The sequence below is a fragment of the Ornithinibacillus proteolyticus genome (assembly GCF_039581225.1).
Classification (GTDB): domain Bacteria; phylum Bacillota; class Bacilli; order Bacillales; family Amphibacillaceae; genus Ornithinibacillus; species Ornithinibacillus massiliensis.
In genome coordinates, this window is sequence record NZ_JBCPXV010000026.1 from 1 (window position 1) to 55035 (window position 55035).

Here is a 55035-nt window from a genome sequence, read left to right on the forward strand (position 1 = left end):
GTATACCGCCAAAATGGGTAAATCTAGTTTAGGAAATGGAAATGATTTCAAAAAACTGGTTCCAAGCAATTTTCAATCGCTTGGAACCAGTTTTTTATTACTTACAGGCTGGTTTTGTCCCAGCCTCTTTTTTTATTGTGGGTCGTGTTGTCTAGCATCTATCGTTAGAAGCGTTATCCTGCCTCATATTCGATCGATACGCATCATCCCATCATTAAAGCAAAAAACGTTATGAGAATTCCTCACAACGTTTTTTGCTTAGTATATATCGGACTACATTAATATTAACTTTCCTTCAGCATGGACAAAGCGACTCTTCCTTTATGCACATCAACACTTTCAACCCAAACCGTTATTACATCACCAACAGATGCTATATCCATTGGATGTTTAACAAAGGTGTTTGACATCTTAGAAATATGCACTAGGCCATCCTGTTTTACTCCAATATCAACAAACACTCCAAAGTCTACCACATTGCGAACGGTTCCTTGTAGCTCCATTCCTGGTTTTAAATCTTCCAGGGACAAGACATTTTTCTTTAACAATGGTTGCGGAAACTCGTCACGTGGATCTCGTCCAGGCTTACTCAATGCTTCCATAATGTCTTCTAATGTTGGTTCACCAATTTCCAGCTGTACGGCGGTTTCCTTTTTATTAAGAGAGGCAAGCTTCTCTTTTAACTTATCGGAGCCAATATCGTCAATCTTGCAATCAAGCATAGCTAGTAGCTTTTCGGTATGATCATAACTCTCTGGGTGGATTGGTGTTCGATCTAGTGGGTTATCGCCATCAATTATTCGTAAGAACCCGATTGCTTGCTCATATGTTTTAGCACCTAATCTTGGAATCTTTTTCAACTGTTTACGATTGGTAAACTTACCATTTTCATTGCGCATTTTCACAATATTCCCAGCCACTGTTTTACTTAAGCCTGATACATATTGGAGTAATGATCTAGATGCAGTATTTACATTAACCCCCACTTGGTTTACGGCTGTTTCTACAACAAAGGTTAGAGATTCATTTAATGCTTTTTGACTTACATCATGCTGGTATTGTCCAACACCAATCGATTTCGGATCAATTTTCACTAGTTCTGCAAGTGGATCCTGTACACGTCGAGCAATCGATGCCGCACTTCTTTCCTCTACCTGTAAGTCAGGAAATTCTTCCCTCGCTAATTCAGATGCAGAGTAAACACTTGCCCCCGCTTCATTTACAATGATATACGGAATATCTAGGTTGTGTTTCGTAATCGTATCTGAAATAAATTGCTCTGTTTCACGGGATGCTGTCCCATTACCAATTGCAATTAATTCAATAGAATACTTCTTTATATATTCCATTACTATCTTTTCTGCACCTGCGATATCATTTTTCGGTGCAGTCGGATACATGACACCTACTTGATGTAATTTACCCGTCTCATCAATCACAGCTAGCTTACAGCCTGTCCGATACGCTGGATCTACACCTAATACCGTTCTTCCCTTTAATGGTGGCTGTAATAAAAGATTTTTCAAATTGGTACCAAAGACAGAAATTGCTTGTTCCTCCGCTTTTTCTGTTAATCCAGCTCTAATTTCTCGCTCAATTGAAGGTTCAATCAAACGTTTGTATGAGTCTTGAATAGCAGCCTTGATAATGTCTACAATTTCTGGCTGTGTTTTATGTTTTATGATTTTCCGTTGTAAGTATCCAATAATCGCATCAACAGGAGGAACAATGGAGACTTTCAATACGTCCTCTTTCTCTCCTCGGTTTAGTGCTAATATTCTATGGGAAACAATCGAACGAACAGCTTCACTATACTCATAGTACATTTCGTAGACGCCTTTTTCATCTTGCTCTTTATTCTTCACCTCTGATTGTACTAGACCTCGCTTGAATGTCTCGTTCCGAATGTACTCACGGTATTCTGGCTCATCTGAGATCCATTCAGCCATTATATCGTTTACACCAGCCAACACATCCTCTACAGTGTGTAACTCGTGTTCTTCCGATAGATACTTCTCTGCTTCAGCTTGGACATCCATTTCTTGTTGCTTCCAGACTAATTCAGCCAAAGGCTCTAATCCTTTTTCTTTTGCAATGGTTGCCTTAGTTCTCCTTTTCTGTTTATAAGGTCTATAGAGATCTTCAACTCGTTGTAGCTGTGTTGCAATTCTTATCTCATTTTCTAATTCTGGTGTTAATTTTCCTTGTTCGTCAATTAAACGTATAACCTCTTCTTTTCTTTGGGCAAGATTAAGGGCATAGTTCCATTTATCCTGGATCGATTTAATTTGGACCTCATCTAGTCCTCCAGTAACCTCTTTACGATAGCGAGCAATAAATGGTACTGTATTTCCTTCTTCTATTAAAGCTATTACTTTATGTACAACAGTAGTATGAATAGCTGTTTCTTTGGAAACCCATTGGGCTAATTCTTGATTTAAACCTTCTGACATTGTAGTTCCTCCTTTACACAAATTCTATTCTATCAAAAATGAAATCTAAATCCTACAAACTCCATTACACTTCCCTTATAACATTAGGGTATTGATTTCGTTTTTTATACAGTAACGGTAGGTATTGAACGTACTTAGAAGCCTCAATCAAAAAAACACTCAAAAAGGCACCTGCCCAAAAGTTAGCGTAAAATTCTAACCCTTGGGCACCACGACCAAATTGAGTGTTATCGATTGCTAGCTTATTCGATATCATTATCTTTATTCTCATAGCGAATAGCAATCAAGGTTGTATCATCTTTTCTCGGGGTTCCACTTCTTAGTGCAAAAGACTTTGTGATCCTCTCTACTTCCGTACAAAAGAAGTAATTATCGGCTAGCTCTTGATTCGTAACGCCATCCGTGTACATAATAAAATTCATCTCACTCTCGAGAGGCTCACGAATAACCTTAAAGTCTCTTTTGTATCCTGCTAGATACCCTGCGCTAGGTACATTTCGCTTTCTTTTATTCTCCCCAGTAACTGTTATGACACCAACATTCCCAATCATGGAGATAGAATAGATTCCGGACATAAAATCAATTTTTAGAATAGCTAAGACTGTGCCGCGTTTTCCAAACAATTGTTCATTACACTTTTGGACTAGTTTTTCAACGGAGCAGTTCATATTTTCTTTAATAATATTTATTACGATATCAGATGATTCTTTGGCATATTCTCCACTACCTAAACCATCTGCTAGGGCACATATAAATTCACTTTCAGTTTCACAAAAATAGTAACTATCTCCACATTCATTATTACCATTTTTTGCTTCCTGAAAAACAGCTACCTTTACTCGGTTCATGACAATTACAATACCTCCGCACTATCTGAGTTAATTGCTTCACGGAGTTTCTTTAACGACTTACGTTGTAAACGTGAAACATGCATTTGTGATATTCCTAATAATTCACCGGTTTCTTTTTGACTCATATTTTGAAAATACGTACAACGGATAATTTGTTGTTCACGATCATTTAAAATGGGAAGTATCTTTTCTAATAGCATCTTGTGGTCAATTTGCGAATATCCATCTTCATCAGTACCTATCATATCTAGTATAGCTATTGTACTCCCATCTGGAGTTCCCTCAATACTACGATCAACAGATAACGCTTTATAGCTTTTATTCATTTCCATTGTTTCTAGTATCTCTTCCTCAGAGACTCCAAGATATTCGGAAATTTCCTTAACAGTGGGTGATGTTTGATTTTTAGTGGTTAGTTCATCAGCGGCTTTCTTAATCTTAGGACCTAATTCTTTAATTCTTCGTGGAACATGAACACTCCAAGTTTTATCACGGATAAATCGCTTTATTTCTCCAACTATTGTAGGAATAGCAAATGATTCAAATGTTTTACCATATGAGGCGTCAAATCGCTTAATAGCTCCTAATAAACCTATCATACCTACTTGAACCAAATCTTCATGAATCATACTATTTCTAGAATATTTTCTAGCAATCGATTCTACTAGTTCCTTGTAGGTAAAGATTATTTTCTGTTGGGTTTCCTCGTCTAAAGGGTTTTTCTGAAGTAGTTCAATCCATTCATATACCTCATCTCTTCCCTTATTGTTCGGTTGAGACGTGGTCGTCATGTAACCCCACCCCTAATTTCTCAAGGTATTTCGTCATTAAAACAATGACACCTGAATTATTATATATTTCGACTTTATCCATTAATGTATTAATTAAAAATAACCCAAAACCCCCTTCACGAAGATTTTCAATCGACTCGTTACTATCGTAAGGTCCTATTTCCGCCTTAATTTCATTAAGATTAAAACTTCCTCCATGATCTGCTACCATAACTTCTAATCGGCTCTCATATACGCCAAACCCTATGGTTACTTCTCCATCATCCTGTTCCCCATATGCATGATTAACGACATTGGTCACTGCTTCAGAAACAGAAATTTTGAGATCCTCAATATCCTCATAGGTGAAGCCCATGCGGTTTGCAATTCCGGAAATACATAATCGTATAACACCTACGTATTCCGGCTTTGCTGGGAATTTCATTTCGATAAAATCAAACGATTCCATTTATTCATCCACACCTCGAATCGTAGAGTTTATGTCCATTATTTCGTGTAATCCAGTTATTTGGAATAAACGAAATACTCGATCTTGTAAATTTATCAACGTTAATTGGCTTTCATACTCTTTCGATAACTTCAGAGCATTTACAAATACCCCTAATCCCGTACTATCCATATAAGTTACATTACTTAAATCAACTTCTAGGGATGTTCCTTGCTGCTGTAATAATGGGAGCAGTGTGTCTTTTAACTTAGGTGCTGTATAAACATCAATTTCTCCAGATAAATGAACTATAGATTTATCAAGACCTTCATCTATTTGGATTTGTAGATTCATAGTTTTCCCCCTATAACACCGATATTCGTACGTACATCACGAGTGTTTGTTTTCCTTATTCCCTTTACACGCTAATACTAAACCACTTTTTTCAATATAACTAAGGTAAAATCATCCCGTAATTGAAAGTTTTGTAATCGTTCAAAATGACGATAAACTTGATTGACAATCTCTTGCGCAGGCAGGTGCATATATGACTTGATGACTTCTAACACTTCATTTCGTTCGATAAAAACGTCACCTTTTCGACATTCCGTAACACCATCTGTAAGCAAGACAATCATGTCACCTTTTTCGATTTCTAATTCGTATTGGGAATAGGTAGTATCAGGATTGACCCCTAATACTAACCCTTTTGCTTCGAACTCTCTAAAGGTATTATCTTTACCACTGTAAAAAAAGCCTGGCTCATGCCCTGCTGAAGAATAATAGAGCTTACCAGATCCTGGCTTATATTGTGCATAGAACATCGTAATAAACATACTAGGGTCAACATTTCGTTCTACCACTCTATTTAGGCTAGCTAGTATTGCATCGGTAGACATCTCACTTTCCGGAAAGCTATCCATCGCGTATTTAATCATGGACATAGACAATGCTGCTGGTATGCCTTTTCCAATGATATCGGCAATAGCAATACTAATCGATCCATCTTTCCCTTTGACAAAATGATGATAATCGCCATTCATTTGATTTGCCGGAACGCTAATAACACCAATATCCAGGTCATCCGTTTTAGGAATGGCAGATTTTAATAACATTTTTTGCATTCTGGCAGCAACATGAATCTCAGATTTGATTTCCAGCTGTTTTTCTCTGAGAAGCTGGTATTCTTGATGTGCTAGACCATATGAAATCATCGTCTCCAATAAGAAATTCATCGAAGTCTGTATTTGATCATGTAGTTCAGGGGATATTTCTAATAATGCTTGAATATGTAAGTTAACAATCTCTTCTGGTAAAATATTATTTTTAATAAAGGACTTTGAAATTTGTTCAGCTCCATATAATGCTTGCTCATCTTGTGTTTCTATATACCCCTTTAGTAAATTCTTATAGTTCCTAGCAAATAACTCTCTCGTATCCATCTCGGCCTCTCCTATTCTATTATTAAGAACTAAATTTCAAGTTCATACAGTTGAGTAGTCTTTGTTGATAATAAAGAAGCTTTAGATACTGGAAGGTTTATCTAACCCATTTGGCGGTTATGATTCTCGTACCTTTTCCAACCTCAGATTCAATATCAAATTCATCCATTAATCGCCTTACACCAGGTAACCCTGCACCTAACCCTCCAGATGTGGAAAAACCATCCTCCATTACCTGACTTATATCTTTAATTCCTGGGCCATTATCTTGTGCCACGATAGAAATACCTTTTTGATCTAAAGATTCCAATACTTCAAAGTAAATCTCACCTTCACCGGCATATAAATATATATTTCTCGCAAGCTCAGATATTGCTGTCGTAATACGTGCTTGGTCAACTGTACCAAATCCTAGGCTTTTTGCAATTTCTCTCCCCATTTGACGAGCAGCAACAATATCCCACTCTTTCATTATCTTCACACAGGATTGGGATTTCATCATCTATTCCCCCAATTCCTGATGCAGCTTCATTAAGCCCTGTTCAAGATCCAATGCGGTCGGTACATTTTGTAGATGAATACCTAATTCAATTAACGTCATGGCAACCGCTGGCTGAATTCCAGTTAAGACAACTTTAGCCCCCATTAGGTCTGACATCGAAACTACATCTCCTAACACCTTTGCAATAAAAGAATCAATAACTTCCACCGAGGTCAAATCAATGACAACCCCTGTAGCTTCTGTTGAATGAATTTCTTTTAATAAATCCTCTTGGAATTGAATAGCTGTTTGGTCATCTAGTTCGGTTTGAATAGAAATTAATAAATAATTATGTAGTTTCAATATTGGAATGCGCATGACCTTTTTCACTCCCTTTATCCAATCCTAGTAATTCATCAATGCTTTGAGCTTTATTATCCATCTCAACAATTGATTTATTGGTAACTTCTAATGCTAGCAAGAAACCCTTTTTAAGCGTGCTCTTTGTTGGTAGATTTGAGAAGTTAATGCCTAAATTAACAATGGTTTGGGCAATTTCCGGACGTATTCCCACTAAAATGCATTTAGCACCAAGTAATCTGACTGCTTCCGTAGCTTGAAACAAATGATGGGCAACCATAGTATCTACAACTGGTACACCTGTAATATCAATTAATACCACTTCTGCATTATGACGCATAACTCCTTCAAGGAGGTTTTCCATAATGAATTTCGCACGTTCCGTATCAATTGTACCAATTAACGGCATAATCGTAATATTATCCATCACTGGTATAAGCGGAGCAGACAGCTCTTGTAGCGCAATACGCTGCAAGGATACAACATGCTCCCAGCTAACAGAGTACTCATTCACGAGTTGTCTAATAATCGGCTGCACCCAGGACTCCACCGTATCTAGTGTCTCGGACATAAATTCACTGTCCAATTGTTCAAATTTATTTAATATTGTATGTGTTGTAACTTTACTAAACACCAATAGACCGTCTGTAATATAACTCAATGGCCATCCTAATTTAATGATTCGATCTGAAAAATCTTTTACTATTTTAGTTGAGCCGGTACCTTTGATACTACTTAATATGACATTTACAAATTCTTCATTATTATTTTCGAATAACTCATCCGAAATATCTGCTGTGTAATTTTCACTTCTAAGCTTGTTAATTTCCTTTGACCATTCCCTAATAATCTCTTCACTATTTTCAATGGCAATCTTCCTCAAATCTTTATTCATTCGAGCAACCCCCGATAAACCAAAAATATTATAAATATTTTCACATGTTATGTTTATTATAGCAACTATATTCATTTTCACAAAAGTTTATCTATATAGCGAGTTATTTTACGAATCATCATTTTAAAAGTATTCGATATAATTTGGACATAAAAAAACTCATAAGTTTATTAATATAAACTATGAGTTCTATTGACCATACATATCCTTAAGCCCAAGGCTTATTTCTAGTGCATGATTGATTTTTTGCATCATAACTTCGTCGAGTTTGGTAATTTTATCTGTTAGTCGCTGCTTATCTAACGTTCGAATCTGCTCTAAAAGAATAACAGAATCTCTATCAAATCCATATCGTTTCGCATCAATTTCTACATGGGTGGGTAGTTTTGCTTTCTGGATTTGAGCAGTGATTGCAGCAACGATAACAGTTGGACTGAATCGATTTCCAATATCATTTTGGAGGATTAGTACCGGACGAACGCCCCCTTGTTCTGATCCAACTACAGGGGATAAGTCAGCGAAATACACTTCGCCTCTTTGAACAATCAAATTCTACACCCCGATCACAGAGCGCTCTAAAGTAATTTCAGCCTCCTCTTCAGCCTGAAAAGCTTCTGAAGCAATAGAGAGATTGATTCTTGCCATTTCTTGATAGCCTTTTTGCATGGATTTATAAAAGTTTTGGATATATTCCTCTTTCTTAGTTTCAAGATAATTTCTAGTTGCTTGACATATGAAATCACTAAGATCTCTGTTTTCTCTCTTCACTAATCCATCCACCTCATTTAGTAGGTTTTTCGGTAGCCGTACCATGATTTCCTGTGAGCTTTCTGACAAAACCAAGCACCTCCGCCAACTTCCTGAACGATCGTTACTATTTTTCTATATTTAATCAAATTTAATAATATCATTGTCTAGCTGTAATTGCAAAGGCTTATCAGCATTTTATTGAAATAAATTCGGTATAAAAGCCCGGTAATACGAATCTAACTTCTAGGCACTTTTCATTCCATTATTCTATATAGATTCTTGGTACTCTTTCATTTATCATACAAGGTATCTCATAATTTATTGTATCCAAATAAGCTGCAACCTCATCCATCTCGATACAATCATTTCCTTGCTCCCCTATTAGGGTAACCTTTGTTCCAATTGGATATGATTTATCCAGTCGTATCATCATTTGATCCATGCATATTCGACCAACTATAGGCATTCGCTTTCCATTTACTAAAACGCTCATTCCTTGTAGCTTCCTATTCCATCCATCACCATAACCTATTGGAATCGTGCCAATCCATTCATCCTTCTCGGCTACATACGTTCTACCATAGCTAACAGATTCACCTGGTTTTATTGATTTGACGTGAATCAGTTTACTATGTAAGGAGAAAGCTGGTTTTAAAGAAATATGTTTTTCCTCTTTTACATACTTTGAAGGATACAACCCATACATGGATATGCCAAAACGAATAGAATTATGCATACTTTCCGGAAAGCGTATAGAGGCAGCACTATTGCCGACGTGAATTGTAATAGATTCTTGCCAATATTGTTTAAATAACGTTAGCAATTGCTCCATCCGCTTTGTTTGTTCATGGTAATAAGCTAAATCTCTTTCATCTGCAGTAGCGAAATGAGTGAATATTCCGGTTAAGTTAATATCACGATTCTTCTCTATTTCTTGTAACATACCTACTAACGCTTCTTCTGTCCGTACACCAATTCTACCCATTCCAGTATCCAATTTTAGGTGAACATGTAAAGGCTGCTCTAGCGTTAACTTGTTTACTTCTTTTAGCCACTCCTCTTGAAAGACGGTTAAAGTGATATGATTTTTTGCTGCAACTGGTGCGTATACCGCAGGAACTCCTCCTAATACTAGTATTGGTGCTGTAATGGAGGCTTTTCTAAGTGTCATAGCTTCTTCTAATAAGGCTACTGCTAACCCATTTGCTCCTGATTCAATTGCTTTTTGGGCTATTGGGACTATTCCATGCCCATAAGCGTTTGCTTTTACAACTGCAATAATATTACTATCTTGCGGTAGTTTTTCCTTTATTTGCATGATATTATACTTAATTGCTTGAAGATTTATTTCAACCCATGTATCGCGATACATTTCTCCTACCACAATGATAGCTCCTTTCTTTTCAATCATTTTACATTACATACAGGAAAAGAAGATTTAGACCACGCTATCCTTCCTATGATAAATTTGGCTATGTTTACTATAATTACTTATTATAAAATAAAAGCAGACTCTTATCTATGAGCCTGCCCAAGTTTTATGATTATTTTACGTTGTGTCCTTGTACGGATTGTGCTACTTCTACCAATTCTTCTCTTGTTAGCTGATCACTAGCTAAGTAGAAATTAGAACCATTATAGTCCCATTCAACTGCATTTTCCGATAATGCTCCAATAGCACCAAATCCAAGGTTGACGATATCTCCTTCAACTTCTACCGGGGACTGCAACGTCTCCACTACGTTCCGCTTTTCTTGTACGAGTGTAAAATTCTTTTCTCCAGTGAAGGTTGAAATAATTCGTTTCCCATTCTCCAGATCTACTTCAATTTGCTCAGCCAACTCGGCTCCTACTGTTTGAATTGGTACCATAACCTCTAATTCATCTATCACACCATCTCCAGATGTCGGAACATCCTCTGGGGTTGCACTTGCCATATTCTCTTCAATCTCAAAATCTTTATCATTGAAACTAGGGTTTAATTCAAAGCTATTAAATTTCACTTCCACAACAGCATTACCATCCGTATCCAATACTTTCACAAGCGCCGGCGTATAGTTTTCTTTATCAAAGTAGATTTCTTGGTATGGTAAATTGTTGTTACTCTGATAATTCGTTTTGGTTTTAAAGATATAGTGGGTTTCATCAGAAGTAAATTCCGCTTCATCATCATTTGCAACGTCCTCTACTAAGGACTGATATAAATATGGCTGACTACTATTATCTGGCCAATCCGACTGAAATTTGAAGCTCTTCTTCAGCTCCGGAGTAAGAACAAATACACCATCTTTGTTCTTAAGAATGATTTGACTACCCTTATCCTGTTGATTGTTACTTAATGCTACACGATAGAATTCTTCTTTCTTATGCCAAACATCGATTTTGAATAGCTGCTCCTCTTGTCCCGTATTCATTTTCATTTCAACATTTGCTTTGTATCCAGTTAAATCTGCAACATTACTGCCTAGCTTTTTAACCACATCTTCTTGTGACTGTTCACCACACGCAGCTAGAACGAATACTAGACCGAATACAACGATCATCCATAAACGAGATTTTTTTATCATGGACATAACTCCCTTGTCTAAAATTACAAACCTACTCTTTAGGTTTTACGATTTATACAAAGGGAACTGATTACACCGAAAGAATATACGACAGACCATACACACCCATTATGAAGACAATACGATCATCCTATCCAACCACCCTCTCTTTCTTTTCTGTTAGTTTTCCATACATAATCTCCCAATACATTCTTATTACTTGGGCCAGCTTGTTCTATTGGTGCTTGGTCCTATCGTTGCTTCTTTTGCGGTGAACAATGTTATAGCTTGTTCCCTCCTGCCCGCAATAAAATATATGAGACAACCTCCGTAATTATGCAGATGATAATCGATTAACAAGGAACTTTAGACTTCAATCACCACTTGAGCAGCAGCATATTCTCTACTATGAGTAATCGAGATAAAAATATTCATATCCTCTTCTTTCAAATATGTTAAACAGGGCGCACCTTTCTCATCATTCAAAACCTCGATATCTTGGAAACTTAACTCGCCTATACCTGTTCCCATTGCCTTTGAAAAAGCCTCTTTGGCAGCAAATCGTCCTGCAATAAATTCTACTTTTCTGCTTTCACTTTGGAGTAAAGCAAATGTTTGTTTTTCTTTAACAGTTAAGATCCGTTCTATAAAACGATTATTATTCATAAGGCTCCTTATTCTATCAAGTTCAATAATATCTATTCCAATTCCTTTAATCATTTCCACATTCTCCTAACATGAAAGATGCCATACGCTATTGTTTATGTAAAAATAGTATTATAGTAATCTAATAATGTACATAATAATATAATACCCGAGCAAGCTTTAAAAATACTTTAGTAAAAACCCGATATGAAAGAGGGGAAAAAATGTTTATTCGAAATGAGAGAAGTATTAAAGAGTTTATTCGATACTATCCGGTAGTGTCGACGATTATTATCATCCATATACTGACATGGCTTCTAGATGTCATACCGATTGGGTTATTCGATCAATTGTACCATTTAGGGGTTGGGAGTCATTGGGGGTTACAAAATGGAGAATATTGGCGATTTGTAACACCAATATTCTTACACGGCGGACTTACGCATATGCTATTTAATTCATTTTCTCTAGTATTGTTTGGACCTGCACTAGAGCAAATGTTAGGTAAAGCAAAATTCTTATTCGCATATATCGGTGCTGGTGTGCTGGCAAACATCGTCACCTTCATTATCCACCCTTCAATTCTTTATTCTCACGTAGGGGCTTCTGGTGCGATTTTTGGGTTATTCGGTGTCTATGTATTTATGGTGGCATTCCGTAAAAATCTGATTGATTCCCAAAGCTCCCAAATTGTTATGGTCATTTTCATTATTGGTATCATCATGACTTTCCTACGTCCGAATATTAACATCTATGCCCATATCCTTGGATTTGTAGTGGGATTTCTTATCGCCCCTCTAGTCCTTAATGGAGCACGTCCGTATTATCCGGCGCAATACAGAAAAAGTTATGACGATGATGGAGAGGTTCGCTTTGATCCGAACCGATGGAAGAAAAAAAGGTTTTCCAGAAAAACAAAACAAAATTTCCTATGGACTATTATAATTATCTTAGTAGTCATTGGGGTTTTATATAATGTGTTTTAAACTAATCGAGGGGGGTTAGCCCCCTCGGTAAGAATACCAATCCGCTAAGGTATCAGCATCCTTTACATCCAATTCTTTTACATGATAATGCTTTCCTTGCCCCATCTTCCCTACGATAGACAACTGTATCGTTGCTAAATTTTCTCGCTTATGAAGGATATGTTGTTTTTTATTAAATGCTTGAATCCGTTTATGATACAGCATCATGGTAACTTTATTAAAATTACGATAGCGAATGAGAAGTTTATTCCCTGTTACTTGATAAGTCGAGTCCTTATACTGAAGAATCCCTAATAACACACTTAGCACAAACACAACACTCGGAATCCACGCAAACTGTGGAAACATATACAGAACAACGCCTAATACCAATAGCGGTATGATTGCGGCCCTTACGAGATAATATTTAAGTGAGCGCTTCGGCAATTGGATTAGCTCTGCATCATCTGGTCTATATTGAGGTAACAATTTAGTCAGGAACTCATCCACTTCTTTTTTCTTCATAATAGGAAATAGTACCGTAGAAAAATCTTCCCCTTTTTCATTCGATCCACCTGCAATTTCTGCAATTACCGTCACATACCCGAATGGTTGTCTAATTAGATTTTCCACATAACCGACCGCTTGAATTCGTTTTAGTGGAATTGTAATTAATTTTTTCTCTAGTAGTCCACATCTTATGACAATATCTTCGTCCACTCTTGCTATGGTGAAATTCCAATATTTCAGCATGACTCCCGCAATTCCTAATAACCAGAGAGAAAGAATCCCCCCTAAAGCCATGAGAGCCATGATCACTATTCCCAATCCAACAAGCCACGTATATGCACTATCGTAAAAATTAGTAGGTATGAACCGTACCAATTCGGAAAACGCAGCCCCTGCAACAGCCAATAACACCCCTATACTACCTGAAGTAGCTCCGGTAAGAATAAGGCGTTTTCTAGTAATCGTTACGGTCGGGATTTGTTTTTCTTCCTCCAGTTCTTCAACCGGTTCCTTTTCCGTAATAGTGGATTTCAACTCTGAACGTAATTCCTCCCCTTCGACAAACGTGACGGAATTAAGTGATGCTTCTGCCTCTTTACCAGTACCGGCTGTTTCTATCTCCACTTTTACTAATTTAAATATTCTATGTAAGATGTTTTGCGTTAGATCAATCGATTGAATTCTATTTTTAGATATATAACGCTTCTTCCGTATAATCACACCGTATTCTAGTTTTAATTCATCACCCTCCACACGGTAAGTAAATCGTTTCCAGGATATGTAGCTTGTAACAATCAATAGCACGCTTAGCACTACGACAGCTAAAATAGCATATAAAATATCGATATTTACTAACGTAACAAAAGCAAGGACAAATAAGAAAAACATATCCTTCACATTATTGATTAAATTGAAAATAATAGTAGCAGGGTGTAATCGTTTCGGCTCAGACATCATCCTCATCCACCTTTGCTAGTGTGGAAATTTTATCTCGTAAATCGGAAGCAATTTCATTTGATAATGCCGGTATTTCATGTGTAGTTGCCGCCGTTGAAATAGATACACTAGCTAAATTAAAGTATTTCAAAATCGGCCCTTGCTTCGTCTCGACATGTTGGACCCGAATCATTGGAATAAGCGTTCTGGAAACGATTAATATCCCATGCTGAATATAGATTTCCTGTTCAAATACTTCATAACGCCATCTTTTCCATCGCAAATTCGGGATTAAAAAAACGGTGATTATAGTACTTACGATACTAATTGCAAATGCAGCTAGGACAATCCAAAATGGAAAATCATTTATGAAGTGTAATACTAAACCTACAATTGCAAATAGCCATACTATTAATTCGTATAGGATAGCTGTAATTTGCCATACTTTTATCGCATCTCGTGAAATCCGATGAACCGGTGGCTTTCTCATATCATTTCTTCCCCCTAATTAATGATAAAAAAAGCCCCTATTTTACAAGGAGCTTTTTTCTAGTTGATTAGTCACGGTTTCTTCTTTTTTGGAAATTCCCTTTGCGGTTTCGTCCCCCCTGGCCTCTACCACCTTGGTTTTTTCCACCGCCTTGATTGCGTTTCCCGTAATAACGTTTGTTATTAGAACGACCTTTTTCTTGCTGAGCTTTTTTAACACTAATAGGTGCAACTCCAGAAATTTGTACTGGAACATCTCTTCTTTCCTTCGTTAACATTTTAAGTGCAGCAGCAACGATGGTTACTGAATCATGTTCTTCCAGTAATTCATTTGCTGTTTGATGATATGCATCAAGTTCGTTCTTTTCAATGGTTTTTAAGATTTTTTCAACTGTTAATTGTTGTTGACCAATACGTGCTTCCTTATTAGTTGGAGGAACCATTCGTTTCATTTTACTTTTCGTAACCTTCTCAATTAATCGAAGGTGTGCCATTTCCCTTGGTGTAATAAATGAAATTGCTTCTCCAGTACGTCCTGCACGTCCCGTACGACCGATTCGGTGTACATAACTTTCCGGATCCTGAGGGATATCAAAGTTATATACATGGGTAACACCTGAAATATCAAGTCCACGTGCGGCCACATCCGTAGCTACTAACACATCTACTCGTCCATTTTTAAATTTATTTAACACAGACATACGCTTCCCTTGTGTTAAGTCACCATGTATTCCTTCTGATCTAAACCCTCTAGCCTGCAAGCCTTCTGTGATTTCATCAACACGTTTTTTCGTTCTACTAAATACAATTGCCAATTCAGGATTTTGCATATCCAAAAGATTGGTTAACGTGTCAAACTTGTATTTTTCTGGTATTTCCACGAAGTGTTGGACGATATTTTCTACTGTCATTTCCTTCGCTTTAACCTTAACCTCTTTTGGCGTATTCATTAAGTTCGTTGCGATATCGCGAATTTCTTTTGGCATTGTCGCTGAAAATAGAAGCGTTTGTCGCTCGCTAGGTACTTGTTTTAGAATTTCACGAATGTCATCAATGAATCCCATGTTTAACATTTCATCCGCTTCATCCAAGACAACGGTGTGTACCGTATTAGCACGAATTGTTCTTCTTCTGAAGTGATCCAATAATCTTCCAGGTGTTGCTACGACAATTTGAGGACCGTCTTTTAACGAACGGATTTGTCTGTCCATAGGTGCACCGCCATACACTGGAAGAACACGAACTCCTTTAAATCTACCTAAACGGTTTAATTCTTCAGCAACTTGGATAGCTAACTCTCTAGTAGGAGCTACAACTAGTCCTTGCACCTTTCTTTCTGCTGTATCGATTTTTTCAAGCATTGGGATTCCAAAAGCAGCAGTTTTACCTGTACCTGTTTGTGCTTGCCCAATGACATCATGACCCTCTATTGCAAGAGGAATAGTTTGTGCTTGTATTGGTGTTGCTTCTTCAAACCCCATCTTTTCTAATGACTTCATAACCGGATTTGAAATTCCTAATTCATTAAATGTTGTCACGCTTTCTAATTCTCCTTTGTACAAATATTATATTTTTTAGCGTTTGACTTGCCGTGATGCTTGTACCGAGAATTACATCACCCATTTATCTTATCTTATCTTATCCATTTATCCGAAATCTTACCTGTCTCCAAAGATACGAACTCATCCTCAAGATAATGCAATTTGAATATGCTTCAATTCACAGAAAGTGGAAAAGGCTTCAGCCTGAAAGGAAAAGCCCTATGATTTTCATCTTATAACGTACTCTCCTAGTTCTTAAGGAGTCTCTTGACGCCTGATTTATAATCAGGCAATAAGCACCGTGGCAAATTAACCGTTAGTCTATGATAACATACGAATAATGGTAAGAGCTAGTTGCAAATGATTTTTCCATTGGGGCATGATAAAATAAGAAATTAAGTTGAAGTAAAATATCATTGAATTAATTCTTTAGGAGGCAAGAGAATGAGAGTTCCTCCATTCAATCCATACATAGCTGTTGTAATTGGTGTGTTATCTGTTTCCACATCAGCAGTACTGGTTAAACTAGCTGGCGATGCTCCAGCAGCAATCATTGCCAACTACCGTTTATTAATCGCCGTCATACTAATGGCTCCGATTATGTTCCTGAAGTATCGTCATGAGTTTAAGTTAATTACGAGAAAAGATTGGTTATTATCTACCCTTGCTGGCATCTTCTTAGCTTTTCATTTTATTCTCTGGTTTGAATCTTTAAATTATACATCCGTTGCAAGCTCCGTAGTCCTTGTAACACTTCAGCCGATATTCGCTTTTCTAGGAACATATCTATTCTTTAAAGAACGTTTCACACCAGGGGCAATTATTAGTATGATTATCGCCCTTCTCGGTAGTGTCATTATCAGCTGGGGAGATTTCCAGATTAGTGGAATGGCGTTATTCGGGGATATTTTGGCCTTTATAGGCGCCATTGCGATCACAGCGTATTTCCTATTAGGACAAAATGCCAGAAGAAGATTATCTTTAATGACCTATACGTTTGTCGTTTATGGTGTTAGTTCCATTACGTTAATTATCTATAATGTACTATTGCAAAATCCATTCACCGGATATTCAACTAATTATTGGCTAATTTTCTTAGCTCTAGCGATATTTCCAACCTTCTTTGGACATACACTATTTAATTGGGCGTTAAAATGGTTAAGCACTTCAACCATTAGCATGGCAATTGTGTTTGAGCCAATTGGAGCATCTGTCTTAGCCTATTTTATTTTAGGAGAAAAAATTACCTGGTCCCAATGGCTCGGTGGAACGATTGTCATCTTCGGATTATTCTTATTCATCCTGAGTACTACTAGAAAATCTAGTGTTACCATTCATAAAAAAGTTCAATAAGATATCACTATGTTTACAAGTAAATAAACGATATAATAGTAGCAATATTTAAAACCAAAGAAATAAGGTGATTCGATGTCAATTCAATTAATGACTGATGGCGGTGCAGATATTCCGAAGGAGCTTATGGACCTTGCCGATATTAAAGTGATCTCATTATATTTAAACTTTAAGGATACCCAATATAAAAGCGGTGTAGAACTTGATCTCCCTAGCTTTTTTAAAAAAATTGAAGAAACGAAGGAACTCCCCCGTTCAGCAGCACCAAGCCCTAATGATTTTTATGAAGGGTATAAAGAAATTGATCCTACAAAGCCGATTTTAATGATTAGTTTATCGAGTGGCTTAAGTAGCACTTATGAAAACGCTGTAGCCGGGAAGGAATTACTACTAGATGAAGAGCCTGAGAGAAAAATCGAAGTCATCAACGCTCGTACAGCCTCTGCAGGGCAAGCATTGCTCCTTTTCGAGGCATATCAGAAGATACAAGAGAATTATTCACTGGAAGAGCTAGTTCTTCACCTGAACAGTAAAGTTAAGCAGACAGCAACCCTATTCGTATTAAAAACCTTAGAAAACTTGGTCCTAGGTGGCCGAATTGATAAGGTAAAAGGAACGTTAGCAAAGACACTGAATATTAAACTATTGATGAAAGCTAGTGATGAAGGAACGATTGAGGTCGCCGAAAAGGTACGAGGTGACAAAAAGTCCATTCGCCGCTTTGTCGATCAAATTGGGGAATATGCGAAGACCTTTGAAGATAAGATATTAGTCATGACACATTACAACGCAGCAGAACGTGCCAAGTCTGTATTACATGATATCAAAACGAAATATCAATTTAAGGAAACATATTTAACGGAAATGGGGCCATTAATCTCTACGTATGGCGGAGAAGGAGCTTTAGTTATTTCTTTCTTTAGGGATTAAATTAACAAATACGATTCAATAAAGAGATTGGGACAAAATGAAAAGTCCCAATCTCTTCTTTTTAATTTAAGATCGTCATTATCCTTGTCAGAAGATCTAATCATAATCCTTTACTGCTTTGCTATACTAAAACTTCACTACGTTCAACTGGTCGTTCTAAAAACTCATATACTATCCGATTTAGAGCATCCTTATCATTGCCTAAACATATTAGATGTCTAGACCGCTCAAAAAACACGACTTCCTTCCATTTTGCGGGTATTTCCTTATCTAAATAATAGGCAGTCTTATACGGTACTAAACTATCCATCTGCCCCTGCGCAATTAGCACTGGTGACTCCACATTTTTAAGATATTTTCTCGTCAACTTAACCAGCTTTAAAAATTCAATATTAGCCTTTAATGGGACACTACCTAACTTCCTTTTGTAATGACGATATAGCTTATTTTGCCCCAGTTTTCCTGTAATGCCATCTTTAATGACATCCCCAATGTCAACACTAATACGCTTCAACGATAAGTACTTTCCTGCAGTAGCTAACAATACTAGCTTTTCAACTTTATATTTAGCTGCTAAATATGCGGCTATCATTCCCCCCATTGAAAAGCCAATAAGGTAAATCACATCATATTTTTCCTTTAAATGATTTAAGGAAGCTTCTGCAGAATCAATCCAACTCTTATAATTTACATTTTCAAGAGCTAACTTTTCCCCATGTCCAGGTAAAGTCGGCACTGAGATATGCCAATCTGTATGTTCTTGTAAATAATACGTTAATGGCTCTAATTCATGAGGACCACCCGTAAAGCCATGAATAATTAAACAAGCTATCATGATTTATTCTCCTTTATGAAAAACGTATTAAAGAGCTTACGTGTACTTTTCTTTTTCCCTAATTAACCGAAATTAATTCAGTTAGCTCTCTATTCCCGCCTTATTAATAATCGCATTTCATTAACGGAAAGTTTTCATAAAGTCGCCAAATTGTTTGAGAATTGGCGATACTTGATGATATGTGTTTGCAATTTGGCTCACCGTAGTTAACACCTTATCTAAATTCACTTGCCCACCTTGATTTTGGAATGGTGTCGTCGTTGCATTTTGCTGCTGGGCTTGTTGATTCGTTCCTTGGGATTGGTCCAAATTAGCATACCAGTCCTGTGGTTGCTTTGGTTTGGCAAATTGTTCAAATGGTGATTGATACTGTTCATATAGGTTTATATAGTGCTGTTGATATGGAATCGAATGGAAAGGTTGTTGGGTTGGCTGATGATGGTAGTAATTAGGCGGATTTACCGGTTGCTGGTATGGAGGGTAACCAAATTGTCGCATAAATAACACACCCTTTCCTTAGCCTTTTTCTATAATTTATGCAGATAGCTCATGTTTTGTGTGTTATTAGCTGATTGTTTGGAGGAATTTAACATGATTGGAGCGGCCTTTTATCTCTAGTCTGCTAGAAATGCTTTACAAGCAGACTAGAGTCATCTCATTCCTCTTAGGGTGACTACTCCCTAAGCAGGAATCTATTCAAGAGACAAGCTTCTCATGAAGTCTTGCTCTTACGAATTTTTAGCTGTATAAAAGCATAAAGTAAAATCACTATTGATACAACGGAATAATGCGGGTTCGTATAGCAGGCGATAATAATTCCTAAGCTACCAAAAGCAATCACACCTTTGAAGGAAAATTGCACTAATCTTTTGTTAAGACTTTCAAATGCATTGTCCATCTTGTTCATATAATGAATCATATATAAGCTCATTACCAATAATAAGAAGGTAATCGACCACCAAGAATACAGGATAACCGCTATAATCGTAATAGGAATCAAAACTGGGATAAAACCAATTATTGCCCAGCGCCTCATCGTCCTACGATAGCTTTCGATATTCCAAGGCAATACTTGCACAATACCTGAGTGAAACCGATCGACAAACAAGCTTGCACAAAAGGCAGTATAAATGTGGATACTTAAAGCGATTAAAATCATGCCTAGAAACGCATTAAAGAAGGATAAAACTGTAATGGCCAATACTAAGCCACCAATAACTTGTACGATATATTCTATATTCCCTCTGAAATGCTGTAACCATAGCCTTCTATGAATAGCGGAGTCTGTATAAGCAAATGGCTTCTTTCTAGAGGCTCTATTCAAAAATAAATTGTGTTTTCTTTGCCGTTTAAATTTCACTTTTGTTGCCTTTGAAACTGCAGGCATATTCCAAACTAAGAAATCATTTACCTCTATCACTCTTCCCCAATTGATATTGGTGAACATTCGTTTAAATAGTAGAAAATTACTAAGCACAACAATCGTGAGCACAATAATACTAATAATCATATTTACTTTAGTTACCGTTCCTAAAAAGTTAACCAATATAAGTACAACGAAAAGGATGAACCTAGGTATAAACCTCACTTGAAAAAGCTTCCATTGTGGAATCGTCATGAGCAACTCAATCAACCAAAACACAGCTAAATATACAACGATAATTTCTGGTTTAATCGGGGTAATTAAAATGATAGCAGCACTAACGATAGCGTATTTCAATAGTAGCTTTACCCACTTCTCAAGTGCTGTAAAGAGAACAATTCGCTTCATTTCATATGGAAGCATAGCTAATTGATACTCAGAACTAGTAATCAAAATGCCAGGATTACGAAAGGACTGAAACACATAGCGTAAAGGAAGAATAGAAAATATGAGCCAAAATCTTTCGGTTAGCTGTTCCTCAATGAATAGAAACTGATCTTGATAAGCTGCTAAAATATCATTAAAGATAAAAATGCTAGCAAACACGTATCCACCAACAATTAAAGAATAGAGGCTTGTTGTTAAGTCAAAAGACAGCGCCATCATTTTCTTATATACTTTCATCTTCTTGCGGGCCCTGCCTCGTCTAATTAACCAATATGCTTGCCAAGAAGAAGCATTATTCATTACACATCACTTCTCCTCTTAATCGTTTCAAACTCTTCAATTAATCCTTTATGTAATAACTCCCCTTCCTGAAGCATGATAAATTGGTTAGCAAGTCCTTTAACCCGTTCCAATTGATGCGTGGTTAGAAGTATAGCCGTTCCATTCGCTATCTTTTCCTTTAACAATTCTTCAAAGTAATCTATCGCATAGATATCAAGTCCCATAAAAGGCTCATCAATTAATAGAAGGGGAACATCGGGAAGCATGGCACAAATCGTTTGTACCTTTTGTCGCATCCCTTTCGATAATGACTCTGGGTATTCATCCAACTTCCCTGTTAATTCAAACCCTTCTATATATCGCTCTATTCGTTTCATTAGCTCGCCTTCTTGAATACCATAGCTCTTACCGTACAATTGAAAATGTTGCATAGCGGTTAGCTCCGACATTAATAATGGCTCTTCTGGAATAAACGCTATTCTCCGTTTAAATTCGAGAAAATGTTTATCTTGACTATAGGTTTCCTCAAGCGTTATTTCTCCATTTGATTTTTCCTGAATCCCCATTATCGTCTTCATTAAGGTAGATTTACCTGCTCCATTATGCCCAACCAATGCAACAACAGACCCCTTCTCTATCGAAAACGAAACATTATTTAATAATCTAGTAGAAAGCACGTCAACATGTAATTCATGGACATCTAACACGTTCATTTTCTATCATCCTCTCTTTCCTTTACTATTACGATATTTTAATAAAAAGGTTTCAATTTCAACAATATGCCATACTAATTACGGTAAAATCCGAATATTATACATCGTTTTTTGTCGTTTTTTGTAAAAAACGTGTAAAAATAGTGTAAATTACACAAAAAAGCCTAGCTTTTTCTAGTATTTTGTTATTTAATAAAATAGTAAGAAAAAAATAATCTTTATATTTTTTAGGAGGGTCACAATGAAGAAACTTTATGGTCTAGTGCTTATTCTCGGACTAGCACTTGTACTTGCAGCATGTGGAGGCTCTGGTGATGAAAAAAAATCATCAGACGAAAATACATCAGGAGATTCAAAAAAAGAAGAAGCAAGTGAAGGAATGGTTCCTGATACATTAGTAATTGGTTTCGTACCGTCTCAGGATTCAGATAATATTGCAGATACTGTAGAACCTTTAGCTAACCGCTTAGGTGAAGAGCTTGATATTGAAGTTAAAAGTCAAGTTATGACAGACTACAATGCACTAGTTGAAGCAATGGGTGCTAACCAAGTACATGTTGGTTTTATCCCTGCATTCGGATATGTTCTTGCAAATGAGCAATATGACGTTGAAGTAATCTTAAAATCTATCCGTTATGGATCAGGTACTTACAAAGCACAATACGTAGTACGTGCTGATTCTGGTATTGAAAGCCTTGAAGATTTAAGAGGAAAAGTTTGGGCATATGCTGACCAAGGTTCAACTTCTGGTTATTTATTCCCTGCAAACCAATTAATGGAAGAGTTTGACATTGCGACTACTGCTGAGTTGGAAACTGATTTCTTTAATGGTATAAGACAAGCTGGTGGACATGATAACGCAGCAATCCTTGTTTATGAAGGTGATGCTGATGTTGCTACTACTTTCGACGATGTACGTACTGAACTTGAAGAAGAATATCCAGATATCATGGAGAAATTAAAAGTTTTAACATACACAGAAGATATTCCTAACGACACAATCTCTGTAACGAAAGAACTAGACAAAGAGTTTGTTCAAAAAATTAAAGATACTTTCTTATCCTTTAACGATGATGAAGATATGATTCAAATCATGAACGATGTTTACAACTGGGATGCTATCGATGAAGCGAAAGATGAAGAATATCAAGTAGTTAAAGATACTTACGCTAAATTCAAAGATTCTGTTGGTTTCTAATAGAAGTAACTAGTTTAATAACATAACAAAGGGGAAGGTTAGTTGACTTCCCCTTTGTTATGTTACATTTTGTAGAAAAATGTTACAATATATGAAAAACTTAGCCTTTAATGGAGGACTTATTATAATGATAGAATTTAAAAATGTGGGCCTTGTCTATCCTAATGGAACGGAAGGTTTAAAAAACATTAATGTAAAAATCAATGATGGCGAATTCGTTGTTATTGTTGGATTGTCAGGTGCCGGAAAGTCTACATTTATTCGTAGTATTAATAGATTGGTAACCCCTACTTCTGGATCCCTTCTAGTAGATAATGAAGATATCTTAAAATTCAAAGGTAACAATCTTCGCAAACTTCGCACGAAAGTCGGCATGATTTTCCAAAATTATAACTTAGTCAAGCGTTCAAATGTTTATAAGAACGTTCTAGCCGGTCGTTTAGGACATACTGGTACCTTACGATCCATCTTTAGTCTTTATTCTAAAGAAGATAAAGCATTAGCTTATGAAAGCTTAAAACGTGTTAATATTGCAGAAAAAATTTATAGCAGAGCAGATGAACTAAGTGGTGGGCAACAACAGCGTGTCAGTATTGCACGTGTATTAACACAAAAGCCTAAATACATTTTAGCGGATGAGCCAGTAGCATCACTGGATCCACCTACTTCTCATCAGGTTATGACGTACTTAAGAAAGATCAATAAAGAAGATAATATTACAACCATTGTAAACCTACACTTTATCGATATGGCAATGGAATATGCGGATCGTATCATTGGTATGCGCGCTGGAGAAGTAGTATTTGACGGACCCGCCTCAGAAGTAACCGAAAAAACATTCGAAGAAATTTATGGCCGTTCTATTCGTGAGGATGACTTGCGTGGAGGTGCAGAGGAATAGTGACTAAGGAAAATAGCACATTAACACAAAAGTCAGTACCTCTTTACCCTGCGAAAACTAAAATGCAAGTAACCATTATCTTTTTTGTAATTCTAGGAATCTATATTTTTAGTATGATCAAGACGCAAGAAGATATGGTAGGGGGCTTCAGTGGCGCTCTAGGAAATATGTACGATGTTATTGAAAAGTTCTTCCCACCAAATTTCGCCGTATTATCAGCGATTTGGAGTTCGATGCTAGAAACCATTAAGATGGCAATTATCGCCACTACGATTTCAGCAATTATTACCATACCATTAGCGGTTCTATCAGCACAAAACATTACAACATTTAAACCATTATATTATTTCATGAGAACGTTACTGAATTTATTACGTACTATTCCTGATTTAGTATTAGCAGTAATATTTGTAGGATTATTCGGCGTTGGTGTATTCCCTGGTATTTTAGCCCTTGCCGTTTTCTCTTTAGGTATCTTAGCGAAGTTGATTAGTGAGACAATTGAGGCAGTTGATATGAACCCATTAGAAGCAATGCGAGCTTCTGGGGGAAACGTATTTCAAGTTATCTGGTACTCATTAGTACCGCAAGTAGCACCACAGTTCACTTCTCTAGTACTATATGTATTCGAAATTAATATTCGTGCCTCTGTTGTACTAGGAATGGTTGGAGCTGGTGGTATCGGGCTAGTATTAAACCAGCAAATTAAGTTCTATAACTACCCAAATGCCATGACGATTATCCTAGTTATATTCGCAACGGTATTGATCATTGAGTACATTAGTAATAAGTTAAGGGAGGCATTGTTATAATGGAAAATTATCAATTACCTCCAAAGCCTGCTAAATCTACCTTTAAACGGGTTCGAACCATTACAATCTTAATTCTGGTAGCAGCCTTATATGTGTGGACATTCACTACTATTAATATTGATTGGGGAAGAGCGATCGAAAGGGCAATGAATAATTTCCATCGTGTTATTCCAAGACTATTCAGCCCCGACTGGGCAGCAGCTGCTGATGTAGGAGCTGCCATGCTGGAAACCGTATTTATCGCCTTTGCAGGTTCTTTAATGGCAGCAATCATTGCTGTTCCACTATCATTCTTAGCAGCGCAAAATATGATGGGTGGTAAAATTGTTTCTGTAATCGGTAAATGGATTTTATCTGCTATTCGTGCATTTCCGGATTTAATCTTAGCGATTCTTTTCGTAGTAGCAGTTGGACCAAATGCCTTTGCTGGGGTACTTGCCATTGCGATCGGCTCAACCGGTATGCTCGGTAAAATGTTCTCCGAAATTATTGAGTCAATCGATATGGATGTTGTCCAAGCTATGGAAGCTAATGGAGCTAACAAAATACAGATTCTATTCTATGGTGTCATGCCACAAATCATCCCTGAATTCCTATCTTATGCGATTTACCGCTTTGAGGTAGATATTCGTGCATCATCCATTCTAGGTATTGTTGGTGCGGGTGGTATCGGTACGATGATCGTATTCGCATCAAGTAACCGTAACTGGAATGAAATGGGTATGATTCTTCTAGGAATCATTATCGTTGTAACCATTATTGATTTTGCTTCTGCTAGAATTAGACGTAAAATAGTATAAGGAATGAAGAGAAACCGCGTGGGAATTAACCCATTGTTCGGTACTTCCTTTTATTTAATCAGGAAACGAAATTGAAGAAATCCTCTTTAATTTCGTTTCTTTTATTCGTTGATAGACTAGATGATTATTTTCTCGGTAGAAACACTAAGGTATTCTAAATGGCAAGCAAGTACTAGTTTTTCTAAGAAAGGATGTAGAATGTGTCAAATAAAACCACGCTCAAAATAATGTACACAAGTGATATTCATGGACATGCCATGCCCCTATTATATGGTACGAACGAGGCTTACAATTTAGGGTTAGCAAAGTACACCTCAATCGTTAAACAAATGGTTCAAGAAAATGAAAATGTCATTGTGCTAGATAATGGGGATTTAATCCAAGGTACACCACTTATGACCCATTATGTAAAAGAACATCACGATAAAGAAAATCCAATGGTTGGGATTATGAATCGCATTGGTATTGATGCTAGTGTAATTGGAAACCATGAATTCAATTTCGGGAAAAAGATATTAACCGATGCGATAAATAGCTCTAACTTCCCTTGGCTCTCGGCTAACCTAGTTAATCAAGATGGAGAACCTTATTTTGGAAAGCCGTATATCATTAAAACCTTACCTAGTGGTATACGTGCAGCAATAGTGGGGGTAACCACACATTACATACCAAACTGGGAATCTCCGGCACATATTGAAGGGATTCAATTCCAAGATGCCCTTACAACCTTAAAGCATTGGGTAACACGGATTCGAGAAGAAGAACAGCCAGATATACTTATCGCTTCCTATCACGGTGGCTTTGAAAGAGATATTAAAACCGGTGAACCGACAGAGCCATTAACTGGAGAGAATCAAGGGTATGCCATGTGCCAAGAAATCGAAGGAATTGATGTTTTATTAACAGGTCATCAGCATCGCATCCTAACCGGTGAGATAAATGGTGTGCTAATTGCACAGCCAGGAAATAATGGAAAAATGTATGGTGAAATAGATGTGGAGCTAGAGCATGTGAATGACCAATGGAGTATTACCGGGAAAAAGGCCGAAATAAAGCCTGTCAATGAGATCGAAGCTGATAAAGAAATAATGCACTACTTGAAAGATATAGAGTCTTCTACTCAGCGTTGGCTAGATCATCCTATCGGCTATATTGATGGAGATATGACCATAACAGATCCGTTAAAGGCCCGTACAACGAAACATCCGTTTATTCAATTCATTCAAAATGTACAAATGGATGTTAGTGGTGTCGATATCTCGGTTACCGCACTTCTCAATAATGAGTCTAAAGGATTCACATCCGTTGTTACAATGCGAGATATTGTTTCCAATTATATGTATCCTAATACACTGGTGGTACTGGAGCTTACCGGAAATGATATTATACAAGCGCTAGAAAAAACTGCGGAATACTTTGTATTAGATAATGCTGGTAATATCGTCGTAAACCCCTCCTATATTGAACCAAAGCCACAGCATTACAATTATGATATGTGGGAAGGAATTAACTATACGATTAATGTATCGAAGCCAGTTGGTTCTAGAATTGAAGATGTAACCTATCATGGTAATCCCTTAAAGATGGATGGAAAATATCATGTTGTGTTAAATAACTATCGGGCCAACGGTGGTGGCAACTTTGATATGTTCAAGAATAAACCAATTATCAAAGAAATTCAGCGAGATACTGCCGAATTAATCCATGCCTATTTTGAAAAGCATAAAACCGTAAAAGCAGAAGTCCATTCTAATTTTACGGTTATATCCTAATAAGAAAAATAGCGTTATATAATAAATAACTACTAGCACTACTCTGCTCCAGAAATACTACCCTTCCGACTGGTTAGATCGACGAATATTTCTGGAGCTAGAATAGTGTAGCATCAATTTCTTATTATGTTGACTACCTCAATTTTATAGTGACCTCTTAATCATCATCTCTATCGTCATCATCGCCTATTTCTGTATCGATAGAGATGGAGATAATGTCGCCTGTATAAGCATCTATATCGATTTCTGCTTCTCCATTAACACTTTCTATTTCAATTTCATAAATAAGACGTCCATCATCTTCATCTAATTCTAACTCTGTAATCATTCCATCAAACTCAGCAAGCGCAATTTTCTTGGCTGTTTCATAATCAATTATTGCTTTTTTTCCTTCCTTTTTGTTTTCTGTTTTCTCATTATCTGCTTGGTTATCTTTCTTTGATTCCTCTACTACATGGTCATCTTGATTATCCTTTGAATCAGTGGTCGTGTTATCGTCTGAATCATTATTTGTTTTTTCGTTCTTACTTTCGGATTCAGATGTTGAATTACTTGATGGTCTATCCTGTTTTTCAGAGATAGTTAAATTTGTTGATTCTTCTGTACTAGCATGACGTTCTCTTTGTTTAATCTTCAGCACTTCACCAGTATTACCATCTAATTTAATTTCATATTCCTTACCATTGCTTTCTACTTCAACCTCATAGACTACACTGTTAAAGCCCTTTTCCATTTCAATTTCTGTTATGGTTCCTGGATACTGCGCTGTTACAAGTTCCACAATTTCTTCTTTCGATAATTTAGGATCGGCTTGTGCAGCATTGGAATGATATATCCCTAAACCTAATACAGTAGCTATGGCAATACTAGATACCGTAATGATTACTTTCTTTTTCATTTTTTATTTCCTCCTTATTTCCTCTTGATGTCTTTATCATATACATCGAGAATGAAATAATCATAAGAGAAAGATTAGAATTAGATTAGAATGTACGTTACGTTAAAGGAAGCATGACTTGAAACGTTGATCCTTCTCCAAGACGACTATCTACTGAAATGGTTCCTCCATGTGAATGGATAATTGATTTCGCAATAGCTAGACCTAGTCCTGTTCCACCAGTGTTCCGACTCCTTGCTTTATCCATTCGATAAAATCGTTCAAATATCCGTTCTTTTTCTTCCTTTGGTATTCCTTGGCCAAAATCTCTAACAGATATAGCAATTTGATTATCAGATGGAGCCATAGTAATTATTACATTATCGTCACTATACTTCAGCGCATTATCGATTAGAATATAGAATACCTGCCTCAATTGATCTTGATTACCTAATATCTGAATTGGTTTCCCATTCTCATGGAGCTCGATATTTCTATCATAGGCACCCGTAAATACCTCGATCGTCTTCTCCATTAATTCGGTAATATTGACGCTTTCACTATGTTGAATTTCCTTGTTTTTAGCTAAAGCCAGTAATTGTTCTACGAGCTTTTGCATACGGTCAGCTTCCGATCCAATTGCGTCTAATGATTCCTTCCATAGCTCTGGGTTATCCTTCCCCCGTCGCTCTAGCAATTGTGTATAGCTTTTAATAATAGAAATTGGTGTTTTTAATTCATGAGAGGCATCCGATACGAAAATCTCCTGCATCTCATAATTGTCCTTCAAAGAATCAATCATATCATTAAACGTTTTTTCCATTTCATACAGCTCATCATTCGAACGATTCGTTAGCTCGATTTTTTTCCACTTCCCATATTTCATATTTTCTTTCATCGTACTGATTAGTGATTTTATGGGTTGAAGCAAAAATCGAGCCAATAGATTTCCAGCAATAATGATGGGAATGATGATGATAATCGAAGCAATGGTTAATACATAAAATAGATTTTTCATATTAGCAGTTAATGCAACTAGCTCTTTGTAGACTTGAAGTGTAACGATCTCCCCATCATTCCAAATGATTGGTTTAGAAACCATAGCATAGCGATTCCCTTCAAAGGTAATCACTTCCCGTACCTCTGATGTACCATATCCCCCTGGAAGGTCAAAATAATCCGCTGACTTCGAATGAACGAGAGGATCCCCTGATTCCGGATAGACACGTATGATTCCATCAGCTGGCAAAAAAGCCTTTATCAACTCCCCAGGTGGAATTTCAGGATTTTCATTAACCGTTGCTATTACAGTATTTGTTTGCTCCGTTAGTTCGGTTAGCTCCGTTTCAACAGAATTCTGGTAAAACAAATAGTAAATCGAAGCGTTTATCATTAAAATAAACAGGAACATAAAAAAACTTGTAAACAACTGTATCTTGGTTCGTAGCTTCATACTAGGAATCCTTTATAGAATATCCGACACCACGTACGGTTTGAATATACTGCTTCGAATATCCTTTTTCAATTTTTTGACGGAGGTACCGAACATATACATCCACTACATTTGTCTCGCCAAAATAATCAAATCCCCACACCTGTTCAATTAATTGATCTCGTGATAGCACGATATTCTTATTCTTTAATAAACACACGAGCAAATCAAATTCTCTTGGAGTGAGTTCGATTTTATTTCCTGCACGCATCACTTCATGTGCATCCAAATCGACAATTAAATCCCCAACAGAGAGTGTATTCTTCTTTACAGTACTTTCTATAACAGGCTTTCTAAGATGCACACGGATTCTAGCTAATAATTCTTCGATCTGGAACGGCTTTGTAACATAATCATTAGCGCCTAAGTCTAAGCCGCTTACTTTATCATGGACAGCGTCCCTCGCAGTAAGCAGGATGACCGGTGTGCGTTCATCTGTACGTCTAATTCTACGAAGTACTTCTAAACCACTTAATTCAGGGATCATAATATCCAGCAATACTAAATCCCACTCTTTCTCTTGCATAAGCCTTAATGCATCTTTACCATTATCTACAATCTCAGTAAGATAGTTTTCATATTCTAATTCAAGCTGAATTACTCTACTTAGCTTTTCCTCATCTTCCACAATAAGTATGACTGGTTGTTCCATTTCATCACCCACATATCCGTTCTTTTCGTTTACTATAACAAATAAAGATTAAAAAGTAATGAGAAACTATCGATTAAAATAATTGCTTTCCCATTTATTTCAGTAAATAATGATTACATATAAAGGAGGGATTGTTGTGTTAGCACTTGATCATATTGTCATTGCTGGAAAAAATGTTGAAGAAGCGAGTGAAAACTATCATAAACGTATGGCAATTAAAGCTATTAAAGGTGGAGAGCATGAAAATTGGGGAACGTACAATTATCTTGCCTATTTTTCTAATGAAAGCTATATTGAATGGCTTGGAATACAGGATTACGATATAGCGAGTGAAAGTGATAACCCCTTAATCAAACATTTAGTTTATCGGCTAGACCAGAATAAGCCTGGTCCATTCCAATTTGCTCTCCGTACCAATCAAATGGACGAGTATAAGAAGCATTTTCAAGCGAACAATATTCCCTTTGATGGTCCTTTTTCTGGTGAAAGACTACGCCCTGATGGAACTTTATTGACTTGGAGGATGCTATTTCCGAAATATCATGTAGAGGAGGAAATGCTCCCGTTTCTAATAGAATGGGGTAATTCCAGTAATGCCCCAACAACACAAGGGTTAACCAATCCACAAGCCATCATGAACATTCATTACAGTGGTGTTAATAAAGCCACTTTTATGGATATTTATCAATTAAAAAACAGAAAGAGCCTATCTAACCAATTTTTATTAAGAAACTCCAAAATAAGTTTCAAGGAAAGTGGCGATTTATCGTTTGAATTGGTTTAATAAATAAAGTTCTATCCGAAACCGTGGTTAAATAAACTACCAACTAACTAATAAAAAATAAACCTAATTACCTCATAACGGCGTGATTAGGTTTATTATCGTACTACATCTCGTCTGTTTATTAACCTAATTGTTGATGTAGGAACTCTGTAACAGACTCAGGTGTTTTCGTATAGGCACTATGTTGATGGGCAAGCTTTTCTCCATTTTGGAAAATCAAAATACTTGGAATACCCATTACTTCATAGGTTTGTGCGATTCCTTCTAGCTCATCTGTATTTACTTCATACCAGGCATAATTATTAAACTCATCTAAAATCCCGTCTATAAACATGTCCATTCTCTTGCAGTCCGGACACCAATCAGCAAAGAATTTGATGATTACTGGTTTATCACTTTGAATTACTTCATTGAATTTATCCATTGATTGAATGTGTTCCATGCTATCTCTCCTTTTCCATCCTTATTGTAACGATTAAACAAACGTTTGTCTTATGAATTGCTTACTCCTTATATTCCACTCTTCCTAGTACATACGCTACAAATAAACCGCCTGCAAAAGTCACTACACTTAATAATAAGAAGGGAGTAGATTCTGGCCAGCCTGGAAATACAACAACTATTGAGCCAATGACTAGTCCAATAATTAAAGCAAATGTTCCACTACGATAATGCTTAAAAAAGTAGTGAATAAGCTTACTCATCGTCAGGATACCAAGAACAATTCCCAATCCAACAACAGCGATAATCGTTAATTGAAGATTACTAATCGCACTAATTACTGTAGCATAAACACCCATTACTAGCAGAATAAATGAACCGCTAATACCAGGTAAAATCATAGCAGCACTAGCAATAAACCCGGAAAAAAATAACAAAACATATGTAGATAAGGTAAACTCCTCTATAACTACCCCTTCGCTTTCATGCAGAAATACCATACCCGAAACGATTACTGCTCCAATGATTAATAGTATATAATGGTTTACTTTAAAATTTGCCTTCACATCAGCTTGACGAAATAAATAAGGCAAAATACCAATTATGAGCCCTAAAAAGAAAAACTGAGTCGGTCCTGGGTAATCTTTAAATAACCATTCAATTAACCGACTTAATAACAGCACTGCACCTGCTATCCCAATACCTAATGGAATGAGAAAACCTAGGTGTTTTTTCCACTCCTTGCTAAATAGTCCATTTATAGAAGCAATTAATCGGTCATAAATACCTAAAAGGACTGCAATTGTACCGCCACTTACCCCTGGAATAACATCACTTGCTCCCATCATTAATCCGCGGTATATATTTTTCCATTCCATTGAAATATCCCCTTTTACATTACTATTTATTATTATATCAAATAATAGTTGTAATTCATATTAAAAGTTAGTATACTATAAATAAGCTACTTTGCATCGCAAGGTAGCTTATATCAAAGTAGGTATCTTGTTACACAAGGTAGGTGAATTTCATGTCTTTAAGGAGTCAATTACTTAAGGGCGTATTAGAGGGTTGTATTCTTTCCATCATACACAAGCAGCCTACATATGGCTATGAGTTATCTGTACGATTACAGGAATTCGGGTTGTCTGATGTAAGTGAAGGATCTATTTATCCCATCTTGTTACGCCTTCAAAAAGAAAAATTAATTGAAGGCACGATGCAAAAATCTGAAGTTGGCCCTAAGCGAAAATATTACCATCTGACAGAGCATGGCCTACATGCATTACAAGAGTTTAAAACCCAATGGGAAAACATTAAACATCCTGTTGACAAAATCATCGATATAGAGGAGGAGAAGCGTTGAATTCCAAAGATATTATTAAGATTAATAATGAAATGAGAGAAAAACTTACGGAAGAGAATCTAGCCATCTATGAAGATATGCTTGTCTATATTCGGTTAAACGGAAATAAATCCGAACAGCAAACCGAAGAGGTATTATTTGAACTGTTGGAGCATTTATTACATGCACAGGAAGAAGGAAAGACGGCAAAAGCAGTATTTGGTAATGACTTGAAAAAGTATTGTGATGAGTTAATTGCGGAAATCCCAAGTGAAAAGAGATCAGCATCAATTTTGTTTGGCGTTTATATCGCAATCGACTTTTTAGCATTTTTGAGTTTGATATACGGGATACTCAGCTTTGGAGCGTATCATTTCTTTAATTTCGGTTCCAATGAATTTACCTTTGCTCTTGGATCAGCTATTACCATAATCCTAATCTATCTACTGTTACTATATATTTTTATTGTGCTTGTGTTCAAATGGATTAAAAAATCATTATTTAAAGATGAAAAACCGAAAAAGTGGGTAGAGTTTTTCAAATTATGGGTTATTTGTACATTATGCATTGGGTTGTTAGTACTCATTCCATTCATCTTCCCGAGCTTCGGAATGGAGATTAGTATTCCTGTATTAAGCTTTGCTGTGGTAGGTGTTGTACTATATACAGTTAAATTTATATTAAACAAAAAATATAAAATAACGAAATAAACTTAAAGAAGATGAGACTAGAGGCTAGCTCTCATCTTCTTTTTCATTTTCAATAAACTTCAACTCTGGTACCCATTGTGACATATGGGCTTTGATTTCTTCATAATGATTTGGTGCATTAGGTAATTCTTCATTCGTTAATTGAAACATTGGGATCACCTCATAGCCCCTCCCCTGTTCATACTTCACATAGGTTGGGAGAAATTCAGGGGAATGTACCTCTATTTCGGTTTCTCCATCTGATAATGTTTTCGTTACATGAAACTTAAATACCCCACCAATTTGGCGATAAAATTCATCCTGTCCTGAAAGAAAATTTCCTAAAGAATAAATAACTAATGTACGATTTCCATCTTCTCCTATAACCCAATCCACTGGTTGCAGGACATGGGGATGGTGCCCTAGTACAACATCCGCTCCTTGATCCGCTACAAATTGTACTAAATCCTTTTGAGCTTGATTAGGCATCCGCTCATATTCATTACCAACGTGCAGACTCAATACGATAACATCCGCCTTCTTCTTGGCTGCTTCTATTTCTGATGCAATCAGTTCTTGATCAATCAAGTTTACTAAGTACCCTTTTCCCTCAGGAACCGGAATTCCATTCGTGCCATAGGTATAGGATAAAAAGGCAACAGATACCCCTTCTTCCGTTTCCATCACACGAAGCTCTTCTCGATCTTGCTCACTTTTATAAGAACCTGTGTACATCATATCAATTGTTTCCCAATGCTGAATCGCTCGTTGTATTGCTTCCTCTCCACGGTCCAATGTATGATTATTGGCAAGTGATACGACGTTAACACCAGCCCATTTCAATGCATCTCCTACTTCTTGCGGGCTATTAAATGCTGGATAAGTAGAGAGCCCTAATTCGGTTCCGCCAATCATCGTTTCTTGGTTAGCTATGGAAATAGTCGCATCGCTTATAAATGACTTCACCTTTTCTAGCATAGGTGTAAAATCATACCCAGTATCATTCCAGGCATCATCATAAACACTGCTATGAATTAACATATCTCCAATTGCTGTGATTGCTATTTCTTGCTTCACTTCCGCTTGCTCTTTCGGTTCCCTAGACGCTTTCACTTTCTCTACGTGGGAACTTGCTGTTCGTGCATTATCGACATCTTCCTCTGATGTTTTTATTCCACATGAGAATAACAGCATGCTTAATAACACAAATACTCCTAATAATCTCCCCTTCGCCATATACCTCTACCTCTCATACTTTTCACTCATTATAACACGGGAGAAGGGTCTTTCCTTTCAAATAATATTAATTTTCAACATTTTTCTACAGCCTGTACGACCGTATTGAGTTGGAATGGATATGGTAGATTACTAGATACTTACACGAATTAAACGCAACGTTCAGCCATCAGCTTCCTGCACCCGTCCAATAAAAAACAACTACTTTTAAATGAAAGCAGCTGTTTCATTCGATACTATTCTATTCTCTCAATAATGGTCGCATTAGCCATTCCCATTCCTTCACAAATAGCTAATAACCCGTATCGGCCTTTTATGCGCTCTAGCTCGTAAAGTAATGTTGTCATTAGCTTTGTTCCAGTTGCACCTAGTGGGTGTCCTAGGGCAATGGCACCTCCATTGACATTGAGCTTCATTGGATCTGCTCCCGTTTCTTTCAGCCATGCAAGCGGAACTGGTGCAAAGGCCTCATTTACTTCATATCGATCAATATCCTTTATTGCTAGACCTGCTTTCTCTAATACGATTTTAGTGGCAGGTATTGGTCCTGTTAGCATTAGTGTTGGATCAGAACCAACAACAGCTCGAGCCACTATTCTCGCCTTAGCTTTGATACTTAGTGCATCTGCTTTTTCCTTTGACATTAGCAATACCGCACTAGCTCCATCACTCATCTGACTAGAATTCCCTGCTGTAATCATGCCATTTTCTTGGAAAACTGGCTTCAAATTAGATAGTGCTTCTAACGATGTATCTGCTCTTGGTCCTTCATCCACTTTAAATTCCTTCCAATTTCCCTCCTGATCCTCAACTTCAACAGGCATAATTTCTGCATCAAATTTTCCCATTTCTATTGCTTTTAATGCCTTCTGGTGACTAGATAAAGCGTAATCATCTAATTGTTCCCGGGTAAATCCCCATCTTTCTGCAATTTTCTCAGATGAAACTCCTTGGTTCACAATTTCATAGCGTTCTAATAGCTTACCACTCGGCTTTGTCTTCCCTATATTCGAGAACATAGGAGCCCTAGTCATACTCTCTATTCCACCAGCAATGACCATGTCCATATCACCTGAGGCAATTGCTTGCGCTCCGAAATGAATAGCTTGTTGGCTGGATCCACATTGTCTGTCAATCGTAGCCCCCGGAACATGTATTGGGAAACCTGCAATAAGAGCCGCGGTGCGGGCAATATTTCCACCTTGCTCATTGACTTGGGTAACACAGCCTAAAATTATATCCTCTACTTCACGTTTATTCACGTTTGTACGTGTCATTAATTCTGTTAAAACAACAGCTGCTAAATCATCTGAGCGGTAATGAGATAAGGCACCGCCTTTTCGACCAACTGCCGTGCGAACCCCGTCTACAATAACGACTTCACGCATACATCTCACCTCTAATCCCTTTTACGTTCATTATAGATTATGTTTTCGGATAATTCTATATTTTAAAGCAAGAACAAAATTAAAAAAATGAAACTATAGAACACTATTTTCGTATAGAATAATAGTTGTTATGTATAAAGGGGGAATATGATTTGAAACGTACAGCAGAATATACACTTGGAATTATCGGAGCTGTATTTTATGTTTTTTCAATCGCAATGGGCGCATTAAGATTATGGATGGAGAATAATAAAGATTACTTAAAGGATTATATGATGGATAATCAAGATGAGTTTCAATTAACGCCATCGGACATCGATATACTGGAGGAATTCTTTAATCTGAACCTTGCCTCACCAGGGATATTACTAGTTATCATGCCTATTTTAGCAATCATTCTAGGTATTGTTGCAATGGTTCTCTTAAAAGGAAATAAGCATCCAGTTGCAGCTGGTGTCATCTTTATTACAACTGGTGTAGTTTATGTTATCCTTACTGCTGGCGGCGGCATTCTAAGTGGAATCTTATATTTAATCGCTGGTATTCTTTGCTTAGCTCGTAAGCCAAAAACCATTATAGAAGAATAGTAATTTACTATACTATTGCAAGACAGTGAAACAGGACTTTAGACTCACACAGCAATAGTATAGTAGTATATAATGAACATATACTTTATTATCTAATGGTTAAATCCCATTTGAGGTGTAAATAATGAAACGCTACTTAACGTCGATTTTTCTTCTTATCACTGCAATTATTATCTTCATTGGATTAAGAATCGATTTACCATGGACTGGTATCGTTACATGGGGACTTGCCCTCATTACGTTAATTTTTGCAGCATATTACACGAAATATATTCCAGATCGAAAAAAAAGTAACAAGAGGAAATAAACAAATGTTTATTTCCTCTTTCTTTGTCATACTATTACTATTCACCTAAGAAGACCATCGCCTCGTAGGGCCTTAGATTGATCGAGGTTACTTCTAGACTATTGTGGTCTGGATAGTTACCGATTAACTTTTCCTTTGGTGTAAAATCAATATTATCTGGTAATGTCCATTCTATTTCTTTGTCTGTAAAATTAGTAATGACAAGTAGCTTCTTGCCATTCCATGTTCTCAAGTAAGAGAAGTCTTGCTGACTCTCAGGGTGAAGTAATTGATAATCACCATAAACAATAATCTCATACTTTTTCCTTAACTGAATTAATTCTCGGTAATAATGGTAAATAGAATTAGGATCCTTCACGGCCGCTTCTGCGTTAATCTCTTTATAATTCGGATTTACTTTAATCCACGGCTCACCTGTTGTGAATCCAGCATTTTCATTACTATCCCACTGAAACGGTGTACGTGCATTGTCTCTTCCTTTTACATAAATCGACTCCATTACCTTTTCAGGATTTTCATTTCCATCGATTACTTTCTCTTTATACATGTTCAGGATTTCAATATCTTTATATTCATCAATGGACTCAAAACGAACATTGGTCATGCCGATTTCCTCTCCTTGATAAATATAAGGAGTGCCTTGAAGCATATGAAGGAACGTTGCTAGCATTTTAGCTGATTCTACTCGATAATGTTGATCATCACCGAATCTGGAGACAACCCTCGGTTGATCGTGATTATTCAAATAAAGGCTATTCCAGCCTACACCGTGTAGTCCTGTTTGCCATTTCGTAATACTTTGTTTTAAATCCCGCAAATCTAATGGCTTTAAATTCCACTTTCCACCTGGTCCAGAGTCTAAATCCATATGTTCGAATTGAAATACCATTTGTAGCTCATTTCGCTCTAAATTAGTATATAATGTTGCTTCTTCGACATTTACTCCAGGCATCTCACCAACAGTCATGATGTCATAGCCTGCTAACACTTCCCGATGCATTTCTTGGAGGAACTCATGAATTCTTGGTCCATTCATGAAATAACGGCTGCCCGATACATATTTTTCCCCATTCGGATTAGGCGCATCTGGTAATTCTGGTACTTTTGAGATGAAATTGATAACATCCATGCGGAAGCCATCAATTCCCTTATCTAACCACCATTTCATCATGTCATAAATTTCTTGCCGAAGCTTAGGATTTTCCCAATTTAAATCAGGCTGTTTTTTACTAAAGATATGTAAATAATACTCATCGGTGACCGAATCTAGTTCCCATGCAGATCCACTAAAAGTAGATTCCCAATTATTCGGCTCCTTACCGTCTTTTCCTGGTCGCCAAATATAATAATCACGATAAGGATTGTCTTTCGATTTTCTTGATTCTGTAAACCAATAATGTTCATCAGAAGAATGGTTGACAACTAAATCCATAATTAATTTCATATCACGGGAATGAATCGCATCTAGTAGCTTTTCCCAGTCTTCCATTGTCCCAAAATCATTCATGATTTGCTGATAGTCTGAGATATCATAACCATTATCATCATTGGGAGATTGATAGACTGGTGAAAGCCAAATGACATCAATTCCTAAATCCTTTAGATAATCTATCTTTTCTATAATCCCGTTAATATCGCCAATTCCGTCACCATTACTATCACGAAAGCTGCGAGGATATATTTGATACACTACAGATTCCTTCCACCATGCCTTTTTCACGATTAACCCTCCATTTAAATGAAATAAGGATGTCTCTTTAGGGTCAGGAGCACCTCTTTAGAGACATCCCCATTTACTTCACTCGTCTAGCAAAATCGATAAACCGGAACTTATCTGGTCTATGTCTTGACTCCGTATATTGAAACAGGCTAGCATCTTCCAAATAGACTAAACTTTTAATGACAACGATTAAGGAGTACCCTTTTACATCTAACAAGGTTCTATCCTCTTCCGTTAATTCTTCTACAACGATTTCCTTTTGAGCAAATCCAATGGAAAGTCCCAGTTCATTCTCGAGGTGCTCATAAATTGACTTCTTACAGATGTCCTCTGATAAAAGTGGAACAAATTGATCAGAGAAGTAATCTTTATCCAAAATGATCTTTTCCCCTGATATTTCGCGGACTCTTGTTGTTCCCCACACCCGATGGTTATCGATCTTTAATTTCCGATAAACTGGATGGCTTTTATCTAGATACGCTATGGACTTTACATAGGTATTACTATCCAGCTTCAAATTCGTTGCCAATTCTTTAAAGCTGACAATACCCGATACTGGAAAGGAAAATTTATTTACGTCCAATATCATAGAGCCCTTCCCTTGAATTTTTTGAATATAGCCGTTTTGCGCTAATAAATTTAGTGCCTTTCTTACTGTTTCTCTTGAAGTATGATAGTCACTAGCTAATTCATTTTCAGAAGGTAGCATTTCATTTGCTTGCCATTGTTTAGAATCAATTTTATTCGCGATATCCTCATATATCGTGACATATTTCCTTTGCATTTAAGCCCCTCTTCTTATTTTACATAATACACGATAGACTCATATGGTCTTAAAGTAAACCTAGATGCATTCGGTGAATCTGGATAATTGGATAGCAAAATGATCGTATTATCCTTCCAATCAATAGGAAGCTCCACCTTAGCTTCCTTACCATAGAAGTTGTTCACCACTATTAATTGTTCTCCGTTCCAATTACGTGTATAAGCAAATATTTGACGATCATCATCCAGCAATAGTTGATAGTCCCCAAAAGTTATAATATCATATTCTTTCCTTAATGCAATTAAATTCTGATAATGATTGAAAATAGAATTCGTCTCCTGAAGCTCTTTCTCCACATTGATTTCTCGGTAATTACTTGCTGGTTGAATCCAAGGTGTTCCTTTCGTGAATCCGGCATTGACTTCTGATGACCATTGCATAGGCGTTCTGGAATTATCTCGAGACTTTTGATTTAAAATCGCGATAATCTCATCATCAGATTTTCCTTTTTCTTTTAAAATCTTAAACGCATTAAGAGACTCTACATCCCGATAATCATGAATATCCTGGAAGTTTGGATTGGTCATACCAATTTCTTCACCTTGATAAATATACGGGGTTCCTTTCATCATATGGATCGTTGTGGCGAGCATTTTAGCCGATTCCACTCGATATTCTTGATCATTTCCAAATCTTGAAACGACACGAGGTTGGTCATGGTTACACCAGAATAACGCATTCCAGCCTCCCCCCTCATGCATGCCTACCTGCCAGTCGGATAGTATTTTCTTTAATGATAAGAAGTCAAAAGGAGCCTTTGTCCATTTTTCGCCATTCGGATAATCCACTTTCAAATGATGGAATTGAAACGTCATATCCAATTCCTGTCTTTCTGGCTTCGTATATAACACACAGTTTTCCAATGTAGTTGAAGACATTTCACCAACCGTCATCATGTTATATGGACTGAAAGCCTCTTTATTTAGTACATGTAAATACTCGTGAATTCTCGGACCATCCGTATAGAATTTTCTACCATCACCAGTGGAATCATTCGGAAAATCTTGATTCTTCGATATTAAATTAATTACATCAAGACGGAATCCATCAATCCCTTTATCCGCCCAGTAATGGATCATGTTAATGACTTCTTTTCTTAGCTTTTCATTTTCCCAATTTAAGTCTGCTTGGGTAACATCGAAAAGGTGTAAATAATATTGTTCTGTTTTCTCATCATATTCCCAAGCAGATCCGCCAAATTTAGAGAGCCAATTATTCGGCTCTTTCCCGTCAATTGAATCCTTCCAAATATAGAAATCGCGATAAGGATTGTCTTTAGATGAAGCTGCTTGCTTAAACCAAGTATGTTCTGTCGATGTGTGATTGATAACTAAATCCATAATCAATTTCATTCCACGCTTATGTGTTTCCGCTAACAGTTCCTCAAAATCCTCCATTGTGCCATACGCTGGCTCAATAGAGAAATAGTCACTAATATCATATCCGTTATCTTTTTGTGGAGACTTGTAAATAGGTGTCAACCATAGTACGTCGACACCTAATGTATTTAAATAGTCCAGTTTTTCGATAATTCCTCTAATATCCCCTATTCCATTGCCTGTTGTATCCCGAAAGCTTTTCGGATAAATTTGATAGACTACTGCTTTTTTCCACCATGGTTCTTGTTGCATTATATTTCACTCCTAAGCTGATCTTTATCTCGATAGTTTACCTTTGGCGATTAAGAAAGTAATAATGAATGGTACGATAATAACGATTGCCATTCCAATTCCAAATGAAAGCCAACCCTCCGGTAAGATAGATAATGGAGCAGGAATTCCACCTACACCAATTGAACTTGCCTGTACTCCACGGAAGGTGATAAATGCACCGGCAATGGCAGTACCAATAATTGCGGCAATGAATGGATAACGATAACGTATATTAACACCAAACATTGCAGGCTCTGTTATTCCAAGCCATGCAGACACACCAGAAGTTCCCGCTAGGCCTCTTAGCTTTTCATCTTTTGCAGCAAGCATAATACCGAATACAGCCGCACCTTGAGCGATGTTAGATAATGCTAAAATAGGCCATAAGAATGTCGTTCCTGTGCTACCAATTAATTGTAAATCCACTGCTAGGAACGTATGATGCATTCCCGTAATAACTAATGGAGCATATAGGCCACCATATAATAATCCCCCAATAATTGGGAATGTATCAAATACGTGAACTAGACCGTCCGTAAGCCAAGAAGCAATTGTAAACGTAATAGGTCCAATAATGATAAATGCTAAGAATCCGGTAATTAATAAGGCTATAGGTGCCACCACTAATAACTGTAATGATTCCACTACGCGTTTTCTTAAAAACAGCTCAATTTTTGCTAATACCCAAGAAGCAATTAATACGGGTAATACTTGACCTTGGTAACCAACCTTCTCTACTTCCAATCCAAATAAGTTCCATGTAGGAATCGATCCTTCTGTTAATGCTGAACCATATCCCCATGCATTCATTAAATCAGGATGAACTAGGATTAACCCAAGTACCATACCTAACAATTCACTTCCACCGAATCGCTTCGCTGCAGACCAACCAATTAAAGCTGGTAAGAAGGTAAAGGCAGTATTTGCAATAATATTAATCATCTCTGCAATACCAGCCCATGATGGATACATCTCCACGACAGATTGTTCCGAAAATAGTGGGTTAACTAATATATTGTTAATCCCCATAAGCAAACCGGCTGTTACGATGGCAGGTAGAATGGGAATAAAAATATCTGCTAATGTTTTAATTGCACGTTGTAGCGGGTTTTGCTTGCTACTTCCAAGTGCTTTTACATCATCCTTAGATGACGCTTTAATACCAGTATCTTTGACCATGGCAGCATACACGTTATCCACGGTACCTTGACCAATTACGACTTGAAACTGACCATTTGCGGAGAATGATCCCTTTACAATATCAAGGTTCTCCAGAGCCGCAATATCCACTTTTGCTTCATCATGTAAAGCAAAGCGAAGTCTTGTTACACAATGTGTTGCACCGGCAATATTATCCACGCCACCAACTGCACCTACAATATCTCTAGCTTCTTGACTATATTTCATCGATGAATTCGCTTTCTTTTTAGACGCTATAGGTGAATCTATTACCTTTGTTCCTAATAGGACAGAATCTAATGCCACAACATCTTTCTCTTCCGTCTTCGTTACAGGGGCGAACTGTTCTCCATTGGTAATGATGATTGGTGTTATCGTACTTTTTGCTTTTTTACGGATCAAATCCACATCAAAAGTAACCAATATGTCCCCTGCTTTAAGTTTGTCACCAGCTTTAACATGCGTCTCGAAGCCTTCTCCATTAAGCTCAACGGTTTCTAAGCCAATATGGATTAACACTTCTACTCCAAGGCTTGATACCATCCCAATTGCATGTTTTGTCGGAAAGATTTGGATTACTTCCCCATCGAAAGGTGCAACTACTTTTCCTTCAGCAGGTTCAATGGCAATTCCATCACCCATCATCTTTTCTGCAAAAGTAGGATCTGGAACTTTTTCTAATGGAACAATTTTCCCACTTATTGGTGCATATATCAATTGCTCTTCTCTATTTGCCATAGGAATGAATCCCCTTTCATTTTTAACTTGTATATACATGTTGACCTTAATATCCACAGTATACTTGTATATACAAGTTTTGTAAATGTTTTCATTTTATTTTTTTATCTTTTCCTTAAAGATTATTGGTATTACCATTAATGATGAGGAACGCTATTCCGATTGCTTCTAATTAAAAAAGAGCTCCTTATTCAGAAGGAAGCTCTTTCAACATATCTCGTGGTATAAATAAAAGTTTGTCATCATCTTCGGCAGGGGTACCACGTCCATCTGTATTATTCGTAATAGCATAGAACCCTTTATCCGTAGCTAAAACATCTCGTACTCTGCCTACATCTGAAAAAACAAGCTTAACCTGCTTTGTATTTGGGTCAAATTGCCGTATTCCTTCCCCACGTAATGACGCAAAATAAAATAATTCATCCAGGTAGCTCATACCCGAAGGAGCCCATGTATCTTCTCCTGAATGTACAATTGGGGTCTCCATCCCTTCGCTTGTTTCATCTCCCTCAATCACTGGCCAACCATAATTATGTCCTTTTTCAATTTGATTAATCTCATCGAGGGCAGTTTGACCATGTTCCGTTGCAAACAAGTTGCCATCCGAATCCCAAGCTAACCCTTGAGGATTTCGATGACCATAAGAATAGATATAGCTATTCGGAAATGGATTATCCGATGGTACAGAGCCATCCAAATTCATGCGCAGAATTTTTCCTGCTAAGCTTGCTACATCCAGTGCTAACTCTGGAATAGACGCATCTCCCGTTGTAATATATAGTTTATCATCGGGACCTATCTGGATACGACCGCCTTGATGATACTGTCCTCCAGGAATTTGATCGAGCAATACTTTCCTTTCTTCCCACTGATCCTTTGTTCGCTTTATTTCTACGACGCGTTGATAATACACTTCGTCATCAGCGTACGAATAATAGGCATAAGCTCTATCCCCATTTTCACTAGGAATAGCTATGCCTAACAGACCTGCTTCCGGCTGGTTCGATAGCGTTTTTTCTAATGCTACAGGTATTCGCCTCATGTCTCCATCTGCGATTTCCACAATAAAACCATTACGCTCACTGATGAAAAACTGATTGTTTTGCATTTCGATTTCCCACGGCTCTTGTAAGTTGGTCATAACTACTTCATACGTCAGATTATTTTCCGTTGGTTTGGTCTGTTGGACATCTGGATTAGAACAGCCTATTAGGATACATAACATAATCAGTGATAGAAGTATACGAATGGTCAACCACTCCTCCAATAGTATTTTATTCCATTGTAAAGGAGTTATCTTGATTTTATAAGTATAATCCACCTACCTAATGAAAAAAGAGGATATCAATGGTAGTTCCCCACTGATATCCTCTAATTAAACATTAAACTTGCTTCTCACGCTTTGCCGCTTTTTCACGTTCATTTTTATTTAATATTTTCTTACGTAAACGGATGGATTCTGGTGTTACTTCACAGTACTCATCATCGTTCAAGTATTCAATCGCTTCTTCCAGTGACATCGTTCTCGTTTTACGAATGGTTGATGTCTGGTCTTTCGTAGCGGAACGAACGTTAGTTAGATGCTTCTCTTTCGTAATATTAACAGTTAGATCATTTTCGCGGTTATGCTCCCCAACAATCATACCAGCATAAACCTCTGTACCAGGTTCAACAAAAATGATTCCGCGGTCTTCAAGGTTCATAATTCCATAAGTAGATGCTTTACCATTCTCTAAAGCAACAAGTACTCCCTGGCGTCTTCCTCCAACTTGACCTTTAATAACCGGCTCATAAGCCTCAAATGTATGGTTTAGAATACCATATCCACGAGTTTGAGACATAAATTCTGTAGAATATCCAATTAATCCACGTGAAGGAACCTTGAATTCTAGGCGAACCTGACCATTACCATGGTTGACCATATCGAGCATTTCACCTTTACGTGCACCTAAGGATTCCATTATTGCACCTGTATGCTCTTCTGGAACATCCACTTGTACTCGTTCAACTGGCTCACAAAGCACACCATCAATTTCTTTAAGAATAACCTTTGGTTTTGATAATTGTAGCTCATAACCTTCACGGCGCAAATTCTCAATTAAAATGGACAGGTGCAATTCACCACGACCAGAAACAATCCATGCATCTGGAGATTCTGTAGGGTCTACACGTAAGCTTACATCAGTCTCAAGCTGTTTCATTAGACGTTCTTCAATTTTACGAGAAGTAATGTACTTCCCTTCACGACCAGCAAATGGACTATTATTTGTAACAAACGTCATCTGTAAAGTCGGCTCGTCAATGTGTAATACAGGTAGTGGATCTGGATGATCCTGTGGACAAATCGTTTCACCGACATTTAAGTCCTCAAGTCCTGAGATTGCGACAATATCCCCAGCAATTGCTTCTTCAATTTCCATCCTTTTCAGACCAAAGAAACCAAACAACTTGCTTATACGGAAGTTCTTCTGTGTGCCGTCCTTCTTAATAACAACAACCTGTTGTCCTACCTTAATCGTTCCACGTACAACACGTCCAACCCCAATACGTCCAACATAGTCATTGTAATCAAGCAATGTCACTTGGAACTGTAATGGCTCATCACGGTTATCCTGTGGTGCAGGAATATGTTCAATAATCGTTTGGAATATTGGATCCATTGTTTCTTGTTGACCATCTGGCTCGTAGCCTGAAGTACCATTAAGTGCAGATGCATATACAACCGGGAACTCTAATTGCTCATCATCCGCTCCTAATTCAATAAATAAATCTAATACTTCATCAACTACTTCTTCTGGTCTTGCATTAGGTCGGTCAATTTTGTTTAACACGACAATTGGTGTTAATTTTTGCTCAAGTGCCTTTTTTAACACGAATCGTGTTTGCGGCATAGTTCCTTCGTAAGCATCTACTACTAGAGCTACACCATCAACCATTTTCAGGATACGCTCTACCTCTCCACCGAAGTCTGCGTGTCCTGGTGTATCTAAGATGTTAATTCTTTTATCGTTATAGCTAATTGCTGTATTTTTCGCCAAAATCGTAATTCCACGTTCACGCTCAATATCATTGGAATCCATTGCACGTTCGTCTACTTGCTCGTTTTCACGAAAAGTACCAGAGTACTTCAGTAATTGGTCTACTAATGTTGTTTTACCATGGTCAACGTGCGCAATAATTGCGATATTACGAATATCTTCTCTTAATTGCATAAAAAGTACGCTCCTCTTGTATCCGACTGAATCAAACTAGATTATTATATCATATATCGTGAATACTGTCTTTTTATTTTTATCGAGTGCTTGGGTTCATGTGCTCCGGGGGTGGGTGCATCTTTCTCGGGTTTGGGCTGATGTGCTCCCGGGGTGGGATCATCTTTCTCGCGCTCGGGCTCATGTGCTCCCGGGGGTGGGTGCACTTTCTCGGGTTTGGGCTGATGTGCTCCCGGGGTGGGATCATCTTTCTCGCGCTCGGGCTCATGTGCTCTGGGTTTGGGCTCATCTTTCTCACGCTCGGGCTCATTTATCCCGGGGGTGAGCTCATCTCCCTCGCGCTCGGGCTCATGTGCTACCGGGGTGGGACCATCTTTCTCGCACTCGGGCTCATTTACCCCAAGTTCGGGCCCATCTCTCTCGCGTTCGGGCTCATTTACCCCAACGTTGGGCTCATCTCTCTCGCGCTTGGGCTCATCTCTCTCACACTCGGGCTCATTTACCCCAAGTTCGGGCTCATCTCCCTCACACTCGAGCTCATTTACCCCAACGTTAAGCCCATCTTAAATTCATCCATCATGACGACAGTTAACAATGTCAATCCCTTGTAAAACTTAATGTAAATTTAGCCCCGCCTAGATTGGACCTACTAGCTTCAATTTTTCCATTGGATTGTTCAATTATAGCCCTTGCAATGGCAAGACCTAATCCCGTCTCTCCATTCTTACCTTTAACAAAACGGTGGAAAATATGTGGCATTAATTCGTCAGAAATCCCCTCCCCATCATCTTCAATTATGATTTGCACTTGTCCATTACTCTCTTGTGCTGTAATAAGCAGCTGACGTTGTCCATGGCGAACACCATTAAAGGTCAGATTTAACAAAGCACGTAAAATTCTTTCTTCATCTCCTATTAGATAAAGCTGCTCCTCTACCTGCTGCTGAAGTGTGACACCCTTTTCGGTTGCAATAGGTAAGGCCCGTTCCATGACTTTATTGATTAAATCTGTTAATGCTATTTTTTCTTGATGATAGGAAATCTCTTCACTCTCCAGCTTCGCAAGTAATATCATTTCATTAATAATCTTCTTCAGTCGATTTACCTCCGAAACGATAACCTCAAGACCTTTTTCCTCTTCCTCTGCTTCAAAAATCTTTTCCTTTATCCCTTCCGCATAGCCTTGAATAGTCATTAGTGGGGTTTTTAATTCATGACTAGCATTTTGGAAAAACGTTCGTTGTGTACTGATATAGCGCTGTAACTCATTTGCCATATCATAAACACTCTGTGCAACCTCTTTTACTTCCCCTGATGCCTGAATCGGTTCTACCTCATCAAAATTCCTATTCTCAATTTTCTTCAATTGATATTTAAGCCTAGTTAGCGGTGTTACTAATTTTCTAGTTAAAAAGTAACTGAGACCAATTGCAACAAGCGCTCCAATAAGGAAAACAATTAACATCCGTACAATAAAATCCTGTTGCACAATTTGTAGATCCTGTAATGGCGTAAGTAAAATCAATTCTAACCCAAGACTTTGTGGCACAATTAGAATACGAGAGGTCACATATTTCTCATTACCGTATTCCCATAGCTCTTCATTAGGATTGCTGAAATCATTATTCATAAATAATCCTGTAACAACAGAAGTCGGTAGGGTAGAGAAATGTACCGTATTTTGCCCGCGATCATACAAGAATAATTGTAAATCCTGTTCTTGTAAAAATTCATTGAAGCCTCTTAAATTCTCCCTTGATATGAATGCTTCATCTAATACACTTACAATAATCTCACCTTTTTGCTCTAGCTGTCTTTGTTCATCTTGAATTAATAAATTTAGTATTAATGAATACACAACGTAAAACGTAACAGCCATAATGATAAGTAGTAACGCTGTAAATGCCGCATTTAATTGATATTGAAGCTTCATCGCTATTCCTCTTTATCCCTGAGTCGGTATCCAAAACCCCATACCGTCTCTAGTGGTAGCTCTTGTAGTTTTTTTCGAATCCGTTTGACTAAATCATCCACTGCTCGATCACTACCAAAATAATCATCCCCCCAAACCCGTGTTAAAAGCTCCTCTCGAGAAAAGGCTCGATTGACATTTTGGGCAAATAAAAGCAGCATATCAAATTCTTTTGTTGTGACATCTTTTTCTTCTTCATCCCAAAAGACTCGTCTGTTATTCTTATCAATAACTAAACGATCGACAATAACCTGATTACCTTCATGTTGCTCCTGTTTTTCCTCTGGACGATATCGCCTAAAAATTCGTTTAATACGTGCCATAAGCTCTCTCGGACTAAATGGCTTGGTTAAGTAATCGTCGCCACCTAATTCTAGACCGAGAATTTTATCAATTTCTTCATCCTTCGCAGACACAATAATGATTGGGACTTCACTATCATTTCGGATTTTCCGGCAAAACTCGTAGCCATCCATACCTGGTAGCATAATATCAACAATCCACATATCAGGAGGGTTTGCTTCCCATAGTTCCATCCCTTTTTCTGCCGTATCCATTACCGTCACTTCATATCCCTCTTTTTTAAGGAAGGCGGAGACGATTGCCTGAATATTCGGGTCGTCTTCAATCACTGCAATATGATAATTCATACTCATCACCACACTATTTTCTTATAGAGTTCACATCTAAAATTTTAAACCCTTTTACCATTAAATAAAAGAAACACAATATAAATTTTGCATATTTCCACATTTATTCCACAATTATACCTAAGCTGTGCCGAGCCTTAAGGGTATGCTATAGCTATAGATTAAGAAAGGGTGAATGTTTTATGGAGAACAATGAACAACATAATCCACAAAATGAGCAAGAACATTCATTAAATCATGATAATACATCTTACCAAGCAGAACAGCTTGATGATCCAGGGTTAACCAAGCCACATACCACACCAAAGGAAAAAAAGGAGAAAAAAGAAAACTCGAAAGGTCCCTCTAACATGAAGGCATTCTTTTTTGGTTTAGTGGGAGGTTTAATCCCAGTTGCCATTTTATTAGCACTTCTCTTCACGAATGTCATAGCATTTGAAAATACAAGTAAGGCTGATGGTGCACAAGGCAGCAATCATCATTCTGGGCAAAACGTCATCACTACTATGGCCTCAGAGGATGCTGACAGTTCTACAAACATTGCAGAAGTTTCGGAAGCAGTGGTAGGGGTAAGTAATTTACAACGTCAAAGCATTTGGACAAACAGTGAAGAAGCAGGAACCGGCTCTGGTATCATTTATAAAAAGGAAAATGGAAAAGCATATGTCGTTACGAATCATCACGTCGTAAATGGTGCCGAGCAGGTCGAGGTCGTATTAGCTAACGATGAGCGTATCCCAGCAAAAGTCCTCGGAACAGATGAATTAACTGATTTGGCAGTACTTGAGATTGACGGGGAAAAAGTAAACCGCGTTGCTACATTAGGAACAACGGAAGATAAACAAGTTGGAGAAACCGTATTTGCTATCGGTAATCCATTAGGTATGGAATTTGCCAATTCATTAACAAAAGGGATTATTAGTGGATTAAATCGATCTGTGTCAGTCGACACAACTGGTGATCAGGTAGCCGATTGGGTCACAGAGGTTATTCAAACAGATGCAGCAATCAATCCTGGTAATAGTGGTGGGGCATTAGTTGATTCTATTGGAGAAGTAATTGGTATTAACTCTATGAAAATCGCCAGCACCCAAGTTGAGGGAATTGGTTTTGCAATTCCTATTGACACTGCCCTACCTATCATGGAACAGCTAGAAACCAATGGAAAAGTGCAACGTCCATTTATTGGTATTAGTATGGCTACATTAAACCAAGTTCCGATGCAATATCGCCATAACGTCATTCTTCCAGATGGCGTTGATCATGGTATGGTCGTAGCCAGTGTAGAACCAGGCTCACCTGCCGAAAAAGCCGGATTACAGCAATTTGATGTCATTACGAAGATTGATGATCACGAAACACCAACAGCGCTGGAACTTAGAAAATATATGTATTCAGAGACCAAAGTCGGTGATACGGTTAAACTGGAAATATATCGAAATGGCGAAAAACAAGTCATTGACCTTGAGCTAATGGATAAAAATGAATAAACCAGTGTAAAAGAAGGGTACCTCTCCCTTCTTTTTATTTATTTTTGTCCTTTCCTGCCGAATTTGTTTATAGTATCATTTAATTATTATTCAATAAATGGAGTGTGGAGTTATGAAATGTGAACATTGTGGCCATGAATCAGGGACAGGAGCGTTATGTGTGCAGTGTGGATCACCACTAGAAAAAAACGAAGACTATAATGACCGATTAACAGAAGAATCCCCTGAGGAAAAGGTCGATTCAACAAACAAAGAAGAAGAGACTATCCCTTCCCAAGCTACCGGTACCGATCATGCTCAGGAAAAAGAGACAAACGAAACAACAGAAGCCAAAAACGATTTTGCCGATCAATTAGCTTCCATCTTTACTAACTTCGGTTACTTCTTTATGACGTTAGTGAAAAAGCCTAGTATGGCCAGGAAAGCGAATCATAAGGATAAGTACTCAGCACTGATTACATTAGTAGCAATTGCTTTGTTTATTTCCTTAAGTACTTTCATCCCTATGGCTATGTACTCACGGAACAGCTTTTTCATGCCAGCACCATCGATGTTTTACGGATTTTTAGTGCCATTATTCTTATACATATTATTATTTGCAGGCTTTATCGCTATTACGTTTGCAGCAGCAAAACTTGTTAAAATAAATTTATCATTTCTAGATGTACTTGGTAAGTACGGGGCTTATATATTACCATTTGGCTTATTTTATATAGCTGGTAGTTTATTGCTGATTGTTCAAATGCCCGTCATTCCCGTCCTATTATTGGCTATTGGCGTAGTAGGGTCAATTTTTGTCGTTCCTGCACTTATATTGTGGGAAAAAGAGGGGGATGGTTTCGATAAGATCTATACGTTATTGGGACTATATGTATCAGAGCTGTTATTAATCGTACTATTTTCAAACTCACTATTTGGAAGTATCATGAGAGAACTGTTTTACTATTTATCGTAGATGAGAACAACAAGAAAAAGCACACAGCAACCTATGGATTGTTGTGTGCTTTCATTTATTCTTGTTCTAGCTGGTTTTCATATTTATTATGATTTGGGGTTACACCAATGAAATTACCATGTTGGTCTGCGGCTACAAAGTTCTCAATATCCTCTACATGGCCTACGTTTTCGTCATGATTCGGATACATCTCATCGTAATCCTCTTGATCACCATAGAAGTCTGCGGCGGTTTCTGAAGTTCCATAACGACTTACTTCCTGCCATGTATCCTCGGCGTCATAGCCGACCTGTTCCTCATCAGACACCTCATTTGGATTAATATTTGGACTAAACACTTCCTCTTCAACCGTTCGTTCACGATTAAATGTATCGTTTGTCGCATGATGTACACAACGATCTGTAGTAGGAATAGCTTGCAACCGCTCCAAAGGAATATCCGCACCGCACTCTCGACAAATACCATATGTTCCTTGTTCAATGGCATGTAGCGCTTCATTTATTTCCTCTAGTTCCTTTTCAACATGCTCATTGAGGGCTAAATCCTTTTGCCTTTCGAACAACTCTGTTCCATGGTCTGCAGGGTGATTATCGTAATTTGATAGCTCTCCCATTGATTCTTTAATAAATTCCCGAGACAACCCATAATGATCTTGAACATGGTCAATCAATTCATTTTGCCGAGCTAATAATGCATGCTTAAACTGACTCAATTGCTCACCTGAAATCATTTATTAGCCTCCTCTATAAAAACGGATTGACTTGAAAAAGGTTGCTAATAATACTATGTGTAAAAGGAACATAATGATTCTTTAATTTCGTTTTAGAACCATGTCAATATGTGGAATGCCATCCTCTAAATATTCTTTGGAAACTTGTTCAAACCCGAATGACCCATAGAATTTCTTTAAATACACTTGAGCCTGTATTTTGATTTCATTCTCATGCCATTGCTCATGGATATATCGAATTCCCTTTTCCATTATTTGACGAGCATAGCCATGTGACCTGAATTTTTTCACAACCAATACCCGACCGATTGCTGCATAGTTTTCATACTTTAATCCTTTAGGAATTAATCGTATGTAAGCTGCCAATTCTCTATCAACGGTTAAGTAGAAATGTAATGATTCTTGATCCTGGTTATCTAATTCAGGATATGGACAATCTTGCTCCACTACAAAAATATCTGTTCTAGCCTTTAATATTTCATATAATTCATCATTGGTTAACTTCTGAAATTTCTTGATATGCCAATCCACGCTTGTCCAACTCCTCAGAATGTTTTCACTTTTATAATCCTAATTTTCATTATATAGTAAAGCTTAGAGAGGAGTGTCATGTTATGCTTACAAATGATACAAAGATTGGATTTATTGGTACAGGTGTTATGGGGAAAAGTATGGTATTAAACCTTCTTTCAGCAGGCTATCCAGTAGCTGTTTATACAAGAACAAAGGAAAAAGCACAATCGTTATTGGAGCAAGGAGCAGCATGGAAAGACTCTGTTGCCCAATTAGCAGCAGAATCAGAAGTTATTATTTCCATTGTCGGTTACCCACAAGATGTGGAGCAAGTGTATTTTGGCGAAAATGGTATTATTGAAAATGCAAATGCCGGAAGTTATATCATTGATATGACGACCTCCAAGCCATCTTTAGCGAAGGAAATATATAGCAAGGCAGCTGAAAAAGGAATACATGCATTAGACGCACCAGTTTCAGGCGGAGATATTGGTGCTAAAAATGGTACATTAGCGATTATGGTTGGGGGAGACCAAGCCGCATATGATGCAGTCTACCCAATCCTTGAAGCGATGGGCAGTAATATCGTTCTTCAAGGTGAGGCTGGGGCAGGTCAGCATACGAAGTTAAGTAATCAAATCGCAATTGCGACAAATATGATTGGGGTTTGTGAGGCAATTGTCTATGCCAAAAAAGCCAAGCTTGACCCTGTACGCGTACTAGATACCATCACTACCGGAGCGGCCGGAAGCTTTTCCTTATCGAAGCTCGGTCCACGTATGATTGAAGGAGACTTTGCACCAGGCTTTTATGTAAAACACTTTATTAAAGATATGAAAATTGCCTTAGAATCTGCAGAGGAGATGGGTCTATCGACACCAGGCCTTGCGCTATCTCTCCAGTTATATGAGGAATTAGCAGAAAAGGGCGAAGAAGACAGCGGTACACAAGCATTAATTAAGTTATTCGATTCGTCTATTTAAACCTATCTATTTCACTTTGGACAACAAAAGCTAAGTCATCGTTCCCAAAAAGCTGCAGAACATTTAATACGGTCTCATTCGAAATATCTTCTGCTTCATTTTTGGGAACGGTTAATTCCATCGCTTCTTCTAAAGCATGATTTTTCATTTGACCTGGATATGCCATTTGGTATAGCTCAACAGGATCTAATTCATGGTTTATGCACCACTGTGCAAAAATTAAAATCATCATCTTTTCATCGTTTTGATATTTTTCTATAATTTGTTCTTCTAGTTGTTTCCTATCCAACTTATTCACCTACTTTTTTCGTAACAAAAAGACCCACATAAAGCTTATTGCTTGTTTGAGCGGAGTAGATAATCCTTCATAATGACGTTCCGTTACGCCTTCTTTGTATACGGCTAGTTCATCCTCCAATTCAAAGCCCATTTCTATTGCGAGCTTTTGAAATTCCCAAGGCATCATCGAATTACTAATCGTCTTTTCACCATACACTTTCCGAAAACTAGTCGCCCTTGGTCCTGCAGTTGGACCTAGGATTCCAACACAAAGAAGTCCTCCCTTACTTAACACCCTTTTTAATTCCTGTAGCGCAATAGCTGGTACTTCAACCCATTCTAATACATTAATACTTAAAATAGCATCTACCGATTCCCTTTCCACTGGTAGGTTCGATGCATCCGCGACGTGAAAAGGAATGGTAGTGCCACGCTTTTTAGCATAAGCAATCATCTCTTCGGAAATATCAACGCCAACAACATCATAGCCTAATGCATGCAGCTTATAGGTTCCATAGCCGTCCCCACAACCAACGTCTAATACCTTAGCTTGGCTATGAAGGTGACTAGTTAAGAATGGAATGATATCTTTTCTACTACCGCTATCCCACATGCTTTTGCTCCGACTATTCCAAAAGTCTGCCCGATCATTCCATTCTTGCTTTGACTTTACGGTCCAATTAAATGATTTCATCCCCTCACCTCACCTTAATAAATTATACTGATCGAGTAGGAGGAGGCGATTAACCTCCGACCTCTCACACCACCGTACGTACGGTTCCGTATACGGCGGTTCCATCTAAGTCCAACGTAACGTTTGATATCTACTAAATAGACTCTTTAGCCCTTGG

At 37.5% G+C, this 55035-nt stretch carries 57 protein-coding genes; 16 read left to right on the forward strand and 41 right to left on the reverse strand.

The features are described 5' to 3' along the window. Positions 1-284: 284 nt before the first annotated feature. The 15 genes from AAIB49_RS12755 to acpS all read right to left on the reverse strand — a co-directional run bounded on the left by AAIB49_RS12755 (position 285) and on the right by acpS (position 11716). The gene (locus AAIB49_RS12755; RefSeq protein WP_343458240.1) at positions 285-2453 is read right to left on the reverse strand and encodes a Tex family protein; all 2169 of its coding nucleotides are present in this window, start codon (positions 2451-2453) and stop codon (positions 285-287) included. Positions 2454-2517: 64 nt separating this feature from the next. Next, positions 2518-2709 carry a hypothetical protein gene (locus AAIB49_RS12760; protein WP_186869698.1) on the reverse strand — a complete coding sequence of 64 codons (192 nt, stop codon included), beginning with the start codon at positions 2707-2709 and terminating at the stop codon, positions 2518-2520. After that, the gene (locus AAIB49_RS12765) at positions 2696-3301 is read right to left on the reverse strand and encodes a protein phosphatase 2C domain-containing protein (protein WP_339217122.1); all 606 of its coding nucleotides are present in this window, start codon (positions 3299-3301) and stop codon (positions 2696-2698) included. Before AAIB49_RS12765 ends, AAIB49_RS12760 begins: the two co-directional genes overlap by 14 nt. A gap of 5 nt (positions 3302-3306) precedes the next feature. After that, a complete protein-coding gene (gene sigB / locus AAIB49_RS12770; protein WP_339217123.1) occupies positions 3307-4095 on the reverse strand; it encodes an RNA polymerase sigma factor SigB in 789 nt (262 codons plus the stop codon). Continuing rightward, positions 4067-4543 carry an anti-sigma B factor RsbW gene (gene rsbW / locus AAIB49_RS12775; protein WP_186869695.1) on the reverse strand — a complete coding sequence of 159 codons (477 nt, stop codon included), beginning with the start codon at positions 4541-4543 and terminating at the stop codon, positions 4067-4069. The genes sigB and rsbW overlap by 29 nt, the downstream gene beginning before the upstream one ends. Continuing rightward, positions 4544-4876 (reverse strand): anti-sigma factor antagonist, encoded by a 333-nt coding sequence (locus AAIB49_RS12780; protein ID WP_186869694.1) that lies wholly within the window; start codon positions 4874-4876, stop codon positions 4544-4546. It lies immediately after the preceding gene. A 77-nt stretch (positions 4877-4953) separates the two neighbouring features. Beyond that, complete coding sequence (locus AAIB49_RS12785; protein WP_343458242.1) at positions 4954-5964, reverse strand: PP2C family protein-serine/threonine phosphatase; 1011 nt, start codon at positions 5962-5964, stop codon at positions 4954-4956. A 97-nt stretch (positions 5965-6061) separates the two neighbouring features. Continuing rightward, the gene (locus AAIB49_RS12790; RefSeq protein WP_339217865.1) at positions 6062-6463 is read right to left on the reverse strand and encodes an anti-sigma regulatory factor; all 402 of its coding nucleotides are present in this window, start codon (positions 6461-6463) and stop codon (positions 6062-6064) included. A 3-nt stretch (positions 6464-6466) separates the two neighbouring features. After that, positions 6467-6823, reverse strand: coding sequence for an STAS domain-containing protein (locus AAIB49_RS12795; protein WP_186869692.1), 357 nt, complete (start codon positions 6821-6823; stop codon positions 6467-6469). Next, entirely contained in the window at positions 6795-7700 is a 906-nt protein-coding gene (locus AAIB49_RS12800) for an RsbT co-antagonist protein RsbRA (RefSeq protein WP_186869691.1), read from the reverse strand. Before AAIB49_RS12800 ends, AAIB49_RS12795 begins: the two co-directional genes overlap by 29 nt. A 189-nt stretch (positions 7701-7889) precedes the next feature. Further along, complete coding sequence (locus AAIB49_RS12805; protein ID WP_186869690.1) at positions 7890-8249, reverse strand: type II toxin-antitoxin system PemK/MazF family toxin; 360 nt, start codon at positions 8247-8249, stop codon at positions 7890-7892. Positions 8250-8252: 3 nt separating this feature from the next. Continuing rightward, complete coding sequence (locus tag AAIB49_RS12810; RefSeq protein ID WP_186869689.1) at positions 8253-8537, reverse strand: CopG family ribbon-helix-helix protein; 285 nt, start codon at positions 8535-8537, stop codon at positions 8253-8255. Between the two features lie 175 nt (positions 8538-8712). After that, the gene (gene alr / locus AAIB49_RS12815) at positions 8713-9834 is read right to left on the reverse strand and encodes an alanine racemase (protein ID WP_343458244.1); all 1122 of its coding nucleotides are present in this window, start codon (positions 9832-9834) and stop codon (positions 8713-8715) included. 160 nt (positions 9835-9994) lie between these two features. Continuing rightward, the gene (locus tag AAIB49_RS12820; protein WP_343458245.1) at positions 9995-11017 is read right to left on the reverse strand and encodes a LolA family protein; all 1023 of its coding nucleotides are present in this window, start codon (positions 11015-11017) and stop codon (positions 9995-9997) included. A 345-nt stretch (positions 11018-11362) separates the two neighbouring features. Beyond that, on the reverse strand, positions 11363-11716 hold the full coding sequence (gene acpS, locus AAIB49_RS12825; RefSeq protein ID WP_339217127.1) for a holo-ACP synthase: 354 nt from the start codon (positions 11714-11716) through the stop codon (positions 11363-11365). A gap of 149 nt (positions 11717-11865) precedes the next feature. On the opposite strand from acpS, the gene AAIB49_RS12830 reads away from it, so the two are divergent. Then, entirely contained in the window at positions 11866-12627 is a 762-nt protein-coding gene (locus tag AAIB49_RS12830; RefSeq protein ID WP_343458247.1) for a rhomboid family intramembrane serine protease, read from the forward strand. A gap of 15 nt (positions 12628-12642) precedes the next feature. Here the strand turns inward: AAIB49_RS12830 and AAIB49_RS12835 are convergent, their stop codons facing one another. From AAIB49_RS12835 to cshA, 3 genes are all read right to left on the reverse strand, one after another. After that, positions 12643-14070 (reverse strand): PH domain-containing protein, encoded by a 1428-nt coding sequence (locus tag AAIB49_RS12835; protein WP_343458249.1) that lies wholly within the window; start codon positions 14068-14070, stop codon positions 12643-12645. Further along, positions 14063-14542, reverse strand: coding sequence for a PH domain-containing protein (locus AAIB49_RS12840; RefSeq protein WP_343458250.1), 480 nt, complete (start codon positions 14540-14542; stop codon positions 14063-14065). Before AAIB49_RS12840 ends, AAIB49_RS12835 begins: the two co-directional genes overlap by 8 nt. 67 nt (positions 14543-14609) lie before the next feature. Beyond that, positions 14610-16079: a degradosome RNA helicase CshA gene (gene cshA / locus AAIB49_RS12845; RefSeq protein WP_339217131.1), complete on the reverse strand. Its 1470-nt coding sequence runs from the start codon at positions 16077-16079 to the stop codon at positions 14610-14612. Positions 16080-16526: 447 nt separating this feature from the next. Here cshA and AAIB49_RS12850 point away from each other — a divergent pair, with 447 nt between their 5' ends. Both AAIB49_RS12850 and AAIB49_RS12855 read left to right on the forward strand, forming a co-directional pair. Beyond that, positions 16527-17435: a DMT family transporter gene (locus tag AAIB49_RS12850; RefSeq protein ID WP_343458251.1), complete on the forward strand. Its 909-nt coding sequence runs from the start codon at positions 16527-16529 to the stop codon at positions 17433-17435. A 75-nt stretch (positions 17436-17510) separates the two neighbouring features. Further along, positions 17511-18365 carry a DegV family protein gene (locus AAIB49_RS12855; RefSeq protein ID WP_339217133.1) on the forward strand — a complete coding sequence of 285 codons (855 nt, stop codon included), beginning with the start codon at positions 17511-17513 and terminating at the stop codon, positions 18363-18365. Between the two features lie 121 nt (positions 18366-18486). Here AAIB49_RS12855 and AAIB49_RS12860 read toward each other — a convergent pair whose 3' ends face one another. The 4 genes from AAIB49_RS12860 to AAIB49_RS12875 all read right to left on the reverse strand — a co-directional run bounded on the left by AAIB49_RS12860 (position 18487) and on the right by AAIB49_RS12875 (position 22005). After that, a complete protein-coding gene (locus AAIB49_RS12860; protein WP_343458252.1) occupies positions 18487-19200 on the reverse strand; it encodes an alpha/beta hydrolase in 714 nt (237 codons plus the stop codon). A 120-nt stretch (positions 19201-19320) separates the two neighbouring features. Further along, positions 19321-19698, reverse strand: coding sequence for a YppG family protein (locus AAIB49_RS12865; RefSeq protein ID WP_343458254.1), 378 nt, complete (start codon positions 19696-19698; stop codon positions 19321-19323). Between the two features lie 214 nt (positions 19699-19912). After that, positions 19913-21310 carry an ABC transporter permease family protein gene (locus AAIB49_RS12870; RefSeq protein ID WP_343458255.1) on the reverse strand — a complete coding sequence of 466 codons (1398 nt, stop codon included), beginning with the start codon at positions 21308-21310 and terminating at the stop codon, positions 19913-19915. Further along, the gene (locus AAIB49_RS12875) at positions 21310-22005 is read right to left on the reverse strand and encodes an ABC transporter ATP-binding protein (protein WP_339217137.1); all 696 of its coding nucleotides are present in this window, start codon (positions 22003-22005) and stop codon (positions 21310-21312) included. The genes AAIB49_RS12870 and AAIB49_RS12875 overlap by 1 nt, the downstream gene beginning before the upstream one ends. 241 nt (positions 22006-22246) lie before the next feature. Between AAIB49_RS12875 and AAIB49_RS12880 the strand changes: the two genes are divergently transcribed. The 5 genes from AAIB49_RS12880 (at position 22247) to AAIB49_RS12900 (ending at position 27488) form a co-directional block, all read left to right on the forward strand. Beyond that, the gene (locus AAIB49_RS12880; protein ID WP_343458256.1) at positions 22247-23203 is read left to right on the forward strand and encodes a phosphate/phosphite/phosphonate ABC transporter substrate-binding protein; all 957 of its coding nucleotides are present in this window, start codon (positions 22247-22249) and stop codon (positions 23201-23203) included. A gap of 127 nt (positions 23204-23330) precedes the next feature. Further along, on the forward strand, positions 23331-24104 hold the full coding sequence (gene phnC, locus AAIB49_RS12885; RefSeq protein ID WP_186869675.1) for a phosphonate ABC transporter ATP-binding protein: 774 nt from the start codon (positions 23331-23333) through the stop codon (positions 24102-24104). After that, positions 24104-24916, forward strand: coding sequence for a phosphonate ABC transporter, permease protein PhnE (phnE, locus tag AAIB49_RS12890; protein ID WP_343458257.1), 813 nt, complete (start codon positions 24104-24106; stop codon positions 24914-24916). Before phnC ends, phnE (AAIB49_RS12890) begins: the two co-directional genes overlap by 1 nt. Then, the gene (gene phnE, locus AAIB49_RS12895) at positions 24916-25716 is read left to right on the forward strand and encodes a phosphonate ABC transporter, permease protein PhnE (RefSeq protein WP_343458258.1); all 801 of its coding nucleotides are present in this window, start codon (positions 24916-24918) and stop codon (positions 25714-25716) included. The genes phnE (AAIB49_RS12890) and phnE (AAIB49_RS12895) overlap by 1 nt, the downstream gene beginning before the upstream one ends. Before the next feature lie 227 nt (positions 25717-25943). After that, positions 25944-27488: a bifunctional metallophosphatase/5'-nucleotidase gene (locus tag AAIB49_RS12900; RefSeq protein WP_343458273.1), complete on the forward strand. Its 1545-nt coding sequence runs from the start codon at positions 25944-25946 to the stop codon at positions 27486-27488. 157 nt (positions 27489-27645) lie between these two features. On the opposite strand, the gene AAIB49_RS12905 is transcribed toward AAIB49_RS12900, so the two are convergent. From AAIB49_RS12905 to AAIB49_RS12915, 3 genes are all read right to left on the reverse strand, one after another. Then, positions 27646-28386: a PepSY domain-containing protein gene (locus tag AAIB49_RS12905; protein ID WP_339217140.1), complete on the reverse strand. Its 741-nt coding sequence runs from the start codon at positions 28384-28386 to the stop codon at positions 27646-27648. Between the two features lie 97 nt (positions 28387-28483). Beyond that, entirely contained in the window at positions 28484-29818 is a 1335-nt protein-coding gene (locus tag AAIB49_RS12910) for an ATP-binding protein (protein WP_343458259.1), read from the reverse strand. 1 nt (position 29819) lies between these two features. After that, positions 29820-30509, reverse strand: a complete 690-nt coding sequence (locus tag AAIB49_RS12915; protein ID WP_343458260.1) for a response regulator transcription factor — start codon at positions 30507-30509, stop codon at positions 29820-29822. 136 nt (positions 30510-30645) lie between these two features. Here AAIB49_RS12915 and AAIB49_RS12920 point away from each other — a divergent pair, with 136 nt between their 5' ends. After that, positions 30646-31293, forward strand: a complete 648-nt coding sequence (locus AAIB49_RS12920) for a VOC family protein (protein ID WP_343458261.1) — start codon at positions 30646-30648, stop codon at positions 31291-31293. A gap of 121 nt (positions 31294-31414) precedes the next feature. Here AAIB49_RS12920 and AAIB49_RS12925 read toward each other — a convergent pair whose 3' ends face one another. Then, entirely contained in the window at positions 31415-31735 is a 321-nt protein-coding gene (locus AAIB49_RS12925; RefSeq protein ID WP_186869668.1) for a thioredoxin family protein, read from the reverse strand. A gap of 61 nt (positions 31736-31796) precedes the next feature. Next, a complete protein-coding gene (locus tag AAIB49_RS12930; RefSeq protein WP_343458262.1) occupies positions 31797-32612 on the reverse strand; it encodes a DUF368 domain-containing protein in 816 nt (271 codons plus the stop codon). A 152-nt stretch (positions 32613-32764) separates the two neighbouring features. On the opposite strand from AAIB49_RS12930, the gene AAIB49_RS12935 reads away from it, so the two are divergent. Both AAIB49_RS12935 and AAIB49_RS12940 read left to right on the forward strand, forming a co-directional pair. Then, positions 32765-33100, forward strand: coding sequence for a PadR family transcriptional regulator (locus AAIB49_RS12935; RefSeq protein ID WP_343458263.1), 336 nt, complete (start codon positions 32765-32767; stop codon positions 33098-33100). Further along, on the forward strand, positions 33097-33789 hold the full coding sequence (locus AAIB49_RS12940) for a DUF1129 family protein (protein WP_343458264.1): 693 nt from the start codon (positions 33097-33099) through the stop codon (positions 33787-33789). The genes AAIB49_RS12935 and AAIB49_RS12940 overlap by 4 nt, the downstream gene beginning before the upstream one ends. A 24-nt stretch (positions 33790-33813) precedes the next feature. Here AAIB49_RS12940 and AAIB49_RS12945 read toward each other — a convergent pair whose 3' ends face one another. Further along, positions 33814-35004 (reverse strand): CapA family protein, encoded by a 1191-nt coding sequence (locus AAIB49_RS12945; protein ID WP_343458265.1) that lies wholly within the window; start codon positions 35002-35004, stop codon positions 33814-33816. Between the two features lie 236 nt (positions 35005-35240). After that, positions 35241-36392 (reverse strand): thiolase family protein, encoded by a 1152-nt coding sequence (locus tag AAIB49_RS12950; RefSeq protein WP_343458266.1) that lies wholly within the window; start codon positions 36390-36392, stop codon positions 35241-35243. A 152-nt stretch (positions 36393-36544) separates the two neighbouring features. Between AAIB49_RS12950 and AAIB49_RS12955 the strand changes: the two genes are divergently transcribed. Continuing rightward, on the forward strand, positions 36545-36979 hold the full coding sequence (locus tag AAIB49_RS12955; protein WP_339217146.1) for a DUF4064 domain-containing protein: 435 nt from the start codon (positions 36545-36547) through the stop codon (positions 36977-36979). Between the two features lie 124 nt (positions 36980-37103). Then, positions 37104-37286: a hypothetical protein gene (locus AAIB49_RS12960; RefSeq protein ID WP_339217147.1), complete on the forward strand. Its 183-nt coding sequence runs from the start codon at positions 37104-37106 to the stop codon at positions 37284-37286. 37 nt (positions 37287-37323) lie between these two features. On the opposite strand, the gene AAIB49_RS12965 is transcribed toward AAIB49_RS12960, so the two are convergent. The 8 genes from AAIB49_RS12965 to AAIB49_RS13000 all read right to left on the reverse strand — a co-directional run bounded on the left by AAIB49_RS12965 (position 37324) and on the right by AAIB49_RS13000 (position 49234). Beyond that, a complete protein-coding gene (locus AAIB49_RS12965; RefSeq protein ID WP_343458267.1) occupies positions 37324-39006 on the reverse strand; it encodes a glycoside hydrolase family 13 protein in 1683 nt (560 codons plus the stop codon). Between the two features lie 73 nt (positions 39007-39079). After that, complete coding sequence (treR, locus tag AAIB49_RS12970) at positions 39080-39790, reverse strand: trehalose operon repressor (RefSeq protein ID WP_339217149.1); 711 nt, start codon at positions 39788-39790, stop codon at positions 39080-39082. Positions 39791-39804: 14 nt separating this feature from the next. Beyond that, on the reverse strand, positions 39805-41463 hold the full coding sequence (gene treC / locus AAIB49_RS12975) for an alpha,alpha-phosphotrehalase (RefSeq protein ID WP_343458268.1): 1659 nt from the start codon (positions 41461-41463) through the stop codon (positions 39805-39807). Between the two features lie 24 nt (positions 41464-41487). Continuing rightward, on the reverse strand, positions 41488-43401 hold the full coding sequence (gene treP / locus AAIB49_RS12980; protein ID WP_343458269.1) for a PTS system trehalose-specific EIIBC component: 1914 nt from the start codon (positions 43399-43401) through the stop codon (positions 41488-41490). 187 nt (positions 43402-43588) lie between these two features. Continuing rightward, positions 43589-44656 carry a PQQ-dependent sugar dehydrogenase gene (locus AAIB49_RS12985; protein ID WP_343458270.1) on the reverse strand — a complete coding sequence of 356 codons (1068 nt, stop codon included), beginning with the start codon at positions 44654-44656 and terminating at the stop codon, positions 43589-43591. Between the two features lie 127 nt (positions 44657-44783). After that, a complete protein-coding gene (typA, locus tag AAIB49_RS12990; protein WP_339217153.1) occupies positions 44784-46613 on the reverse strand; it encodes a translational GTPase TypA in 1830 nt (609 codons plus the stop codon). A gap of 597 nt (positions 46614-47210) precedes the next feature. After that, on the reverse strand, positions 47211-48545 hold the full coding sequence (locus AAIB49_RS12995) for a sensor histidine kinase (protein WP_339217155.1): 1335 nt from the start codon (positions 48543-48545) through the stop codon (positions 47211-47213). 2 nt (positions 48546-48547) lie between these two features. Then, positions 48548-49234, reverse strand: coding sequence for a response regulator transcription factor (locus AAIB49_RS13000; protein WP_339217156.1), 687 nt, complete (start codon positions 49232-49234; stop codon positions 48548-48550). Between the two features lie 182 nt (positions 49235-49416). Between AAIB49_RS13000 and AAIB49_RS13005 the strand changes: the two genes are divergently transcribed. Both AAIB49_RS13005 and AAIB49_RS13010 read left to right on the forward strand, forming a co-directional pair. Then, the gene (locus AAIB49_RS13005; RefSeq protein ID WP_343458271.1) at positions 49417-50724 is read left to right on the forward strand and encodes a S1C family serine protease; all 1308 of its coding nucleotides are present in this window, start codon (positions 49417-49419) and stop codon (positions 50722-50724) included. Positions 50725-50836: 112 nt separating this feature from the next. After that, the gene (locus tag AAIB49_RS13010; RefSeq protein ID WP_339217158.1) at positions 50837-51679 is read left to right on the forward strand and encodes a hypothetical protein; all 843 of its coding nucleotides are present in this window, start codon (positions 50837-50839) and stop codon (positions 51677-51679) included. Positions 51680-51734: 55 nt separating this feature from the next. Here AAIB49_RS13010 and AAIB49_RS13015 read toward each other — a convergent pair whose 3' ends face one another. Then, on the reverse strand, positions 51735-52409 hold the full coding sequence (locus AAIB49_RS13015; RefSeq protein WP_339217159.1) for a TraR/DksA C4-type zinc finger protein: 675 nt from the start codon (positions 52407-52409) through the stop codon (positions 51735-51737). An 81-nt stretch (positions 52410-52490) separates the two neighbouring features. Then, positions 52491-52940: a GNAT family N-acetyltransferase gene (locus AAIB49_RS13020; protein WP_343458272.1), complete on the reverse strand. Its 450-nt coding sequence runs from the start codon at positions 52938-52940 to the stop codon at positions 52491-52493. Between the two features lie 83 nt (positions 52941-53023). Between AAIB49_RS13020 and AAIB49_RS13025 the strand changes: the two genes are divergently transcribed. Continuing rightward, entirely contained in the window at positions 53024-53905 is an 882-nt protein-coding gene (locus tag AAIB49_RS13025; protein WP_339217161.1) for an NAD(P)-dependent oxidoreductase, read from the forward strand. Here AAIB49_RS13025 and AAIB49_RS13030 read toward each other — a convergent pair. Both AAIB49_RS13030 and AAIB49_RS13035 read right to left on the reverse strand, forming a co-directional pair. Next, complete coding sequence (locus AAIB49_RS13030) at positions 53898-54194, reverse strand: hypothetical protein (protein WP_339217162.1); 297 nt, start codon at positions 54192-54194, stop codon at positions 53898-53900. The two genes, AAIB49_RS13025 and AAIB49_RS13030, sit on opposite strands and share 8 nt — an antisense overlap. A gap of 9 nt (positions 54195-54203) precedes the next feature. After that, the gene (locus tag AAIB49_RS13035; protein ID WP_339217163.1) at positions 54204-54878 is read right to left on the reverse strand and encodes a class I SAM-dependent methyltransferase; all 675 of its coding nucleotides are present in this window, start codon (positions 54876-54878) and stop codon (positions 54204-54206) included. Positions 54879-55035: the final 157 nt, after the last annotated feature.

What these genes read in the sequence shown, in the direction of transcription:
- AAIB49_RS12755 (WP_343458240.1), bottom strand. Translation starts at nt 2,453, where the DNA reads ATGTCAGAAGGTTTAAATCAAGAATTAGCCCAATGGGTTTCCAAAGAA.
- AAIB49_RS12760 (WP_186869698.1), bottom strand. Translation starts at nt 2,709, where the DNA reads ATGATATCGAATAAGCTAGCAATCGATAACACTCAATTTGGTCGTGGT.
- AAIB49_RS12765 (WP_339217122.1), bottom strand. Translation starts at nt 3,301, where the DNA reads ATGAACCGAGTAAAGGTAGCTGTTTTTCAGGAAGCAAAAAATGGTAAT.
- sigB (WP_339217123.1), bottom strand. Translation starts at nt 4,095, where the DNA reads ATGACGACCACGTCTCAACCGAACAATAAGGGAAGAGATGAGGTATAT.
- rsbW (WP_186869695.1), bottom strand. Translation starts at nt 4,543, where the DNA reads ATGGAATCGTTTGATTTTATCGAAATGAAATTCCCAGCAAAGCCGGAA.
- AAIB49_RS12780 (WP_186869694.1), bottom strand. Translation starts at nt 4,876, where the DNA reads ATGAATCTACAAATCCAAATAGATGAAGGTCTTGATAAATCTATAGTT.
- AAIB49_RS12785 (WP_343458242.1), bottom strand. Translation starts at nt 5,964, where the DNA reads ATGGATACGAGAGAGTTATTTGCTAGGAACTATAAGAATTTACTAAAG.
- AAIB49_RS12790 (WP_339217865.1), bottom strand. Translation starts at nt 6,463, where the DNA reads ATGAAATCCCAATCCTGTGTGAAGATAATGAAAGAGTGGGATATTGTT.
- AAIB49_RS12795 (WP_186869692.1), bottom strand. Translation starts at nt 6,823, where the DNA reads ATGCGCATTCCAATATTGAAACTACATAATTATTTATTAATTTCTATT.
- AAIB49_RS12800 (WP_186869691.1), bottom strand. Translation starts at nt 7,700, where the DNA reads ATGAATAAAGATTTGAGGAAGATTGCCATTGAAAATAGTGAAGAGATT.
- AAIB49_RS12820 (WP_343458245.1), bottom strand. Translation starts at nt 11,017, where the DNA reads ATGATAAAAAAATCTCGTTTATGGATGATCGTTGTATTCGGTCTAGTA.
- acpS (WP_339217127.1), bottom strand. Translation starts at nt 11,716, where the DNA reads ATGATTAAAGGAATTGGAATAGATATTATTGAACTTGATAGAATAAGG.
- AAIB49_RS12830 (WP_343458247.1), top strand. Translation starts at nt 11,866, where the DNA reads ATGTTTATTCGAAATGAGAGAAGTATTAAAGAGTTTATTCGATACTAT.
- AAIB49_RS12835 (WP_343458249.1), bottom strand. Translation starts at nt 14,070, where the DNA reads ATGTCTGAGCCGAAACGATTACACCCTGCTACTATTATTTTCAATTTA.
- AAIB49_RS12840 (WP_343458250.1), bottom strand. Translation starts at nt 14,542, where the DNA reads ATGAGAAAGCCACCGGTTCATCGGATTTCACGAGATGCGATAAAAGTA.
- AAIB49_RS12850 (WP_343458251.1), top strand. Translation starts at nt 16,527, where the DNA reads ATGAGAGTTCCTCCATTCAATCCATACATAGCTGTTGTAATTGGTGTG.
- AAIB49_RS12855 (WP_339217133.1), top strand. Translation starts at nt 17,511, where the DNA reads ATGTCAATTCAATTAATGACTGATGGCGGTGCAGATATTCCGAAGGAG.
- AAIB49_RS12860 (WP_343458252.1), bottom strand. Translation starts at nt 19,200, where the DNA reads ATGATAGCTTGTTTAATTATTCATGGCTTTACGGGTGGTCCTCATGAA.
- AAIB49_RS12865 (WP_343458254.1), bottom strand. Translation starts at nt 19,698, where the DNA reads ATGCGACAATTTGGTTACCCTCCATACCAGCAACCGGTAAATCCGCCT.
- AAIB49_RS12870 (WP_343458255.1), bottom strand. Translation starts at nt 21,310, where the DNA reads ATGAATAATGCTTCTTCTTGGCAAGCATATTGGTTAATTAGACGAGGC.
- AAIB49_RS12875 (WP_339217137.1), bottom strand. Translation starts at nt 22,005, where the DNA reads ATGAACGTGTTAGATGTCCATGAATTACATGTTGACGTGCTTTCTACT.
- AAIB49_RS12880 (WP_343458256.1), top strand. Translation starts at nt 22,247, where the DNA reads ATGAAGAAACTTTATGGTCTAGTGCTTATTCTCGGACTAGCACTTGTA.
- phnC (WP_186869675.1), top strand. Translation starts at nt 23,331, where the DNA reads ATGATAGAATTTAAAAATGTGGGCCTTGTCTATCCTAATGGAACGGAA.
- phnE (WP_343458258.1), top strand. Translation starts at nt 24,916, where the DNA reads ATGGAAAATTATCAATTACCTCCAAAGCCTGCTAAATCTACCTTTAAA.
- AAIB49_RS12900 (WP_343458273.1), top strand. Translation starts at nt 25,944, where the DNA reads ATGTACACAAGTGATATTCATGGACATGCCATGCCCCTATTATATGGT.
- AAIB49_RS12905 (WP_339217140.1), bottom strand. Translation starts at nt 28,386, where the DNA reads ATGAAAAAGAAAGTAATCATTACGGTATCTAGTATTGCCATAGCTACT.
- AAIB49_RS12910 (WP_343458259.1), bottom strand. Translation starts at nt 29,818, where the DNA reads ATGAAGCTACGAACCAAGATACAGTTGTTTACAAGTTTTTTTATGTTC.
- AAIB49_RS12915 (WP_343458260.1), bottom strand. Translation starts at nt 30,509, where the DNA reads ATGGAACAACCAGTCATACTTATTGTGGAAGATGAGGAAAAGCTAAGT.
- AAIB49_RS12925 (WP_186869668.1), bottom strand. Translation starts at nt 31,735, where the DNA reads ATGGAACACATTCAATCAATGGATAAATTCAATGAAGTAATTCAAAGT.
- AAIB49_RS12930 (WP_343458262.1), bottom strand. Translation starts at nt 32,612, where the DNA reads ATGGAATGGAAAAATATATACCGCGGATTAATGATGGGAGCAAGTGAT.
- AAIB49_RS12935 (WP_343458263.1), top strand. Translation starts at nt 32,765, where the DNA reads ATGTCTTTAAGGAGTCAATTACTTAAGGGCGTATTAGAGGGTTGTATT.
- AAIB49_RS12945 (WP_343458265.1), bottom strand. Translation starts at nt 35,004, where the DNA reads ATGGCGAAGGGGAGATTATTAGGAGTATTTGTGTTATTAAGCATGCTG.
- AAIB49_RS12950 (WP_343458266.1), bottom strand. Translation starts at nt 36,392, where the DNA reads ATGCGTGAAGTCGTTATTGTAGACGGGGTTCGCACGGCAGTTGGTCGA.
- AAIB49_RS12960 (WP_339217147.1), top strand. Translation starts at nt 37,104, where the DNA reads ATGAAACGCTACTTAACGTCGATTTTTCTTCTTATCACTGCAATTATT.
- treR (WP_339217149.1), bottom strand. Translation starts at nt 39,790, where the DNA reads ATGCAAAGGAAATATGTCACGATATATGAGGATATCGCGAATAAAATT.
- treC (WP_343458268.1), bottom strand. Translation starts at nt 41,463, where the DNA reads ATGCAACAAGAACCATGGTGGAAAAAAGCAGTAGTCTATCAAATTTAT.
- treP (WP_343458269.1), bottom strand. Translation starts at nt 43,401, where the DNA reads ATGGCAAATAGAGAAGAGCAATTGATATATGCACCAATAAGTGGGAAA.
- typA (WP_339217153.1), bottom strand. Translation starts at nt 46,613, where the DNA reads ATGCAATTAAGAGAAGATATTCGTAATATCGCAATTATTGCGCACGTT.
- AAIB49_RS12995 (WP_339217155.1), bottom strand. Translation starts at nt 48,545, where the DNA reads ATGAAGCTTCAATATCAATTAAATGCGGCATTTACAGCGTTACTACTT.
- AAIB49_RS13000 (WP_339217156.1), bottom strand. Translation starts at nt 49,234, where the DNA reads ATGAATTATCATATTGCAGTGATTGAAGACGACCCGAATATTCAGGCA.
- AAIB49_RS13005 (WP_343458271.1), top strand. Translation starts at nt 49,417, where the DNA reads ATGGAGAACAATGAACAACATAATCCACAAAATGAGCAAGAACATTCA.
- AAIB49_RS13010 (WP_339217158.1), top strand. Translation starts at nt 50,837, where the DNA reads ATGAAATGTGAACATTGTGGCCATGAATCAGGGACAGGAGCGTTATGT.
- AAIB49_RS13015 (WP_339217159.1), bottom strand. Translation starts at nt 52,409, where the DNA reads ATGATTTCAGGTGAGCAATTGAGTCAGTTTAAGCATGCATTATTAGCT.
- AAIB49_RS13025 (WP_339217161.1), top strand. Translation starts at nt 53,024, where the DNA reads ATGCTTACAAATGATACAAAGATTGGATTTATTGGTACAGGTGTTATG.
- AAIB49_RS13035 (WP_339217163.1), bottom strand. Translation starts at nt 54,878, where the DNA reads ATGAAATCATTTAATTGGACCGTAAAGTCAAAGCAAGAATGGAATGAT.